At 71.4% G+C, this 56,592-nt stretch carries 51 protein-coding genes and 1 tRNA gene (1 of these 52 only partly in view); 25 read left to right on the top strand and 27 right to left on the bottom strand.

The window, feature by feature from the left end:
* From ACFQ9Z_RS03980 to ACFQ9Z_RS03925, 12 genes are all read left to right on the top strand, one after another.
* Positions 1-744: the 3' portion of an ABC transporter substrate-binding protein gene (locus ACFQ9Z_RS03980; protein WP_383010430.1), read on the top strand. 600 nt of this gene lie to the left of the window's left edge; the window shows 744 of its 1,344 coding nt (coding positions 601-1,344); its start codon lies beyond the left edge, outside the window; its stop codon occupies positions 742-744.
* A gap of 2 nt (positions 745-746) precedes the next feature.
* Entirely contained in the window at positions 747-1,688 is a 942-nt protein-coding gene (locus tag ACFQ9Z_RS03975; RefSeq protein WP_143632418.1) for a carbohydrate ABC transporter permease, read from the top strand.
* Positions 1,689-1,690: 2 nt separating this feature from the next.
* Positions 1,691-2,584: a carbohydrate ABC transporter permease gene (locus tag ACFQ9Z_RS03970; protein ID WP_383010427.1), complete on the top strand. Its 894-nt coding sequence runs from the start codon at positions 1,691-1,693 to the stop codon at positions 2,582-2,584.
* A 7-nt stretch (positions 2,585-2,591) separates the two neighbouring features.
* Positions 2,592-3,860, top strand: coding sequence for a 6-phospho-beta-glucosidase (locus tag ACFQ9Z_RS03965; RefSeq protein ID WP_383010425.1), 1,269 nt, complete (start codon positions 2,592-2,594; stop codon positions 3,858-3,860).
* Entirely contained in the window at positions 3,851-4,831 is a 981-nt protein-coding gene (locus tag ACFQ9Z_RS03960; RefSeq protein WP_383010423.1) for an N-acetylglucosamine kinase, read from the top strand. The genes ACFQ9Z_RS03965 and ACFQ9Z_RS03960 overlap by 10 nt, the downstream gene beginning before the upstream one ends.
* A gap of 218 nt (positions 4,832-5,049) precedes the next feature.
* Positions 5,050-6,432 carry a hypothetical protein gene (locus ACFQ9Z_RS03955; protein WP_383011791.1) on the top strand — a complete coding sequence of 461 codons (1,383 nt, stop codon included), beginning with the start codon at positions 5,050-5,052 and terminating at the stop codon, positions 6,430-6,432.
* A gap of 14 nt (positions 6,433-6,446) precedes the next feature.
* Entirely contained in the window at positions 6,447-7,469 is a 1,023-nt protein-coding gene (locus ACFQ9Z_RS03950; RefSeq protein ID WP_383010421.1) for a glutamate ABC transporter substrate-binding protein, read from the top strand.
* 40 nt (positions 7,470-7,509) lie between these two features.
* A complete protein-coding gene (locus tag ACFQ9Z_RS03945; protein ID WP_383010419.1) occupies positions 7,510-8,814 on the top strand; it encodes a hypothetical protein in 1,305 nt (434 codons plus the stop codon).
* Complete coding sequence (locus ACFQ9Z_RS03940) at positions 8,811-11,300, top strand: tetratricopeptide repeat protein (RefSeq protein WP_383010417.1); 2,490 nt, start codon at positions 8,811-8,813, stop codon at positions 11,298-11,300. Before ACFQ9Z_RS03945 ends, ACFQ9Z_RS03940 begins: the two co-directional genes overlap by 4 nt.
* Before the next feature lie 3 nt (positions 11,301-11,303).
* Complete coding sequence (locus ACFQ9Z_RS03935; RefSeq protein ID WP_383010415.1) at positions 11,304-12,659, top strand: PP2C family serine/threonine-protein phosphatase; 1,356 nt, start codon at positions 11,304-11,306, stop codon at positions 12,657-12,659.
* A gap of 102 nt (positions 12,660-12,761) precedes the next feature.
* The gene (locus tag ACFQ9Z_RS03930; RefSeq protein WP_383010413.1) at positions 12,762-14,108 is read left to right on the top strand and encodes a VWA domain-containing protein; all 1,347 of its coding nucleotides are present in this window, start codon (positions 12,762-12,764) and stop codon (positions 14,106-14,108) included.
* A 78-nt stretch (positions 14,109-14,186) separates the two neighbouring features.
* Positions 14,187-15,620: an FHA domain-containing protein gene (locus ACFQ9Z_RS03925; RefSeq protein WP_383010411.1), complete on the top strand. Its 1,434-nt coding sequence runs from the start codon at positions 14,187-14,189 to the stop codon at positions 15,618-15,620.
* A 6-nt stretch (positions 15,621-15,626) separates the two neighbouring features.
* Here ACFQ9Z_RS03925 and ACFQ9Z_RS03920 read toward each other — a convergent pair whose 3' ends face one another.
* Complete coding sequence (locus tag ACFQ9Z_RS03920) at positions 15,627-16,604, bottom strand: methyltransferase domain-containing protein (RefSeq protein ID WP_383010409.1); 978 nt, start codon at positions 16,602-16,604, stop codon at positions 15,627-15,629.
* Between the two features lie 112 nt (positions 16,605-16,716).
* On the opposite strand from ACFQ9Z_RS03920, the gene ACFQ9Z_RS03915 reads away from it, so the two are divergent.
* The 4 genes from ACFQ9Z_RS03915 to ACFQ9Z_RS03900 all read left to right on the top strand — a co-directional run bounded on the left by ACFQ9Z_RS03915 (position 16,717) and on the right by ACFQ9Z_RS03900 (position 24,525).
* Positions 16,717-17,121, top strand: coding sequence for a globin (locus ACFQ9Z_RS03915; RefSeq protein ID WP_383010407.1), 405 nt, complete (start codon positions 16,717-16,719; stop codon positions 17,119-17,121).
* A gap of 160 nt (positions 17,122-17,281) precedes the next feature.
* Positions 17,282-20,644 (top strand): FtsX-like permease family protein, encoded by a 3,363-nt coding sequence (locus tag ACFQ9Z_RS03910; protein ID WP_383010405.1) that lies wholly within the window; start codon positions 17,282-17,284, stop codon positions 20,642-20,644.
* A gap of 1 nt (position 20,645) precedes the next feature.
* Positions 20,646-23,363 carry an FtsX-like permease family protein gene (locus tag ACFQ9Z_RS03905; RefSeq protein ID WP_383010403.1) on the top strand — a complete coding sequence of 906 codons (2,718 nt, stop codon included), beginning with the start codon at positions 20,646-20,648 and terminating at the stop codon, positions 23,361-23,363.
* 175 nt (positions 23,364-23,538) lie between these two features.
* A complete protein-coding gene (locus ACFQ9Z_RS03900) occupies positions 23,539-24,525 on the top strand; it encodes an ABC transporter ATP-binding protein (RefSeq protein ID WP_383010401.1) in 987 nt (328 codons plus the stop codon).
* Positions 24,526-24,704: 179 nt separating this feature from the next.
* Here the strand turns inward: ACFQ9Z_RS03900 and ACFQ9Z_RS03895 are convergent, their stop codons facing one another.
* Genes ACFQ9Z_RS03895 through ettA form a run of 3 tightly spaced genes read right to left on the bottom strand, consistent with a single transcriptional unit; the run spans position 24,705 to position 27,478 of the window.
* Complete coding sequence (locus ACFQ9Z_RS03895) at positions 24,705-25,382, bottom strand: hypothetical protein (protein ID WP_383010399.1); 678 nt, start codon at positions 25,380-25,382, stop codon at positions 24,705-24,707.
* Positions 25,379-25,807: an acyl-CoA thioesterase gene (locus ACFQ9Z_RS03890; protein WP_383010397.1), complete on the bottom strand. Its 429-nt coding sequence runs from the start codon at positions 25,805-25,807 to the stop codon at positions 25,379-25,381. The genes ACFQ9Z_RS03895 and ACFQ9Z_RS03890 overlap by 4 nt, the downstream gene beginning before the upstream one ends.
* 6 nt (positions 25,808-25,813) lie before the next feature.
* Positions 25,814-27,478, bottom strand: a complete 1,665-nt coding sequence (ettA, locus tag ACFQ9Z_RS03885; protein ID WP_383010395.1) for an energy-dependent translational throttle protein EttA — start codon at positions 27,476-27,478, stop codon at positions 25,814-25,816.
* A 31-nt stretch (positions 27,479-27,509) separates the two neighbouring features.
* On the opposite strand from ettA, the gene ACFQ9Z_RS03880 reads away from it, so the two are divergent.
* The 3 genes from ACFQ9Z_RS03880 to ACFQ9Z_RS03870 all read left to right on the top strand — a co-directional run bounded on the left by ACFQ9Z_RS03880 (position 27,510) and on the right by ACFQ9Z_RS03870 (position 29,645).
* Complete coding sequence (locus ACFQ9Z_RS03880; protein WP_383010393.1) at positions 27,510-27,884, top strand: DUF6928 family protein; 375 nt, start codon at positions 27,510-27,512, stop codon at positions 27,882-27,884.
* A 452-nt stretch (positions 27,885-28,336) separates the two neighbouring features.
* The gene (locus tag ACFQ9Z_RS03875; RefSeq protein ID WP_383010391.1) at positions 28,337-28,837 is read left to right on the top strand and encodes a hypothetical protein; all 501 of its coding nucleotides are present in this window, start codon (positions 28,337-28,339) and stop codon (positions 28,835-28,837) included.
* A 610-nt stretch (positions 28,838-29,447) separates the two neighbouring features.
* Positions 29,448-29,645: a hypothetical protein gene (locus tag ACFQ9Z_RS03870; RefSeq protein ID WP_383010389.1), complete on the top strand. Its 198-nt coding sequence runs from the start codon at positions 29,448-29,450 to the stop codon at positions 29,643-29,645.
* 109 nt (positions 29,646-29,754) lie between these two features.
* Here ACFQ9Z_RS03870 and ACFQ9Z_RS03865 read toward each other — a convergent pair whose 3' ends face one another.
* A complete protein-coding gene (locus ACFQ9Z_RS03865; protein WP_383010387.1) occupies positions 29,755-30,519 on the bottom strand; it encodes a ribonuclease BN in 765 nt (254 codons plus the stop codon).
* 326 nt (positions 30,520-30,845) lie between these two features.
* Here ACFQ9Z_RS03865 and ACFQ9Z_RS03860 point away from each other — a divergent pair, with 326 nt between their 5' ends.
* Positions 30,846-31,286, top strand: coding sequence for a hypothetical protein (locus ACFQ9Z_RS03860; RefSeq protein ID WP_383010385.1), 441 nt, complete (start codon positions 30,846-30,848; stop codon positions 31,284-31,286).
* Between the two features lie 61 nt (positions 31,287-31,347).
* On the opposite strand, the gene ACFQ9Z_RS03855 is transcribed toward ACFQ9Z_RS03860, so the two are convergent.
* From ACFQ9Z_RS03855 to ACFQ9Z_RS03840, 4 genes are all read right to left on the bottom strand, one after another.
* A complete protein-coding gene (locus tag ACFQ9Z_RS03855; RefSeq protein ID WP_383010383.1) occupies positions 31,348-32,718 on the bottom strand; it encodes a Cys-Gln thioester bond-forming surface protein in 1,371 nt (456 codons plus the stop codon).
* Between the two features lie 328 nt (positions 32,719-33,046).
* The gene (locus ACFQ9Z_RS03850) at positions 33,047-33,517 is read right to left on the bottom strand and encodes a single-stranded DNA-binding protein (protein ID WP_383010381.1); all 471 of its coding nucleotides are present in this window, start codon (positions 33,515-33,517) and stop codon (positions 33,047-33,049) included.
* 206 nt (positions 33,518-33,723) lie between these two features.
* Positions 33,724-36,006, bottom strand: a complete 2,283-nt coding sequence (locus tag ACFQ9Z_RS03845; protein ID WP_383010379.1) for a YfjP family GTPase — start codon at positions 36,004-36,006, stop codon at positions 33,724-33,726.
* A gap of 105 nt (positions 36,007-36,111) precedes the next feature.
* Positions 36,112-37,719: a dynamin family protein gene (locus ACFQ9Z_RS03840; RefSeq protein WP_383010377.1), complete on the bottom strand. Its 1,608-nt coding sequence runs from the start codon at positions 37,717-37,719 to the stop codon at positions 36,112-36,114.
* Positions 37,720-37,991: 272 nt separating this feature from the next.
* Between ACFQ9Z_RS03840 and ACFQ9Z_RS03835 the strand changes: the two genes are divergently transcribed.
* Positions 37,992-38,064 (top strand) — tRNA-Arg (locus ACFQ9Z_RS03835).
* A gap of 176 nt (positions 38,065-38,240) precedes the next feature.
* Here ACFQ9Z_RS03835 and ACFQ9Z_RS03830 read toward each other — a convergent pair.
* The 14 genes from ACFQ9Z_RS03830 to ACFQ9Z_RS03765 all read right to left on the bottom strand — a co-directional run bounded on the left by ACFQ9Z_RS03830 (position 38,241) and on the right by ACFQ9Z_RS03765 (position 49,574).
* Complete coding sequence (locus ACFQ9Z_RS03830; RefSeq protein WP_383010375.1) at positions 38,241-39,428, bottom strand: HNH endonuclease; 1,188 nt, start codon at positions 39,426-39,428, stop codon at positions 38,241-38,243.
* Between the two features lie 98 nt (positions 39,429-39,526).
* Positions 39,527-40,912, bottom strand: coding sequence for a tyrosine-type recombinase/integrase (locus ACFQ9Z_RS03825; protein WP_383010373.1), 1,386 nt, complete (start codon positions 40,910-40,912; stop codon positions 39,527-39,529).
* On the bottom strand, positions 40,912-41,109 hold the full coding sequence (locus ACFQ9Z_RS03820; protein ID WP_383010371.1) for a helix-turn-helix transcriptional regulator: 198 nt from the start codon (positions 41,107-41,109) through the stop codon (positions 40,912-40,914). Before ACFQ9Z_RS03820 ends, ACFQ9Z_RS03825 begins: the two co-directional genes overlap by 1 nt.
* Entirely contained in the window at positions 41,106-42,260 is a 1,155-nt protein-coding gene (locus ACFQ9Z_RS03815; protein WP_383010369.1) for an AAA family ATPase, read from the bottom strand. Before ACFQ9Z_RS03815 ends, ACFQ9Z_RS03820 begins: the two co-directional genes overlap by 4 nt.
* Positions 42,257-43,156, bottom strand: coding sequence for a bifunctional DNA primase/polymerase (locus tag ACFQ9Z_RS03810; protein WP_383010367.1), 900 nt, complete (start codon positions 43,154-43,156; stop codon positions 42,257-42,259). The genes ACFQ9Z_RS03815 and ACFQ9Z_RS03810 overlap by 4 nt, the downstream gene beginning before the upstream one ends.
* Positions 43,157-43,246: 90 nt before the next feature.
* Positions 43,247-43,711, bottom strand: coding sequence for a hypothetical protein (locus ACFQ9Z_RS03805; RefSeq protein WP_383010365.1), 465 nt, complete (start codon positions 43,709-43,711; stop codon positions 43,247-43,249).
* Between the two features lie 11 nt (positions 43,712-43,722).
* Positions 43,723-44,145, bottom strand: a complete 423-nt coding sequence (locus ACFQ9Z_RS03800; RefSeq protein ID WP_383011788.1) for a hypothetical protein — start codon at positions 44,143-44,145, stop codon at positions 43,723-43,725.
* A 50-nt stretch (positions 44,146-44,195) separates the two neighbouring features.
* Positions 44,196-44,390: a hypothetical protein gene (locus ACFQ9Z_RS03795; RefSeq protein ID WP_350843087.1), complete on the bottom strand. Its 195-nt coding sequence runs from the start codon at positions 44,388-44,390 to the stop codon at positions 44,196-44,198.
* Between the two features lie 155 nt (positions 44,391-44,545).
* Positions 44,546-44,800, bottom strand: a complete 255-nt coding sequence (locus ACFQ9Z_RS03790; protein ID WP_383010362.1) for a hypothetical protein — start codon at positions 44,798-44,800, stop codon at positions 44,546-44,548.
* A 141-nt stretch (positions 44,801-44,941) separates the two neighbouring features.
* Positions 44,942-47,185: a cell division protein FtsK gene (locus ACFQ9Z_RS03785; protein ID WP_383010360.1), complete on the bottom strand. Its 2,244-nt coding sequence runs from the start codon at positions 47,183-47,185 to the stop codon at positions 44,942-44,944.
* 76 nt (positions 47,186-47,261) lie between these two features.
* Entirely contained in the window at positions 47,262-47,645 is a 384-nt protein-coding gene (locus ACFQ9Z_RS03780) for an RRQRL motif-containing zinc-binding protein (RefSeq protein ID WP_383010357.1), read from the bottom strand.
* A complete protein-coding gene (locus ACFQ9Z_RS03775; RefSeq protein WP_383010355.1) occupies positions 47,645-48,277 on the bottom strand; it encodes a GGDEF domain-containing protein in 633 nt (210 codons plus the stop codon). The genes ACFQ9Z_RS03780 and ACFQ9Z_RS03775 overlap by 1 nt, the downstream gene beginning before the upstream one ends.
* Positions 48,278-48,291: 14 nt before the next feature.
* Positions 48,292-49,278, bottom strand: a complete 987-nt coding sequence (locus ACFQ9Z_RS03770; RefSeq protein ID WP_383010353.1) for a DUF2637 domain-containing protein — start codon at positions 49,276-49,278, stop codon at positions 48,292-48,294.
* Positions 49,275-49,574 (bottom strand): hypothetical protein, encoded by a 300-nt coding sequence (locus ACFQ9Z_RS03765; RefSeq protein WP_383010351.1) that lies wholly within the window; start codon positions 49,572-49,574, stop codon positions 49,275-49,277. The genes ACFQ9Z_RS03770 and ACFQ9Z_RS03765 overlap by 4 nt, the downstream gene beginning before the upstream one ends.
* 161 nt (positions 49,575-49,735) lie before the next feature.
* Here ACFQ9Z_RS03765 and ACFQ9Z_RS03760 point away from each other — a divergent pair, with 161 nt between their 5' ends.
* A complete protein-coding gene (locus ACFQ9Z_RS03760; protein ID WP_383010349.1) occupies positions 49,736-50,149 on the top strand; it encodes a GntR family transcriptional regulator in 414 nt (137 codons plus the stop codon).
* A gap of 197 nt (positions 50,150-50,346) precedes the next feature.
* On the opposite strand, the gene ACFQ9Z_RS03755 is transcribed toward ACFQ9Z_RS03760, so the two are convergent.
* Positions 50,347-50,889, bottom strand: coding sequence for a flavoprotein (locus ACFQ9Z_RS03755; RefSeq protein WP_383011785.1), 543 nt, complete (start codon positions 50,887-50,889; stop codon positions 50,347-50,349).
* Positions 50,890-50,906: 17 nt separating this feature from the next.
* Positions 50,907-52,142: a helix-turn-helix domain-containing protein gene (locus tag ACFQ9Z_RS03750; protein WP_383010347.1), complete on the bottom strand. Its 1,236-nt coding sequence runs from the start codon at positions 52,140-52,142 to the stop codon at positions 50,907-50,909.
* Between the two features lie 581 nt (positions 52,143-52,723).
* Between ACFQ9Z_RS03750 and ACFQ9Z_RS03745 the strand changes: the two genes are divergently transcribed.
* The 3 genes from ACFQ9Z_RS03745 to ACFQ9Z_RS03735 all read left to right on the top strand — a co-directional run bounded on the left by ACFQ9Z_RS03745 (position 52,724) and on the right by ACFQ9Z_RS03735 (position 55,425).
* The gene (locus ACFQ9Z_RS03745; RefSeq protein WP_383010345.1) at positions 52,724-53,872 is read left to right on the top strand and encodes a DUF262 domain-containing protein; all 1,149 of its coding nucleotides are present in this window, start codon (positions 52,724-52,726) and stop codon (positions 53,870-53,872) included.
* Positions 53,873-54,068: 196 nt separating this feature from the next.
* Positions 54,069-54,602: a hypothetical protein gene (locus ACFQ9Z_RS03740; protein ID WP_383010343.1), complete on the top strand. Its 534-nt coding sequence runs from the start codon at positions 54,069-54,071 to the stop codon at positions 54,600-54,602.
* 214 nt (positions 54,603-54,816) lie between these two features.
* Positions 54,817-55,425, top strand: a complete 609-nt coding sequence (locus tag ACFQ9Z_RS03735; protein ID WP_383010341.1) for a hypothetical protein — start codon at positions 54,817-54,819, stop codon at positions 55,423-55,425.
* A 422-nt stretch (positions 55,426-55,847) separates the two neighbouring features.
* Here the strand turns inward: ACFQ9Z_RS03735 and ACFQ9Z_RS03730 are convergent, their stop codons facing one another.
* Both ACFQ9Z_RS03730 and ACFQ9Z_RS03725 read right to left on the bottom strand, forming a co-directional pair.
* The gene (locus tag ACFQ9Z_RS03730) at positions 55,848-56,123 is read right to left on the bottom strand and encodes a hypothetical protein (protein WP_383010339.1); all 276 of its coding nucleotides are present in this window, start codon (positions 56,121-56,123) and stop codon (positions 55,848-55,850) included.
* Between the two features lie 241 nt (positions 56,124-56,364).
* Positions 56,365-56,592, bottom strand: a 228-nt coding sequence (locus tag ACFQ9Z_RS03725; RefSeq protein ID WP_383010337.1) for a hypothetical protein, incomplete at its 5' end; no start/stop codon positions are given.

The following is a 56,592-nucleotide window of genomic DNA, read 5'->3' as shown; positions in this document are numbered from 1 at the left end:
AAGCAGCTCGGCTTCATGCCGAACTACCACGGCTGGGAGTCGACGACCGAGCACTACTTCGGGCAGTTCTCGCCCACGTACTTCGGCAAGGACGGCAAGTCGGCCCTGGCGACGGACCCGGCGTTCGAGAAGGGCTTCACGCTCCAGAAGCGGCTCGTGGACGAACTCGGCGGCTTCCAGAAGCTGGAGAGGTTCCGGGCCACCCTCGGCGACGAGTGGGGCCCCAGGCACCCCTTCCACACCGGCCAGGTCGCCATGCAGCTCGACGGCGAGTGGCGGCTGGGCATGGCCGAGCAGGCCAAGCCCGGGTTCGAGATCGGGGTGGCCCCGCTGCCCGTCCCGGACGACCAGGCCGGCCAGTACGGCAAGGGCTACATCACCGGCACCATCGCCGGCATCGCCGCCACCAGCCACAAGCAGAACGCGGCCTGGGAGCTGGTGAAGTACATGACCACGGACACCGACGCGGTGGTCGGCTTCGCCAACGGCATCCACAACGTGCCCTCCACCCTGGCCGCGCTGAAGTCGCCGAAGCTCAAGTACGACCCGCGGTTCAAGACGTTCCTGGACATCGCCGCCGACCCGGACTCGACCACCACCCCCGCCTCGGTCAACGGCGGTGTGTACCTGGTGACGATCCAGCAGTTCGGGTACGACTACGAGAGCGGCAAGGTCACCGATCTGAAGGCCGGGCTGAGGAAGACGGCCGCGCAGATCGACACGGACATCGCGCAGGCCCGGTAGCCATGGCCGCCACCACGTTGGGCTCCAGGCGCCGCCGGGCGGCGCTGCGCACGGCGGCCTTCATGTCGCCCTGGCTGATCGGCTTCGCCGTCTTCTTCGCGTACCCGCTGATCTCGACGGTCTACTTCTCCTTCATGCACTACGACGGCTTCCGGCCGCCGACGTGGAGCGGCACGAGGAACTGGGCCTATGTCTTCGAGCACTACCCGCTGTTCTGGCCCGCGCTGCGCAACACCCTGTGGCTGGTCGTGGTGATGGTGACGCTCCGGGTCGTCTTCGGGCTCGGGGTCGGGCTGCTCATCACGAGGATCAGGACCGGCGCCGGCGTCTTCCGCACCCTGTTCTACCTGCCCTACCTGGCCCCGCCGGTCGCCGCGACCATGGCCTTCGCCTTCCTGCTCAACCCCGGTACGGGCCCGGTCGACTCGATCCTGGAGCGGATCGGCCTGCCGGCGCCGGGCTGGTTCAACGACGCGGCCTGGTCCAAACCGGCCCTGACCCTGCTCGCGCTGTGGGGCATCGGCGACCTGATGGTCATCTTCATGGCCGCGCTGCTCGACGTGCCGGCGGAGCAGTACGAGGCGGCCGAGCTGGACGGCGCGTCGGCGTGGCAGCGCTTCCGCTACGTCACCCTGCCGAACATCTCCCCGATCGTGATGTTCGCCGTGGTGACCGGCGTGATCCAGACGATGCAGTACTACACGCAGCCGCTGATCGCGGGAAAGGTCGCCTCGGGCGTGATCCAGGGCGCGGGCACCCAGTTCGAGCCCGGCTACCCGGACAAGTCCACCCTCACCCTCCCCCAGCTCGTCTACAACCTCGGCTTCCAGCGCTTCGACTACGGCTCCGCGTGCGTCGTCGCCCTGGTCCTCTTCGCCCTGTCGATGGCGTTCACCGCGCTGCTGATGCGGCGCCGGGGCGGACTCGTACAGGCAGGTGACTGACCATGACCCAGGTACTGGAGAAGCCCGTCGGGACGGTCCCGGCCGTCTCGCGCGCCGAGCGCACGGCGCGGCGCAGGGCGCTGCTGGAGTGGATCGCGGTGCACTCCCTCGGCGTCGCCGCCGCCCTCTTCTTCGCCCTCCCCTTCGTGTTCGTGTTCCTCACCTCCCTGATGAGCGACAGCCAGGCCCTCAGCCGGGACCTGGTCCCGCACACCTGGGAGTGGGACAACTACCGCCAGGTCTTCGCCACCCCGGGCTTCCTCACCTGGTGGAAGAACACCCTGGTCTACGCCGGGCTCGGCACCGTGCTCACCGTCGCGTCCTCGATCCCCGTGGCGTACGCGCTGGCCAAGTTCCGCTTCCGGGGCCGCGATCTGTCACTCATGCTGGTGATCTCGATGATGATGCTGCCCCCGCAGGTGGTCGTCATCCCGATGTACCTGTTCTGGGCGAAGCAGCTCGGCCTTTCGGGCACGCTGTGGCCGCTGATCATCCCGATGGCGTTCGGGGACGCCTTCTCCATCTTCCTGCTGCGCCAGTTCCTGATGACGATCCCGAACGAGTACGTGGACGCCGCGAAGGTCGACGGCTGCGGTGACCTCAGGACCCTGGTGCGGGTGGTGCTGCCGATGGCCAGACCCGGCATCGCGGCGGTGTCCCTGTTCCAGTTCTTCTACGCCTGGAACGACTACTTCGGCCCGCAGATCTACGCCTCGGAGAACCCCGGCGCCTGGACGCTGAGTTACGGCCTGGAGTCCTTCAAGGGCGCCCACCACACCGACTGGAACCTCACCATGGCCGCCACCGTGCTGGTCATGGCCCCAGTGATCCTCGTGTTCTTCTTCGCCCAGAAGGCGTTCGTCGAGGGCGTCACCCTCACCGGAGTCAAAGGTTGAACTGCATATGAAACTCACCGTGGTCGGCGGCGGCTCGACCTACACCCCCGAACTCGTCGACGGCTTCGCCCGGCTCAGGGACGCCCTGCCCGTCGAGGAACTCGTCCTCGTGGACCCGGACGCCGAGCGCCTGGAGCTGGTGGGCGGCCTGGCCCGGCGGATCTTCGCCAGGCAGGGCCACACCGGCCGCATCGTCACCACCTCCGACCTGGACGCGGCCGTGGACGGCGCCGACGCCGTGCTGCTCCAGCTCCGGGTCGGCGGCCAGGACGCCCGGCAGCAGGACGAGACCTGGCCGCTGGAGTGCGGCTGCGTCGGCCAGGAGACGACCGGCGCGGGCGGCCTCGCCAAGGCGCTGCGCACGGTCCCGGTCGTCCTGGACATCGCCGAGCGCGTCCGCCGGGCGAACCCGCGTGCCTGGATCATCGACTTCACCAACCCGGTCGGCATCGTCACCCGCGCCCTGCTGGAGGCCGGGCACCGGGCGATCGGCCTGTGCAACGTGGCGATCGGGCTGCAGCGCAAGTTCGCCGCCCTGCTGGGCACCGACCCCAAGGACGTGCACCTGGAGCACGTCGGCCTGAACCACCTGACCTGGGAGACGGGGGTGCGGCTCGGCGGCCCCGAGGGCGCGGACGTGCTGCCCGGACTGCTCGCCGCGCACGGTGACGCCATCGCCGGCGACCTGCGCCTGCCCCGGCCCCTGCTGGACCGCCTCGGCGTGGTCCCCTCCTACTACCTGCGCTACTACTACGCCCACGACGAGGTGGTGCGGGACCTGCGCACCAAGCCGTCCCGGGCGGCCGAGGTCGCCGCGATGGAGCGCGAACTGCTCGCGATGTACGGCGACCCGGCGCTGGACGAGAAGCCGGCGCTGCTCGCCAAGCGGGGCGGCGCCTTCTACTCGGAGGCGGCCGTGGACCTGGCGGCGGCCCTGCTGGGCGGCGGCACGGGAAGCCCGTACCAGGTGGTCAACACGCTCAACAAGGGCACGCTGCCGTTCCTCCCGGACGACGCGGTGATCGAGGTGCAGGCCGCGGTGGGCCCGTCCGGGGCCGCGCCCCTCGCCGTGCCGGACCTGGACCCGCTGTACGCGGGCCTGGTGGCGAACGTGACGGCCTACGAGCAGCTGGCGCTTCAGGCGGCGCTGCGGGGCGGCCGGGACCGGGTCTTCCGCGCCCTGCTCGCCCATCCGCTCGTCGGCCAGTACGAGTACGCCGAAGCCCTCACCGACCGGCTGGTCGCGCACAACCGGGAGCACCTCGCGTGGGCCTGACCCCGACCGTCCTCGCCATCGACGCCGGCAACAGCAAGACCGACGTGGCCGTGGTCACCGCCGGGGGCGAGGTGCTGGCCACGGCCCGCGGCGGCGGCTTCCGCCCGCCGGCGGTCGGTGTCGGGGCGGCGGTGGACGCCCTCGCCGAACCGGTCGCGCGGGCCTTCGCGGACGCGGGCGTGAACTCGGTCTCGCACGTCTCCGCCTGCCTCGCCAACGCCGACCTGCCGGTGGAGGAGGAGCAGTTGGCGGCCGCGCTGCACGCGCGCGCGTGGGGCGCCTCGGTGGAGGTCCGCAACGACACCTTCGCGATCCTGCGGGCGGGCGTGCCCGAGCCCCGGGGCGTGGCCGTGGTGTGCGGGGCCGGCATCAACTGCGTCGGCATGCGCCCCGACGGCCGCACCGCGCGCTTCCCGGCCGTCGGACGGATCTCCGGTGACTGGGGCGGCGGCTGGGGGCTGGCCGAGGAGGCCCTGTGGTACGCGGCCCGGGCGGAGGACGGCCGGGGCGAGGCGACCGAGCTGGCCCGCGCCCTGCCCGCCCACTTCGGCCTGCCGTCCATGTACGCGCTGATCGAGGCCCTGCACCTGGGGCACGTCGAGCACGGCCGCCGGCACGAGCTGACGCCGGTGCTGTTCCGCACGGCGGCGCGGGGGGACGCGATCGCCCGCTCCCTCGTCGACCGCCTCGCCGACGAGGTCGCGACGATGGCCACCGTGGCCCTGACCCGGCTCGGCCTCCTCGGCGAGCAGACGCCGGTGCTGCTGGGCGGCAGCGTCCTGAGCGCCGGTCACGCCCGGCTCGACGACGGCGTGCGCGACCTGCTGGCGTCCCGCGCGCCGAAGGCGGACGTGCGCGTGGTCACGGCCGCACCGGTCCTGGGCGCGGTCCTCCTGGGCCTGGACCGACTGCGCGCGTCGGCGGCGGCCCTGGAGCGGGCCCGCGCCCACTGGGACACCGGCCGGAGCTGACACCGTGGCCGCCGGGGGGCGGGCGGCCACGGGAACCGAACACGTGCCCAGGGCGTGTTCATGGGCGGGGGACGCAGCGATCCGACCAAGATCCAGCGAAGGCCGGTGCGGATGTCGGTCCGTGCCGCAATACTTGGCGGCGAACGGATGACCACGGGGGAGGTCAGGTGACACACCCGCCGAAGAGCAGCACGGCACCGCCGCCGGCGGGCGCCGTCATGCCCGCGGTCCCCCCGCAGTCCGCGCCCCCGGCGCCGCCCGCCCGGCCGAGCCCGCCCCCGGCGCCCCGCCGTACCGCCTTCGCCGAGGGCGCCGACCGGCTGCGGGCCGCCGCGACCACCGAGCCGGGGCGGCTGCGCGTCATCGGCGCCGTCCTCGCCGTGCTGGTCGTCGCGTTCGGCGCGGTCACCGCCTGGCAGACCGCCGAGCGCGCTGCCGCGGCCGACGACGTGCTGCACAGCAGCCAGCCGCTCAGCTCGGGCGCCGCCGGCATCTACCGCTCGCTGGCCGACGCCAACACGGCCGCGTCCAGCGGGTTCCTGGCGGGCGGTCAGGAGACCGCTCAGTCCAGAGACCGCTACGAGAAGGACATCCGCACGGCCGCCGCGGGCCTCGTCACCGCCGCCGCCAACTCCGAGCCGGGGTCGCCGTCGGAGGCGGCCGTCGCCAGGCTGAACAAGCTGCTGCCCGAGTACAAGGGGCTCGTGGAGCGCGCCCGCACCTACAACCGGCAGGGCTATCCGGTCGGCGGCGCCTACCTGCGCTACGCGAACGAGAAGATGCAGAAGGAGATGCTCCCGGCGGCGGAGGACCTCTACAAGAAGGAGAACCAGCGGCTGAACGCCGACTACGCGGACGCGACGCCCTACCCGTGGGCGGCGATCGCGCTCGGCGTGCTCGCCCTGGCCGCGCTCGGCTGGGCCCAGCACCGCACCTACCGGCGCACCAACCGGGTCCTCAACCACGGCCTGGTCGCCGCCTCCGCCGCCACCGCGGCGGCGGTGCTGTGGCTGGTGGTCGGGCACACGGTCGCCCGCTCGGGCCTGAACGGCTCCTACGACAACGGCGTCCGCTCGCTGAACGTCCTGCACGACGCCCGCATCGCCTCCCTGAAGGCACGGGGCAACGAGAACCTGAGCCTGGTGGCCCGCGGCGCCGAGACCGTCACGGTGGGCGGGCAGACGTACGACGCCTACTACTACGACTTCGACCGGGACATGACCGTGCTCGCCAAGGGGCTCACCGACGCCCGCCGGCTCGCCGACGACACCGCGGGCACCGGGCCGGTCAAGGCGGCCGAGGGCAACATGGCGGTGTGGAAGCAGCGCCACGCCTCGGCCCGCGCCGAGGACGAGAACGGCAACTACCAGCAGGCGCTGGACAAGGTGATCGGCGGCGCGGACGCCACCGGGGCGTGCTTCGACAGCGTCGACCGCAATCTCGCCCTGGCCATCGGCCACGAGCAGAGCGAATTCCAGCGCGCCGCCGGTGACGGGCGGAACGCGATGACCGGACTGTCCGTCGGCGCCGCCGTGCTGGCCGTGCTCGGCGCGGCGGCCGCGGTCGCCGGCGTCGGGCGCAGGCTCTCGGAGTACCGGTGACAGGGGGCGTGACGATGTACGCGAGCCGTGTACGGGGCTGGGGCGGGGTCGGCGCGATGGCGGTGCTGTGCGCGCTGGCCCTGGCCTTCGCGCTGCTGCTGCCGTGCACGCAGCCGCGGCGCGACGACGGTGTGCCGACCGCCGGCCCAGGCCTCGCCGACGGCAGCCAGGCGCGGGCCGGGGGCTGCCGGGACTCCGAGGCGCAGAAGCAGACGCTGTCCCCGTCCGGGGCGGACGGGGACACCATCGACGCCATCAAGTCCCGCACGGGCGCCAAGCGCAAGCTGGTCGTCGGCGTCGACCAGAACAGCTACCGCTGGGGCTACCGCAACCCGAACACCGAGAGCGCCCAGCTCGAGGGCTTCGACATCGACCTCGTCCACCGGATCGCCGAGGACATCCTCGGCGACCCGGACGCGGTGCAGTTCAAAGCCATCCCGACCAGCCAGCGCATACCCGCGATCCAGAAGGGCCGGGTCGACATGGTGGTCCGCACGATGACCATCACCTGCGCGCGCATGCAGGACGTGGCGTTCTCCGCGCCCTACTTCAAGACCGGGCAGCAGGTGCTGGCCCCGAAGTCCTCCCCCATCACGGGCTACGACGGCACGCTCGCGCACAAGCGGATCTGCACGGCGTCCGGTTCCACCGCCTACGGCAAGCTGAGGGCCGACCGGGCCGCCGGCGACCTGCCCGCCTCCACCGACATCTCCACCACCGTCCCCAACCAGCTCGACTGCCTGGTCCGGCTCCAGCTCGGCGAGGTGGACGCGGTGGTCACCGACGGCGCCCTGGCCGCCAGCCAGGCCGCGCAGGACCCGACGGTCGCCCTGAAGGGTGACGCGTTCACCACCGAGTACTACGGCGTGGCGATGAAGAAGGACGCCACGGACCTGGTACGCCGGGTCAACCGCGTCCTGGTCGACTACCGCGAGGACGGCTGGCAGGCCTCGTACGACAGGTGGCTGTCGGCCACACTGGGGAAGGACTCAGGCCCCTCCGAGCCGCCCACGCCGCAGTACCTGCGCAAGAGCTGAACCCCACCCAGTCCAACCACACAGCAGCGAGAGGTGATCGATGGGCGTCACGGACCCCGCCGGGCCGGTGATGGACCGGGACGAGGTGGACCGTGCGCTGGCGCGGCTCGGCGCGGAGCACGAGGCGATCGAGACCTCGCTGCTCGCCCTCCAGGACCACGCGGGCCGCAGGCTCCTCGAAGGCGCCGAGCTGACCGGCGTCACCCGGCAGCGCTGGCAGGCCACCGAGGCGTCGATCACCCTGCTGTGGTCGTACTTCGACGCCTACACGGCGGCGCTGCGCTCCGCCCGGGAGATCCGCGCCCGGCGCCGCTGGTCCAGCCGGGAGGACCTGGCGGAGCTGACCGAGCTGCTGCGCGGCGCGTCCGTCACCGTGCCCGGCGGAGCCGGCCCCGAGGCCGCCCCGAGGCTCAGCGAGAGCTTCTCGCTCACCACCCTGGTCGACCGGATGAACGAGCTGTACGCGTCCTCGCTCGACATGGTCGTCACCGCCGACGCGGTCTGGTCGGCGCTGCCCGCCCGGATCGATTTACTCGCCGCCGAACTCCAGCGCACCCGCAGGCTCGCCCACTCCGTGGGCGTCCGCCCGGGCGAGCACCCGGCAGGCGACGATCTGGAGCGCATCACCCGCACGCTGACCGCCCTGCGCGCGGACGTGGTCTCCGACCCGCTCGCCTTCTGGGTGCGCGCCGAGGGCAGTTCGGCGCCCGGCGGCGGCCGGCCGGACACCACGGTGTACGACCGCGAGGCCCGCGCCCTCGAGGACGTGCGGCGCGAGATCGACGCGGTGCTGACGGTCCGGCAGGACGCGGAGGCGCGGCTGATCCGGCTGCGGGACGTGCTCTCCCGCGCGGACCGCACCCTCGCCGAGGCGCGCACCGCGCGCGGTGAGGTGCTGGCGAAGATCGCCGCGACCGAGGTGCCGGTGGTCAGCGGACCGCCGACCGTGCTGCAGGAACAACTGGCCACGGCCGCCGAGTACCGGCGGCAGGCGCAGTGGCACCGGCTCTCCCCGCTGCTCGAGTCGCTGGAGCAGAAGGCCGACGACGAGCTGCTGCGGGCGCGGGAGTCGCTGACCGCCGTCACCGCCCCGCTCGCGGTCCGCGCCGAGCTGCGCGGCCGGCTGGACGCGTACAAGGCGAAGGTCGCCCGCAACGGCGTCGCCGAGGACCCCCTGCTGGTCGAGCGGTACGACGCGGCCCGGCGCATGCTGTGGAGCGCCCCCTGCGACCTGCGCGTCGCCGAACAGGCCGTGCTGCGCTACCAGCAGGCGGCGGCCGAACTGCTCGGCGCACCGGGCGTCCCCCGCCAGGGCGGACCCGAGGACCGTAGAGGTGAGTCATGAGTCAGGCACGGCGCGCGTGCCAGCGGCCCGGCTGCGAGGGCTCCTACGAGGACGTCGGCGGCGGCCAGCTGTACTGCGACACCTGCGGCCTCGCCCCCGTCGTGGCGCCCGGGGGTGTCCACGCCGGGGGAGGCATGGTGGGCTCGCCGGCCACAGGGGTCACGAAGGGCTCGGGGACGAGCGTGGGTTCACCCGCCAGCGCCCGCAGTTCGCGCACCACCTCGCAGTCGTCGAGGTCGCGGCGCTCGGTGTCCGGGCGGCTCTCCCGCGACCTGTCGGGCCGCTCCAGCGCCCGCTCGGTGTCGGTGCGCAGCTCCGGCTCCTCCTCCGGCGCCTCGGCGCGCGGCCGGCTGGGCGCCGGACTGGTCTCGGTGCCGCAGGTGCCGCGGCCCGACCCGCGCGCGATGGTGCTGGAGAACCCGGAGGTGCCCGAGCGCAAGCGGTTCTGCTCGCGGTCCGACTGCGGGGCGCCGGTCGGGCGCGCCCGGGGCGAGCGGCCGGGGCGCACGGAGGGGTTCTGCACCAAGTGCGGGCACCCCTACTCGTTCGTGCCGAAGCTGAAGGCCGGGGACGTCGTGCACGGCCAGTACGAGGTCGCGGGCTGTCTCGCGCACGGCGGTCTCGGCTGGATATACCTCGCCGTCGACCGGGCCGTGTCGGACCGGTGGGTGGTGCTCAAGGGCCTGCTGGACACCGGCGACCAGGACGCGATGGCGGCGGCGATCTCCGAGCGGCGGTTCCTCGCGGAGATCGAGCACGCCAACATCGTGCGGATCTACAACTTCGTCGAGCACCTCGACCAGCGCACCGGCTCCCTCGACGGCTACATCGTCATGGAGTACGTCGGCGGCAAGTCGCTGAAGGAGATCGCCAACGCCCGCCGCACGCCCGACGGCAGGCGCGACCCGCTGCCGGTGGAGCAGGTCTGCGCGTACGGCATCGAGGCCCTGGAGGCCCTCGGCCACCTGCACAGCCGCAACCTGCTGTACTGCGACTTCAAGGTCGACAACGCCATCCAGACCGAGGACCAGCTCAAGCTGATCGACATGGGCGCCGTGCGCCGCATGGACGACGGCGAGTCGGCGATCTACGGCACGGTCGGCTACCAGGCGCCGGAGGTCGCCGACGTCGGCCCGTCGGTGGCCAGCGACCTCTACACGGTGGGCCGTACGCTCGCCGTCCTCACCTTCGACTTCCAGGGCTACACGAACGTCTTCGTGGACTCCCTGCCCGACCCGGACAACATCGAGGTCTTCCACCGCTACGAGTCCTTCTACCGGCTCCTGGTCCGCGCCACCGACCCCGACCCGGCCCGCCGGTTCGCCTCCGCGCAGGAGATGGCGGAGCAGCTCACCGGCGTGCTGCGGGAGGTCGTCTCGCTGCAGACCGGGCGGGCCAGACCCGCTCTGTCCACGCTGTTCGGGCCCGAGGTGAAGGTCGTCGACACCGAACTGTTCCCCCGGGCGCACGGGGACGTGTCGCTGCTCGGGGCGCGCCCGGCGCGCGGCGCCGGGGCGGTGCCCGCGCTGCCCGGGCGGTCCGTCGTCAGGCCCGTGGACACGCCCGCCGCCGCGCTGGCCCTGCCCGTGCCGCTGGTCGACCCGAACGACCCCAACGCCGGTTTCCTGGCCGGGCTCATGGCGTCCGCGCCGGCCGAGCTGATCAGCGCCCTGGACGCGGCACCCGCGCCGAGCGTGGAGTCGCGGCTGCGGCAGATCAGAGCCCGGCTGGAGAACGGCGACCACCGGACGGCGCTGACTGCCCTCGGCGAGCTGGAGGAGCAGCGGCCGGACGACTGGCGGGTGGTCTGGTACCAGGGCGTGGCCGCGCTGGTCACCGGCGACTTCGAGGGCGCCGCGCTGGGCTTCGACGCGATCTACGACGCCTTTCCCGGCGAAGCGGCGCCCAAGCTGGCGCTCGGCCTGTGCGCCGAGGTGCTGGGCCAGTTGGACAACGCCGCCGAGTACTACCGGCTGGTGTGGTCGACCGATCCGAGCTTCGTCAGCGCCGCGTTCGGGCTGGCCCGGGTGCGGCTCGCGGCCGGTGACCGGACCGGCGCCGTCGGCACCCTGGAGTCGGTGCCCGAGTCGTCCATCCACTACACCGCCGCCCGGGTCGCCGCCGTCCGGGCCCGGCTGCGCGGGCGTACGCCGAGCGCCGGTGACACGCCGTTCCTCGACGACCTGACGGCCGCCGCCGGGCAGGTCGAGGCGCTGGACGCGTACGGCCTGGACCCGGCGCGCCGGGAGCAGTTGTCCGCCGAAGTGCTCGGCAGCGCGCTCGACTGGGTACTCTCCACTGGCCAGGGCACCGCCCCGCCGGCCGCCGCCGGAAGGAAGCTGCTCGGCAGCGGTCTGGACGAACGGGGCCTGCGCTTCGGCCTGGAGCGCTCGTACCGCACGCTGGCGAGACTGGCGCCCGGCGGCGAGGAGAGGATCGAACTGGTGGAACGGGCCAACCGTTACCGCCCCCGGACGTGGGTGTAGTTGATGTCGCAGATGCCCCAGCAGACCGCACTGGCGAAGTGCCCGAGCTGCGCGGAGCCGCTCGAGCCGGGTGACCTCTTCTGCGGCGCGTGCGGATACGACCTGTCCGTCGTGCCCGCCCCGCCGCAGGACCACCCGACCCTCACCATGACCGGAGGCGCCGGCCCAGGGGACGGCGTGGACTGGCCCGCCCCCGGACCGGACGGCTCCGGCAGCACCCAGCCGGCGGCGCACCTGGCGGCCGATCTGCCCGGCACCGACTCCGGCGGCAACGCGCTGCCCCACGAGCCCCACCAGGAACCCGCCACGCCCGGCGTCCGCTTCGACCGGCGCCCGGAGCCCGAGGAGTACCCGTTGCAGGCTCCCGACCCGCGCGCCGCCGCCTCTCCCGCCGCGTCCCCGGCACCGGACGGACCGGCTGCCGCCCCCGGCCCGGCCGATCCCGCGCGGCTCTGCGTGGCCTGCCGTACCGGCCGGGTGGACGACGACGGCTACTGCGAGAACTGCGGGCACGCCCAGCCCCGCGAACGCGACCACATGGAGCGGGAGTCGGGCCCGGTCGCCGCGGTCAGCGACCGCGGTCTGCGCCACCACCGCAACGAGGACGCCTTCGCCGTCGCCCACACCGCGCTGCCCGACGGTTCGCCCGCGGCGCTGGCCGTCGTGTGCGACGGCGTGTCCTCGGCGACCCGGCCGGACGAGGCGTCGGCGGCCGCCTCGCAGGCCGCCGTCGACACCCTGCTGGCCGCCCTGCCGCGCGGCACCCACCCGCAGGCGGCGATGCACGAGGCGATCGTCACCGCCGCGCAGGCCGTCGACTCCCTCGCCGAGGAGCCCGACGCGGCGCGCGAGCACGACCCGCACCACAACGCCCCGGCCTGCACCATCGTCGGCGCGATCGTCGCGAGCGGGCTGCTGGTGGTCGGCTGGGTCGGCGACAGCCGCGCCTACTGGGTGCCGGACGACCGCTCCGCGCCCCCGGCCCGGCTCACCGAGGACGACTCCTGGGCGGCGCAGATGGTCGCGGCCGGCCTGATGAGCGAGGCGCAGGCGTACGCCGACGAGCGCGCCCACGCGATCACCGGCTGGCTCGGCGCGGACGCCTACGAACTGGAGCCGCACACCGCCGCCTTCAAGCCGGACCGGCCCGGTGTCGTGCTGGTGTGCACCGACGGCCTGTGGAACTACGCGGAGACGGCCGGGGAGATGGCCGAGGTGGCGCCCGCCGACGCGGCCGCCCGCCCCCTGCACTGCGCCCGCGTCCTGGTCGGCCACGCCCTGGACGGCGGGGGCCACGACAACGTAACAGTGGCGGTCCTGCCGTTCCCCGCGCCGCCGCAGGGGGCAGGATCGGCCTGAGGCCGCACCACCACGGGGAAGTCCGGGCGGACCGGAGGGGACCGGTCCGTCCACCGGCATCGCCTCGCGCCAGCGGGGCTTCACAGGGGGATCGGAACAGTCATGGCCAATTTCGCCAAACCGAACGTGCCGCAGTTCTCGGTGGACGTCTACCAGAACGAGTACCTGCCCGAGGGCGGCCGTGAGGTCAACGCCATCGTCACCGTCACCGCGACCGGCGGCGGCACCGTGGGCGGCGCCGTCACGGCCCCGCACCTGTACGGGGGCGGCCGAGGGCCCTCCGCCGCGGTCGCCGTCATGGTCGACTGCTCCGGCTCCATGGACTATCCGCCGGCCAAGATGCGCAACGCGCGGGACGCCACGGCCGCCGCGATCGACACCCTGCGCGACGGGGTGCACTTCACGGTGGTCGCCGGCACGCATGTGGCCAAGGAGGTCTATCCGGGCGGCGGACGGCTCGCGGTCGCCGACGCCACCACGCGCGAGCAGGCCAAGCAGGCGCTGCGCCGGCTCGGCGCGGGCGGCGGCACGGCCATCGGCACCTGGCTGCGGCTCGCCGACCGGCTGCTGGCTTCGGCGGACGTCGCCATCCGGCACGGCATCCTGCTGACCGACGGCCGCAACGAGCACGAGTCGCCGCAGGATCTGCGGGCGGCGCTGGACGAGTGCGCCGGTCGGTTCACCTGTGACGCGCGTGGCGTGGGCACCGACTGGGAAGTGAAAGAAGTCACAGCGATCGCCTCCGCGCTGCTCGGCACCGCCGACATCGTCGCCGACCCGGCGGGGCTGGCGGCCGACTTCACGCGGATGATGGAGACGGCGATGGGCAAGGAGGTCGCCGACGTGGCGCTGCGGGTATGGACCCCGGTCGGCGCGAACCTCCGGTTCGTCAAGCAAGTGGCGCCCGCAGTGGAGGAGTTGACGGACCGCCGCGTCGAGGGGGGGCCGCGGTCCGGGGACTACCCCACCGGTTCCTGGGGCGACGAGTCCCGCGACTACCACCTGTGCGTGGAGGTCCCGGCGGCCGGCCTCGGCCAGGAGATGCTGGCCGCCCGGATCTCCCTGGTGGTGCCGCAGCCGGACGGGCAGGCCCACAGCCTCGGCGGCCAGGGCCTGGTCAGGGCGGTGTGGACCGACGACATGGCGGCCTCCACCTCGATCAACCCCCAGGTCGCCCACTACACCGGGCAGGCCGAACTGGCGCAGGCCATCCAGCAGGGCCTGGACCTTCGCAAAGCGGGTGATTTCGAGCGGGCAACGGCCAAACTGGGGCGTGCTGTTCAGCTCGCGAGCGCCTCTGGCAACGCCGATACTGCGAAACTGCTTTCGAAGGTGGTGGACGTGGTCGACGCCGCGACAGGTACTGTGCGGTTGAAGGCGAAGGTCGCGGAGGCCGACGAGATGACCCTCGAGACCCGGTCCACAAAGACTGTTCGTGTGAAGAAGTGACCCGCGGGAGACCGCGGGACAGCCAAGGAAGAGATCCGGACCTACCGGAGGACCCTCAGGAGAAGGGGAAGCGCCGACATGCCGACCTGCCCGAACGGACACCAGTCGGGTTCCGACGACTGGTGCGAGGTCTGCGGTCACCGCATGGCCGGTGCCGTACCTCCGCCTCCTCCGCCGCCCCCGCCCGGCGGCTACGGCTTCCCGCCGCAGGGCGCGCAGCCCGGCGGCCGCGCGTCCGGGCCAGGCGGCCACGAGCCGGAGCTGTGCCCGCAGTGCCGTACCCCCCGTGAGGGCGGCGCGCCGTTCTGCGAGGAGTGCCGGTGGAACTTCCTGACCAACACGGCCACTTCCTACACCCCGGCGGCCCCGCGCCCGCCGCAGCCCCGCTTCGAGCCGCCGAGCTCGACGTACGGCGGCGGTGACTCGTACGAGTACCAGGGTTCGCGGCCCTCGCAGGTGAACCGGCCCGCCGAGCCGATCCCGTCCTTCGGCAGCGAGCCGTCGGGCCCGACGCCGTTCGCCGGCGAGCGCGGTCCGTCCGGCTTCGGCGGCGGCCGGCCGCCTGCCGGTCAGCCGCCCTTCGGCGGCGTGCCGGGACAGCAGGGACCGGGAGGCCCTGGCGGTCCGGGCGGTCCTGGTGGTCCTTCCGGTTTCGGCGCCGGTCCCGGTGGTCCGGGCGGTCCGGCGGGCCCGCCGCCCTTCGGCCGTGAGCCCGGTGGTCCTGCCGGTCCCGGCGGCCCGGGCGGTCCCGGTCCCTCCGGCTTCGGTGGCGGTCCCGGCCCCTCCGGTTTCGGCGGCGACCCCTCCCGTCCGGGTCCGCCGCCGCCCGGCCCGACCCCGCCCGTGGGTCCCGGCGGCACGGCCGGCGGTCCGCCGCAGGCCTACCGGTCCGGCGCGCCCGCCTTCCCGCAGGAGACCGGCCGGCCCCCGGCCGGCGGCGGTGCCTTCGGCGGCGGTGAGGACGACTGGATGATCTCCCCGCCGTCCGCCGGCGGCCCCGGAGCCCCTGGTGGTCCCGGCGGCCCCGGGGGCGGTTACGGCTACCCGCAGCCCGGCGGCACCCAGGCGCCGCCCGGTCACGGCTTCCCGCAGGCCCCGCAGGGACCGGCCACCTGGACCGCGACCATCGGCCCGGACCGCGACTACTTCATGGCGATGATGCAGCGCTCCGGCCCCGAGGCCGCGGGCCTGAACCTGCCCGCCTACTCACCCGAGCAGCAGCGCACGCTCAGCGGCAACCAGGTCACCATCGGCCGCCGCCGGCACTCCACCGGCGACACCCCCGACATCGACCTGTCGGTGCCGCCGGAGGACCCGGGCGTCTCGCACCAGCACGCGGTGCTGGTGCAGCAGCCGGACGGCAACTGGGCGGTCGTCGACCAGAACTCGACGAACGGCACCACGGTCAACGGCTCTGACGAGCCGATCCAGCCGTTCGTGCCGGTGCCGCTGCAGGACGGCGACCGGGTGCACGTGGGCGCCTGGACGACGATCACCATCCGCAGGGGCTGAGGCGCGTCACGGGAGGGGCCAGGCGTACGGCCCCTCCGGGTCGTCGAGCCAGGCCCTGGCGTGGTCGGCGCCGACCGTGACGCCGAAGCGCTCCCGGCCGGGGCAGCCCTCGCGCTCCCACAGCGCGTGGGCCTCCTCCGGGTCCAGCGCGCCCCGGGTCAGTTCGAGCAGGAAGTGGAACGGCTCCTGTTCGCGGGCCCGGCCCGGCAGCCCGCTCAGGGACACCGCCGGCGGTTCGGTCCGGCCCGTGCCGCGCAGCGGCACGAAGTAGGCCGCCCTGGGCAGGAAGCGGCCCTCGGCGTGCCCGGGGCCGTGCACGGTGAGGGCGAGCAGGCCGGTGGCCAGCGGGGTCAGGATCCGGGCCCCGGGCCGGCACTGGGCGAGCCAGGCACGCGGCACCGTGGACAGTCCGCAGGTGGCGATGATCCGGTCGAAGGGGGCCCGCTCCGGCACCCCCCGCGCGCCGTCGCCGGTCACGACGGCCGGCCGGTGACCGGCCGCGGCCAGGTGCTGCCGGGCCGACTCGGTGATCTCCGGGTCCAGGTCGACGGTGGTGACGAGGTCGTCGTCGCCGAGCCGGTGGGCGAGCAGGGCCGCGTTGTAGCCGGTGCCGGCGCCCACCTCCAGGACCCGGTCGCCGTCCTCGACGCGCAGCGCGGCCAGCATCCGCGCCATCAGGGAGGGCTGGCTGCTGGAGGAGAGCAGCTCGCCGTCGCGCAGCCGGGTCGCCAGCGGGGTGTCGGCGTAGGCGCCGCGCACCCAGCGCTCCCGGGCCTCGGGGTCCGGACTCTCGCCCCAGCGGCGTTCGTAGCCGCCCCTGGCCCCGACGTAGTAGTACGGCACGAACAGGTGCCGGGGCACCTGTTCGAACGCCTCCCGCCAGACCGGGTCCGCGGCCCAGGCCCCGTGGGCGTCGATCTCCCGCACCAGCGCCTCCCGCGCCGCGGTGGCCAGAGCTTCGATCACGCTGTCGTAGGCGCCCATGCCCCCACAGTAGGGGCGGCCGGGCGCCCGGGAGCGCGGTGCGGGACGGACGGGGCCGGACAGGGGTCCTAGGGCCGGAGTCCTGGGTCGCCCGGTCTGAGACCATGGACGGGTGAATGAGATTCGGCGCGGCACGCTTCAGGAGCAGACGTTCTACGAGCAGGTCGGCGGGGAGGAGACCTTCCGCCGGCTCGTCCACCGTTTCTACGAGGGGGTGGCCGAGGACCCGCTCCTGCGGCCGATGTACCCGGAGGAGGACCTGGGCCCGGCCGAGGACCGGCTGACCCTGTTCCTCATCCAGTACTGGGGCGGCCCCAGCACCTACAGCGACAGCCGCGGCCACCCGCGGCTGCGCATGCGGCACGTGCCGTTCACCGTGGACCGCGCCGCGCACGACGCCTGGCTGAAGCACATGCGGGTCGCCGTGGACGAACTCGGCCTGAGCGAGGAGCACGAGCGCACGCTGTGGAACTACCTGACGTACGCCGCCCAGTCGATGATCAACACCGCCGACTGACGGCCCGAATCCCGCATTCCGGTCGTTCCGCGCCGGATTCCGATCACGATCCGGTATAGACCGGTCGCCGACCGCTTACCCGCGACCGGCCCCCTCTGCGAGCATCGCGAGATCCAGACAGGCTGCACACAAGTCCGGACGGCACGGGGGTCGGGGTCGGATGACGGGGTTCGTCGTCTCACGCGCGCGGGCACACCGCCTGCTGCTCGGCTCCGCCCTGCTCACCGTCCTGCTGACCACCGCCGTGCTGGCGACGCTCACGGCGTACGCCGGCGCGATCGGGGACGCGGCGCTGCGCCACGTGCTGGCCGACCCGCGCAACGCGGCCGCCACCGCGCTGATCGTCAAGGCCGACGTCCCCGCCGGACAGCACGCCGCCGCCGACACCGCCGTGCGCGAGGGCGCGCGGAAGACCTTCGACGGGCTGCCGGTGACCGTGCGGACGCTGCGCCGCTCGGGCCCGTACGCGCTCCCCCGGTCCCTGCGGCCGCCCGCCCGGCGCTCGGGCGACCCGGACCTGACCTACTTCGCGGCGCTGGACCGCAGCCAGGTGCGGCCCACCGCCGGGCGGCTGCCGGACCGCAGGGCCCGTGAGATCGAGGTGGCCGTCCCGCAGGCCGCCGCCCGGCCGCTCGGGCTGAAGCCGGGCGACAGCGTCACGCTGGCCGACCGGCTCGGCGACCGGAAGGTCCGGGTGCGCGTCACCGGGCTGTACCGGCCCGCCGCCGTGAACGCGCCGTACTGGCGGCTGGACGACCTGCTCGGCCGCGGCGTGAAACAGTCGGGTTTCACCACCTACGGTCCGCTGCTCGCCGACCCCTCGGTCCTCGCCGGCGCGCGGGTGAGCACCGGTGGCTCGGCCTGGCTCGCCTTAGCCGACTTCGGCGCGATGACGACCGGACGCACCGGGGAGCTGCGCGCGGCCGTGCGGGCGGGCGACGGTGAACTGCGCAAGGCCCCGGCCCTGCGCGGTGCCACGGCGGCGACGACCTCGCTGCCTGACGTGCTGGACCGGATCGACCGCTCGCTGCTCGTCGCCCGCTCCACTCTGCTGATCGTCGCGCTCCAGCTGGTCCTGCTCGGCGGATACGCGCTGCTGCTGGTGGCCCGGCTGCTGAGCGCCGAACGGGCCGCCGAGACCCGGCTGCTCAGGGCGCGCGGCGCCTCCCGCCCCCGGATCGCCGCCCTCGCCGCGGCCGAGTCCATGCTGCTCGCCCTCCCCGCGGCCCTCTGCGCGCCCCTGCTCGCCGGACCGCTCACCGGCCTGCTCACCGCCCACGGCCCGCTGTCCCGTCTCGACCTGCGCCTCGACCTCCCGCCCGCCGGCGGCCCCGGGGTGTGGCTGGTGGCGGTGGCCGTGGCGCTGGGCTGCGCCCTGACGGTGACGCTCCCGGCGCTCACGGGCGCCGGCGCGGACCCGGCGGGGCGGCGCGCACGGCGGGACACGGCGTCCGGCCGCACGCGCGCTCCACGTGTCCCCCGGCTGCGCGGGCGCCGTCCTGCGGGCCCGCACGGCGCCCGGGCCCGCCGCGCGGGCGGCGGACTCGTCCCGGCCCCGCTCCGCGCGGGCGCCGACCTGGGCCTGCTCGCCGTGGCCGGGGTCGCCTACTGGCAGCTCGGGCAGCAGGGCTCGGGCGGCGTCGCCACCGACCGGTCGGGGGCGCTCGGAGTGGATCCGCTGCTGGCCGCGGCGCCCGCGCTGGCACTGCTCGCCGGGACCGTGCTGACGCTGCGGCTGCTGCCGCCGGTGGCGCGGCTCGCGGAACGGTGGGCGGCGGCCGGGCGCGGGCTGCCGGCGGCGCTGGCCGGCTGGCAGTTCAGCCGCCGCACCGCACGCGCGGCCGGACCGGTGCTGCTGCTGGTGCTCGCCGTCGCGCTCGGCATGCTGGCCATCGGCCAGGGCGCCTCCTGGAACCGCTCGCAGGACGACCAGGCCGACTTCCGCGCCGGGGCGCCGGTGCGGGTGCTGGACTCCGGTCAGGGCGGACTCGGCCGTACCGAGGTGTACGCGTCGCTGCCGCACGTGCGCGGGGCCGTGCCCGCCGTGCGCGGCGAGCAGGGTCTGTCCGGGGACCGTACGGCGACCGTGCTGGCCCTGGACACCGCGCACGCGGCGGACGCGCTGCTGATGCGCCCCGACCTCGCGGACGAACCGGCGCGGTCGCTGCTGGCCGAACTGACGCCCGAGGACTCCCCGGCGGGCGCCCGGGTGCCGGCGCGCACCGCGCGACTGCGGCTGACGGCGAGCCTGCGCAGCTCCGCGGGGCCCGGGACGACCGCCGAGGTCACGGTCCGGCTGGAGGACGGGGCCGGGGCGGCGTACCCGGTGGCGGCCGGGCCGCTGCCGGCCGACGGCCGGCCGCACACCCTCGAACTCGGCCTCGGCTCCGCCGCCAGCCCGGCACTGCTCACCGGGCTCCAGCTCGACATGACGCAGCCCGCCGGGCGCGCCGAGCGGCACCTCCTCACGGTCCGGGACCTGACCGCCGAGGGCGCCGACGGAACCCGGCGCGCGCTCACCCTGCCTGCGTCCTGGACCGCGGCCGTGCAGACCGGCGGCGCGGCCGTCTCCTCGCCGCATGCCTCCCCGGCCCGGCCCCGGGTCGTCTCCACGCGCCCCCTGTCCGTCTCCTACGGCACCGGCTACCTGCCGGACGCCGACATCTGGACGGTCGGCACGGTGTCCGTGCGGCTCCAGGCGGCACGGCCCGCGCCGCCCGAGGTGCGGGCCGTCGCGACCGACCGGTTCCTCGGCTCGTCGGGCGCCCGTACCGGCCAGCTCCTGGACGTCATGGTCGGCGACCAGAGCCTGCCGGTGCGGATCGTCCGCTCGGTACGGGCGCTGCCCACCACCGGAGCCCCGGCGGGCTCCGCCGCCCACGACGGCGGCGCGATACTGCTCGACCTGCGGGCCGCGAACCGGGCGCTGCAGGCACGGGACGGGGACGGCGCCGCGCCGAACGAGTGGTGGCTGCGGACCGCGCCCGGCGACGCCGCCCGGGTGGCCGCCGCCGTACGGGCGCTGCCGGACGTCGACCCGGAGCAGGTGGTGGTCCGCGACGAGATCGCCGCCGAGCTGCGCGACGACCCCTTCGGCGCCGGGCCCACGGCCGCGTTCACCGCCGCCGCCGTGGTGGCGGCGGCGCTCGCCGCGGTCGGCTTCGCGGTGGGCGCCGCCGGGTCGCTGCGGGCGCGCGAGGCGGACTTCGCGGTGCTGCGCGCCCTGGGCGCCCCGCGCCGCCGGCTCGCCCGGACCGTCGCCGCCGAACTCGCCGTGCTGGTGGGCCTGGCCCTGGTGGTGGGCGCGGTCCTGGGCACCGTACTGGCCCGCGGCGTCCTCCCGTTGATCGTGCTGACCGGTGAGGCCTCCCGGCCCGTTCCCGGTCTGCTGGTCCGGCTGCCGCCCGGACAGGTGGCGTTGCTGCTGGCGGGGGTCGCCGCGGCACCGCTGGCGGTGGCCGTGGTGACGGCCCTGCGCCGGGCCGACCCGGCCCGGGCACTGCGCGAACAGGGGGGTGAGTGACGTGCGTTCCGTACCGGCCGCGGTCGCGCCCTGGGTGCGGACCCGGCTGCGGTCCGCGCCCGGGGCCGCGCTGACGCTCGCGCTGCTGGTCGCGCTGACCGCCTGCCTGGCGGGGGCGCTGCCGCGCGCGGTCGACCGGTACGAGGACGCGGGCCTGCGGCACGCCCTCGACCAGGCACACCCCGAGCGCACCACCGTGCGGGCGACCGCGGCCGTGCCGGACTACGGCTCGTCCGGCGAGGCCCCGGACGTCTCGTTCGGTCCCCGGGTCCTCGAACGGGAGTTCCGCGCACTGCTGCCGGTGGTGGACGCCTCGGTGCCCGTCGACCGCGGCCAGTCGGCGTACGGCGTCACCACCGAGCAGGGCAACACCGTGATCGAACCGTGGCTCCCCCGCCCGACGGGCCTGCCCGCCAAGGTCACACTGGTCGCGCAGAGCGGCCTGGCCGGGCACGCGCGCGTCCGCGAGGGCCGGCTGCCACGAGCCCCGGGCCGGGTGGACATGGACACCCCGGAGACGGAGGCCGCCGTCTCCGCCGCCACCGCCAGGACCCTGCACATCAAGGTGGGGTCGGTCATCCACGTGCCCCGCTTCACCGGCACCCTCACCGTCCGGATCTCCGGGATCCTCGACCCGCGGGACCCGGCCGGCGCCTACTGGTCGACGGTGCCGCTGCTGCGCACCCCCGCGCTGGAACGGCTGCCCGAGCCCGGACCTCCGCAGACCTACTGGCACGGCGCGCTCCTGCTGCCCCCGGAGGCGACCCTCACCCTGCTGGGCGGCGAGAAGGCCCCCTACCGCTACTGGAACTTCGCCCCGCGTCCCGGCAGCCGGCACGCCCACGACCTCGGCCGGCTGCGGGCCGCCGTCGCGTCGCTCGAGTCCGGCCCGGGCCTGCGCCGGGCCCGTTCCCTCACCGATCCGGACCTGGACGTGAGCACCGGCCTGGACGACGTGGTCATCGGCTTCTCGCGGCTGCGCTCCGGCATCTCCCCGCTGGTCGGGGTGGCGGCCGCCGGCACCGCCACGGTCGCCGCCGTCGTCCTGCTCATGACGGGCGGCCTGGCAGCCGACCGGCGGCGCGCCGAACTCGCCCTGCTGCGCGCCCGCGGCGCCTCCCTGCCCGGCCTCACCGGCCGGCTGCTGGCCGAGACCGCCGTGGTCGCCGTACCCGCCGGTGCGGTGGGCCTCACGGCCGCCCTCGTCCTCGTGCCCGGCCCCCGCGCCGGTCTCGCCGTCGCCGCCGCCGTCGCCGTCACCCTCGCCGCCTGCGCCGCGCTCCCGCTGCACGCCGCGCTCGCCCACCGCTCGGTGCGGCTGACCGGTCCCCGGGAGGACATGGCCTCGGTACGCCCCTCCCGCCGCCGCACGGTCGCCGAGCTGACCCTGCTGGCGCTGGCGGCCGGGGCGGTGGCCACACTGCGCGCCAGGGGCACCTCGGCCGGCCGACTGGTCTCCCTGGCGCCGGTGCTGACCGGCGTCATCGCGGCCCTGCTGCTGCTCCGCCTCTACCCGCTGCTGCTGCGCCGCCTGGCCCGCCCGGCCGGCCGGCTGCGTGGCGCGGTGGCCCCGCTCTCCCTGGCCCGCGCGGGCCGCACCCGGGCCTCGGCGGTACTGCCCCTGCTGGCCCTGCTGACCGCCCTGACCACCGCGGCCTTCGGCGGCTCGGTCCTGGCGGGCGTGGCCGAGGCCCGGGACCACGCGGCACTGCTGACCGTCGGAGCCGACGGCCGCCTGGACTCCGCCACCGCGCTGCCGGCCGGTCTGGCCGGCCGGGTGGGCGCCGTGCCCGGGGTGCGCGCGGTGACCGCGGCGGCCATCGCCTACGACGCGAAACCGGCGGACGGCATCGACACGGTGCCCCTCGTGGGGGTCGACCCGCGCGCGTACGCGGAGCTGACGGCCCGCACGGGCCTCGGGACCATCACGGCCGAGGAGTTGAGGGGCCGGGCCGCGCACCCGCTCCCGGCCCTCGCGTCCCCCGCCGTCGCACGGAACTACGGCACCCGGCGCCCCTTCCCGGTCAGGCTGGCGGACGGCAGCGCCGTCACCGTCCGGATCACCGCCGTCCACGACGGCACCCCGGCCGCGCCCACCGGCGACTTCCTGCTGGTGGACCGCGCCGGGCTCCCGCCGTCCGCCGCCCGGCCCACGACGCTGCTGCTGACCGGCGCCCACCCGGACGCCGCCGCGCTGCGCCGCGCGGCCCCCGTCCCGGCCACGGTCCGGCTGCTCACCGAGGAGCGCGCCCGGTACGCCGACTCACCCCTGCAGACCGGCGCCGGGCACGTCTACACGGCGGCGGTGGCGGCGGGCGCCGGTTTCGCCGCCCTCGCCCTGCTGCTCGCCCTGCTGCGGGCGGCCCCCGAACGCGCCGCGCTCCTGGCCCGGCTGCGCACCATGGGGCTCACCCGGGCCCAGGGCCGCCGCCTCCTCGTCCTGGAGTCCCTCCCGCAGGCCCTCCTCGCCGCGGCCGGCGGCACCCTGACCGGCTGGGCCACGGTCCACCTGCTCTCCCCGGGCATCGACCTGACGACCATCGCCCTCACCTCGTCCCAGACCCCGGCGGGCAGGGCCTTCCTCCGCCCGGACCCCTGGTCGCTGACCCTCCCCGCCCTCGCGGTCGTGGCCCTGGCGGTCGGAGTCGCGACCACCCAGGCCTGGTGGACGAGCCGCCACGGCTCGGTCCGGGAACTACGAGCAGGAGATCCCCGATGACCACACGCCCGACCACACGCCCGCAGACTCCGCACAACCGTCTCCGCCCGCCCGCGGACACGCGCGCCACCACGGCCACGGGCAAGCGCGCCCACACGGCTGCGGGGATGCGCGCCGCCGCGGGCGCCGGTCCGCACAACCGCTTCGCCCAGCGCCGGCCTACGCAGGAGACCCCATGACAGCCGACCCCGCAGCCACACCGGCGGACACCAGCCTCACCGACCTCACCACCCGCCTCGACGAGTCCCGCGACCGCCCCGCCTACGGCCACGACGCCCTCATCACCTGCGACCGCCTGGTCCGCATCTTCACCGCGGACGGCATCGAGGTCCAGGCCCTGCAGGGCCTGGACCTCCTGGTCCGCGAGGGCGAGTTGATGGCCCTCGTCGGCGCCTCGGGCAGCGGCAAGTCCACCCTCATGAACATCCTCGCCGGTCTGGACACCCCCACCGCCGGCGGAGCCCACGTGGCCGGCCGCGACCTGCTCACCATGACCGCGAAGGACCGCCTCGCCTACCGCCGCGAGGTCGTCGGCTTCGTCTGGCAGCAGACCTCCCGCAACCTCCTGCCGTACCTCACCGCGGCCCAGAACGTAGCGCTCCCCCTCCAGCTCTCCGGCACCCGCGTCCGTCGCCGCGCCCGCGCCGAACGCGCCCTGGAACTGCTGGACCTGCTCCAGGTGGCCGACTGCCGCGACCGGCACCCGCACGAGATGTCAGGCGGCCAGCAGCAGCGCACCGCGATCGCCGTGGCCCTCGCGAACTCCCCCGCGGTCCTGCTCGCCGACGAGCCCACCGGCGAGCTCGACTCGCACACGGCCGCGCAGATCTTCGACGCGTTCCGCACGGCGAACGAGACCCTCGGCACCACCATCGTGATCGTCACCCACGACCAGGCGGTGGCCGGCGAGGTCCGCCGCACCGTGGCCATCCGGGACGGCCGTACCTCCACCGAGGTGCTGCGCCGCAGCCAGGTGGACGCCACGACCGGCCACGAGACGGTGGTCGCCCGCGAGTACGCCATGCTCGACCGCGCGGGCCGCCTGCAGTTGCCCGCCGAGTACACGCGGGCCCTGAACATGCGGGACCGAGTGGCCCTGGAACTGGAACCGGACCACATCGGGGTGTGGCCGGACGACAGCGACGAGAGACGGCCTGACTGACAGGTGACCGGAGAGGTCAGGCGACCGGACCAGCGAAATGCCCGGAGCTGAGGCCACGGGACCAGCGAGGTGACCGGACCAGCGAGATGACCGGAGAGGAGAGATGACCGGAGAGGAGAGGCGGCCTCCGGGGAAGAGAGGCGACCGGGCCGGAGAGGTGACCGCGCCCGCGCAGCCCCTCAGCGCACGCTGACATCCAGCGCGCCGAGCCCCGCCCGTCGCACCGCGACCGACCCGTAGGGGGTCCGCAGCCTCAGCCACGCCCCCGAGGAGAACAGCCCGGTGTCGGCCGCACCGGTTCCCGGCCGCAGGAAGCCCAGGGACTGGGCCGCGTGCACGGCCCGCAACGGAAGCCGGCTGCCGCCGACCTCCCGGGACCAGATGTCCCGCCCTATCCGGTCCAGTTCCGCGCGGGTACGCCGCTCCGGCGGCAGCTCCTCCGTACGGGACCGGAACTCGGCGACGGCCTCGGCGACCGTCCTGCGCAGCGCGTCCGGCAGCGGCAGCCCCGGCTCGGGCCGCCAGCCGCCGCGCGGCGGCAGCACACCGGCCCACGGCGGCCCGGTGACCGCGGCCGGCACGGCGGCCGTGGCCGCCCGCTCGTCCAGGGACTCCAGGAACTCGCCGGCCGAGACGGTGACGTCGAGCGTGACGTCCAGCCCGTTCTCGTACGGCTTGGCGAGCCGCACCGCGCGGATCGTCAGCACCTCGAAGGACGGCGGCCGGCCGAACACGGCGAGCGCCGTGCCGGCCGCCTGCAGGCGCACCGCGGCCCCACGGTCGTAGTGGAGCAACCGGGAGAGGAAGGCGGCGAGGTCGGCAGCCTCCGTCTCGTCGGCGAGGTGCAGGACCGTCATGCGGCGACGGCCTCCCCCGAGGTCTGCGCGTCCTCGGCGGCGTCCGTGTACTCCTGGAGGAACTCCCGCTCCTCCGGGGTGATCCGGCGCGGCCGCTGCGCCTCGAAGTCGAACGGCACGATGACGGTGGAAGCCCGTACGTAGACGAGATCCCCGTCCTTCACCTCGTAGGAGATGGTGAAGGACGCGGCACGGATCTCGGTGACCCACAGCTCGATGTCCACCGGGTGGTGCCGGTGGACGAGCTGCCGCTTGTAGTCGATCTCGTGGCGCGCCACCACGGACCCCTGCTTGAACTCCTTGTCCGGGCGGAACAGGAAGTCGATACGGGCCTCCTCCAGATAGCGGAGGAACACCACGTTGTTGACGTGGCCGTACGCGTCCATGTCCGCCCAGCGCAGCGGGCAGCGGTAGATGTGACGCAAGACCGATCAGCCCCGGGTCAGCTTCTTGTAGGTGGCACGGTGCGGACGCGCGGCGTCCGCACCCAGCCGCTCGATCTTGTTCTTCTCGTACGACTCGAAGTTGCCCTCGAACCAGAACCACTTCGACTCACCCTCGTAGGCGAGGATGTGGGTGGCGACTCGGTCCAGGAACCACCGGTCGTGGGAGACGACGACGGCGCAGCCGGGGAAGTCCAGGAGGGCGTTCTCCAGGCTGGACAGGGTCTCCACGTCCAGGTCGTTGGTGGGCTCGTCGAGCAGCAGCAGGTTGCCGCCCTGCTTCAGGGTGAGCGCCAGGTTGAGGCGGTTGCGCTCACCGCCGGACAGGACGCCGGTCGGCTTCTGCTGGTCCGGGCCCTTGAAGCCGAACGCGGACACGTACGCCCGGCTCGGCATCTCGACCTGGCCGACGTTGATGTAGTCGAGCCCGTCGGACACGACCTCCCACAGCGTCTTCTTCGGGTCCAGGTTCTCGCGGCTCTGGTCGACGTAGGAGATCTTGACCGTCTCGCCGACCTTGATGTCGCCGGAGTCCGGGGTCTCCAGGCCCTGGATCATCTTGAACAGCGTGGTCTTGCCGGCGCCGTTCGGGCCGATGACGCCCACGATGCCGTTGCGCGGCAGCGTGAAGCTGAGCCCGTCCACCAGGACCTTCTCGCCGAAGGCCTTGTTGAGCTTGTCGACCTCGACGACGATGCTGCCCAGACGCGGGCCCGGCGGGATCTGGATCTCCTCGAAGTCCAGCTTCCGCATCTTGTCGGCCTCGGCGGCCATCTCCTCGTAGCGGGCGAGGCGGGCCTTGGACTTGGCCTGACGCCCCTTGGCGTTGGACCGCACCCACTCCAGCTCTTCCTTGAGCCGCTTCTGCCGCTTGGCGTCCTTCTGGCCCTCGACCTTGAGACGGGTGGCCTTGGTCTCGAGGTACGTGGAGTAGTTGCCCTCGTAGGGGAAGGCGCGCCCGCGGTCCAGCTCCAGGATCCACTCGGCGACGTTGTCGAGGAAGTACCGGTCGTGGGTGATGGCCACGACGGTGCCCGCGTACTTGGCGAGGTGCTGCTCCAGCCAGTTCACGGACTCGGCGTCGAGGTGGTTGGTGGGCTCGTCGAGGAGCAGCAGGTCGGGCGCCTCGAGGAGCAGCTTGCAGAGCGCGACGCGGCGCTTCTCACCACCGGAGAGGTTGGTCACCGGCCAGTCGCCCGGGGGGCACCCGAGGGCGTCCATGGCCTGCTCGAGCTGGGCGTCGAGGTCCCAGGCGTTGGCGTGGTCCAGCTCCTCCTGGAGCTTGCCCATCTCGTCGAGCAGCGCGTCGGAGTAGTCGGTCGCCATCAGCTCGGCGATCTCGTTGAACCGGTCGAGCTTGCCCTTGACGTCGGCGACACCCTCCTGGACGTTCTCCAGGACGGTCTTCTCCTCGTTCAGCGGCGGCTCCTGCAGCAGGATGCCCACGCTGTAACCCGGGGACAGGAACGCGTCACCGTTGGAGGGCTGCTCGAGCCCCGCCATGATCTTCAGCACGGTCGACTTACCGGCGCCGTTCGGACCGACGACACCGATCTTCGCTCCCGGCAGGAAGCTCAGGGTGACGTCGTCGAGGATCACCTTGTCGCCGTGCGCTTTGCGCGCCTTGCGCATGGTGTAAATGAACTCAGCCAAGAGAAACCGTCCGGCAGCTTGAAATCTGGCAGTGGGCAGATACACCCCATCTTGCCGTACCGCCACCCCTAGGCGGAAACGCGTTAGGCCCAAGGCCGCTGAACTGGAGTTCCGCGGCTGCGGACTGCGCTTCTTCTGTCACTTTCGGTCACCGTCGGTCGGCCTTGGGCGCCCTGGCGAAGACGCACTGCGAGCACTCTGCGGCTTCGCCCTGGAGGGCTCCCCCGAACCGGACGACATCGACGCGGACGACATCCACCTGCACGGATTCCGGGTCCGGGACCCACACGACCCTGATCCCGCGGAGCAGCAAGCGGCGTTGCAGAGGGCCATGGAAGCCATGGGCCCGCCGCGCTTCTTCACCATGAGCCCTGACGGCTCACTCATCGAGCGCGACGGCATTTAGCTCGGGACTTCTTCCCCCCGAAGCAACCGGGACGGGGGTGCCGTCTTGGACTGCCACGCGTCTCACCTGCGCTGATCCAGGCGGCCTCCGCGGCCCCACGCGCACGCGGTCCGTACATCCGGCGCATGTCATGGATGTGCACGCTTTCCAGGTCTGTTGGTGGCTCGTAGGAGGCAGCCGGGGGCCATTCACCTGCGTTCATAGGCGGTTGTGGGCCGAGGCGCTCTCTGCTGGTGGACCCTTCTGAACGGTCGTGAACCGAGCTGAATGAGACGGAAACCGAGACGGCCCGGCACCGGGTCGGCCGTCTCCACCTGCGGCGACCTGTGTCCCGTCGGACGGTACCTAGTAGGTTTCTCGCCCCCGCCCGATTCCGAGGAGCGGGGTGGGGCTGTCCCAGTGGGCACGACGAAGGAACCGGCTCAATGGTGAGGATCAGAAGAACCCCAAAAGTGGTCCTGGCCATCGCGGGACAGGCAGCGATGGTGGCCTTGCAGGTGTTGGTCCAGGAGGACGCGGCCATGACCGGCTCGTGGATGACACGCCTGATCCCACTGGCGACCATGCCGATCGGCATGTACATGGTCTGGCGACTGTTCCTGAACCCCTACGTGTCGTTCGGGCAGGCCCGCCTCCGGGTGAACAACGTCTTCACGTACTACCTCGTCCCCTACCACCTGATCACGGCACTGGAGGGGCGCACAGCCCTCACCCTCGTCGTGTCGGGATACGGCCGGCTACCGGTGGCCGCACTCGACGCCGCTCCGCTGACGGGCAAGGCCAAGCGGGACACCGTCGCGCAAGAGCTACTGCGCCGCCGTGCCGCCGCCGTGCCAAGAGCCGGACACGGCTTCGAGAAGCGCAGCACGCTCGGGCTCCCGGAGTGGCTGGGGCCCGTCACTTCTCTCGCGTTCTTCCTTGTGGGCGGCTTCGCGTCGGTCCTCGCGCACTGAAGCCGAGGTGATCCGCGCAGCTGGTTTGGAAGATCGCGTATGCGGATCGGAGCTGACCTGGCAAGAGGCTGCTAGGGGACTCGTCGCTTCTCCTTGCACACCACGACGGCAAGGTCGACGCCGTCACGGATCGGTGCGTGGATGAGGTGAGCAAGCAACAGCGAGGGCCGGTTGGCGCCTTGCCCACCGGCTCGTCCGAGCAATCCGCTGCGCTCGCCGAGTACCAGGACGCTCTGGCTCAACTGCACAACCGGCCTGGGGGGGTCTGGATCCCGGGCCGCAAGTGGCGGAGCATGCGCTGGTTCGGCAAGTAACACCCCTCTTGCCGTACCGCCACCCCTGGGCGAAACGCGTACGGTCGAGCGCCTCTGACCTGGGGGTTTCAGCACACTGGGCCGGCGTCGCCCGCCGCCGTCAGCAGCACCGTCGCCGAGGCGTCCGGCTCTCCTCGCCCGCAGTTCCATTCCGAACTGGCGCGGCCCACAGGCGGCCCCGAAGGTACGGGCGTGAGCCATGGGGCGTTCCGGACACAAGCCGCGCCGATGTGGAGCAAAGTGGTTGCAGGGGGCGGCGAAGAAGTCGGAGCGGGAGGGAGAACAGGAGGACCGTTGTGACCGTCCTCGCGATCCTTCTCTTCATCATCGGGACGCTCCTGATCCTCGTCGGAGCACTCCTGATCCTGATCGGGACGTTCTTGATCGCCCTCGGGGGGATCTTGATCTTCATGGGGCTGGCCCTGATCGCCATAGGTGTCTTCCTGCTGATCCGCAGATTCCTCGGACGTGGTCGGACTCGATCTCACACCTGACCGCCCTGAGGGCCGCCGCGGTACGGCCGCCGGACGGGTCGGGCACGGCACGGTGGCCGACCGGAGGGCGTGCCGTCTCACCGGAGCGCCCGGCCGGAGGCGTGCCGTCTCACCGGAGCGCCCGGCCGACGATCGCACCCAGGTGGATCACGACACCGACCGCGACCAGCCAGGACAGGATGACCATGACGACGCCGATGGGACCGTACTTCTGCTCGTTCTCCACGATCGCCGCGGAGAAGTAGTGGGCGGAGAAGACGCCGAGGCCGGTCCAGCAGACGCTGGTGACCAGGGCCGGCGGGAAGAGTGCGCGCCAGGGCACCGTTCCGGCGAGCAGCGCGTACATGCTTCCCCACCAGAAGACGACCGCCCAGGCGAAGCCGGTCAGCCCGATCAGGAGCCAGCCGTGCAGCACCCTGCCGAACGCGGCCTGCGCGGCCGCGTAGGCGAACAGACCGGCGAGCCAGGTGAGCCGGGCCGTGGCCTTCCATCTCGCGTTCTCCGGGACGTCGAACAGCATCCGGTACCAGCTCTGCAGGGTGCCTGCCACGGCGAGGACTCCGAGCAGGAGCAGTACGGCGCTCGTTCCGGTCAGGGTGTACGAATTCGTGGTGGGTGCGAACAGGGTCGCCACGGCCTGGGCCGCCTGCTGGTCCAGGCCCAGCCAGCCGGCGACGACCGCGGCCGTGTCCTGCCCGGCCGCCGCCGTGAGGATGATCAGGAACGGGAAGAAGCACAGGAGCGCCAGCGCGGCCAGCTGGAAGGAGTGCCCGAAGAAGTCCACCGCCGAGAGCCGGGTCCACAGCCGGCCCGGCCCGCTCTCCTCGAAACGCCGGAACGCGCCCTGCCACGCCTGGTCGGCACGCCATCGCACGGCGTTCAGTGGGGGGCGGGGTGTCTTCCTGCCGTCGTTCATGCGTGCTGCCCCAGGGTCGGTCCGCCACCCGGTCCGCCACCCGCTGGATGCGGGAACCCCCCTGAGTGCACGGCGGTTGCGAGTCAAGCGTAGGCACCCCCGAATGACGGCGCGCGTCAGCCGGACGGCCGGAGTGGAATCACCCGCACCGAGTGAGGACGCCGGTCCCGAGCGAGCGCAGTCTGGAACATGGAACGCCTGTCTACGCCCGGGGAAGGACGAAGGGAAGCATCCTCACTGATCACCGGACGCAATCGCCGGACGTACTCGATCGAGGCTGAGACATGACCACGACACACACCACAGAGGCCCGTAAGCAGCAATGGGCCGGCGGGCTGATGCTCTTCGCCGCCGTCATGCTGATGATCGCTGGAGTGATCGACATCTTCCGCGGCATCATGGGGATCGCCGCGGACGACGTGTTCATCGCGACGCCCGGCTACGTCTTCCGGTTCGACCTGACCGGCTGGGGCTGGGTGACCCTCATTCTGGGCGCCGTCGCCGTGGTGGTCAGCCTGGGGCTGTTCCAGACGACGAAGTGGGCGCGGATCTCCGGCATCGTCATCGCCGGCCTGATCATCCTCGCCAACTTCCTCTCCCTGCCCTACTCCCCGCTCTGGTCCACCCTGATGATCGCTTTTGCCGGCGTCGCCATCTGGGCCATGTGCGTGGCGCAGCCCGAGGAGACCGGTCCGCGCCAGGCCGCGCCCCCGGGCGCCGGCTGACCGGCGCAGCCGCGCATCCCGCCCGGCGGGCGAGGTCAGGAGGTACCGGCGCGCCCGGACCTCACTCGCCCGCCTGCGTTTCCTTCCTGCGCAGCATCACCAGCACCGCGCCGCCGATGACCACGAGTCCGATGGCCACACCGGCGATCATCGGCGTGATCGCGGAGCTGCCCGTGGCCGCGAGGTCGGTGCCGGAGGAGACGGTGCTGCCGCCGCCGATCGTCGCGGGGCTGGGTTCACTCAGGGTCTGGGTGGACTCGGTGGTGACCGTGCCCTGGGTCTTGCAGTCGAGGACACCGGTGAATCGGTGACCGAAGCCGTTCGGCCCGGTGATCGTGAAGTCGTAGGGCTGGTCTTCCTGGAGCGGCACCGTCACCGTGCGCGAGGCCCCGGCCGGGATGGTGTGCTCGGCGCCCATCAGCTCGAAGGTGAAGGGCTGGTCGCCCTTGTTGGCCGCGGTGACGTCGACGCCGTTCTTGGCGCAGTCCTTCCGCGCCGACACCGCCAGGGCGCCCTTCTCCGCCCAGGTGGCGCCGGCGGTCGCCGAGACCGTGGACTCGCTGGAGCCGGCCAGTATCTGGGTCTGGCTGCGGCTCTCGGACGCGAAGGCGCGGCCCACCGGGACGGTGGTGGAGGCCTGGACGGTGAGCTGGGCGGAGCCGTCCGCGGCGCCCTCGGGAACGTCGAAGAAGAGCTGGCTGCCGTCCTTCGCCGAGGTGATCACGTTGCCGGTCCTGTCGATGATCCGTACCCCGCTCGCACCCGCGCCCGCCGACGGGCTGACCGTCACGCCGCGCGCGTTGGTGTGCACGGTCACCGGTCCGAGCAGGTCGCCCGGGCGGCCGGAGACCGCGGGCGGGTCCAGGGTCAGCGAGGCCTGCGGCTCGGCGCTGTCGCGGGCGCTCTTCTCCAGGTAGTCCGCGAGCTTCTCGGCCTGCGGGTCGACGGCGTCGACCTTGGCCCCGTCCGAGTACCGCCAGATGGCCACCTGGGTGCCGGCGGCCGCGTCCTCCTCGCTCAGCCCGCTCACGCCCGCCCGCTGGGCGAGTGTGGCGAGGTCGTTCACCTGGGGGTAGGAGTTCTGCAGGATCCAGCGGATCTTGCCGGCGTCCTTGTTCGCGCCCAGCGAGGTCCCGCTCCAGGGCGTCTCCTGGTAGCGGGCGTCGCGCTGGGTGGGGTTGTGGATGTCGACGCAGTACGTCTGCAGGGTTCCGCCGCCGTCCACGGACATCTCGAACAGGCCCGCGGACACCTGCTGGTCGCCGCCGTCCTCGTGGATCACGGCCTGGCCGTAGGTCTTCAGGCCGCCTATCGTCGCCGTCGCGCCGCCCTGGGTCTGCGGTGTCTCGTCGGCCGCGGCCGCACCCGCGCCGAGCAGCACGGTGGTCGCCGCGAGACCGGACGCGAGCGTCACGGCCGCGAGGCGGGCCACGCGGAACCGAGTGGACCCAGTGAACGCACCAAGCACAGAATTCCCCTTCGAGCAGGACCCGTTGGATGTGGGGGACGGTCCCACCAGCAGAATCGGCTGCCCCGAGGGGCATGCCCGGCATCCTATGGATCACGGGGACCGCGCTTGCCGGTCGGATCGTCACATGGGGCGATCCGATCCGGAATCGTTATCGCCGACACGGCACGCCGGCTGGGCTTGTCGGCAAGTACACCCTGTTCAGCGCCAGTTCGGCACGCTCGGTGGCCGCCTGTCGACAAGGCGCGACAGCCGTGGTGCGGCCGGCGCGGGACAGCGGGTATCGCTGACGTCACGTCACCGCCGTTGCAGCCATGGCTGGTTGTGCGGGTGGTTCGCCCTGTTCCCCGGTGGCCGGCGTCTCCCAGTTCGGCTCCGGCCGGGCCGCCGCCGGAGCCTCCTGCCTGACCGCTCGGCGGAAGAGTGCGGTGCCTCGCGTCAGGTCGTGGCCGACGGCCATCGCGTCGATGTCGGCCGACGCGCGGCCCTGTTGCCCGTCGCGCGGTTCCGTGCGCACCTTCAGCCGGCCCTGGACGACGACGGGCTGCCCCACCTCCACCGATGCGGCCACGTTGACGGCCAGCTGACGGTTGGCCCACACCGTGAAGAAGTTGGTGTGCCCGTCCGTCCAGGCGCTCTTCTCCCGGTCCCAGTAGCGCGCGGTCACCGCCAGCCGGAACCGGGCCGAAGGGCCGGCCGCCGTCTCCCGGTACAGCGGCGGAGTCGCCACGTTGCCCACCACGCACACCACGGTCTCGTTCATCCTGCACCCCTCCTTCGCCCGGCCCCTCACGGCCGGGCGGACATGCGTACGGGCCCGTCCCGTACGGAGGCTTCCGCCCCGCGGCACGATCGCCGCGGGATCAGACTGCCTCCGCCGGGCCGGGCCCGCTGAGCGCTGTGGACCGCCGCCGGGCTGTGGAGAACTCCGTCACCCACCCGGGTGAGGACAGCCGGGAAGAGGGGGTCTCACCCCACACCCACTCCCGTCTGCGCCACCCGGCCGTACTGCTCCCGCACCTCCCGGTACCGCAGCAGCTCCGCGGCCACCGGATCGAGCACCCGGGCCCGGCCGCAGCCGGCGGCCGCCTCCCGCAGCCGGCGTTCCGCGTCCTGGCCGTACCGGCGGGCGGGACCACGGGCCGCCATCCGGCAGCCCCACTCCACGAACGGCCCGCCGACGATCCCGCACACCATCAGCAGCACGGGCACGCCCAGGTTGGGCGCCATGACCCCCGCGATCTGTCCCACCAGCCACAGGCCGCCCACGACCTGCAGCAGGGTCATGGCCGCCTGGACCAGCACCGCCCCCGGCCACCAGCCCGGCCGGGGCGGCCGCCCCGGCGGCAGTCCGGCCCGTGCCGCCAGCTCGTCCAGCGCCTCGGACAGCCCGTACGAGCCGCGTACCGCCGCCTCCCGCACCGCCTGCGCCCACGGCGTGGGCAGACCCGCCGAGGCCCGATCGGACACCGTGCGGACCGCCTGCTCGACACGCTGGCGGGCCGTGGCCTCCTCGTCGGCCTGGTGGCGTACCGCGATCCGGCCCGTGCTGGGCCCGCCGCGGCCCTGGTACCAGCGCCACAGCCGCAGCCAGGGCGTGCCGCAGGCGCGGTTGGCGTTGCGCAGCCAGGCGCGTTCGGCGGCCTCGCCGGCCGCGGTGGCGCCCACCGCGTCGGCGAGCCGGGCGGCGAACTCCTCGCGCGCCTCCTCGCTGAGGCCGACGCGCCGGCCGGTGGCGTAGACGGGCCGCAGTTGGGCCGCGGCCGCGTCCAGGTCGGCGGCGACCCGGCGGGCCGCCGCACCGCGCTCCATCACGAAGTGGCCCAGTGCCTCGCGCAGGTCGCCGACGCCTTCGCCGGTGAGCGCGGACAGCGCGAGCACCGTGGCGCCCGGCTCACCGAACTCGCCGAGCGCGACACCGTCCTCGTCGAGCAGCCGGCGCAGATCGTCCAGCACCTGGTCGGCGGCCTCGCCGGGCAGCCGGTCGACCTGGTTGAGGACGACGAACATGACCTCCGCGTGGCCGGCCATGGGCCGCAGGTAGCGCTCGTGGAGCATGGCATCGCCGTACTTCTCCGGGTCGACCACCCAGATGACCGCGTCGACCAGCTTGAGGATGCGGTCGACCTGCTCGCGGTGCTCCACGGCCGCGGAGTCGTGGTCGGGCAGGTCGACCAGGACCAGTCCGCGCAGTTGCCCCTCGGCCTCCGCGCTCTGCACGGGGCGCCGGCGCAGCCGCCCCGGGATGCCGAGCCGGTCGATGAGGCCCGCCGCGCCGTCGCTCCAACTGCACGCGATGGGCGCCGCGGTGGTCGGACGCCGCACCCCCGTCTCCGAGATGGCCACCCCCGCCAGGGCGTTGAAGAGCTGTGACTTGCCGCTGCCGGTGGCGCCCGCGATGGCGACGACGGTGTGCCCGCCGGAGAGCTTGCGGCGGGCGGTCGCCTCGTCCAGGACCCGGCCGGCCTCGGCGAGGGTACGGGTGTCGAGGCGGGCGCGGGACAGGCCGACGAGTTCGCGCAGCGCGTCCAGCCGGGAGCGCAGGGGACCGTCGTACGCCAGTGGCGCGGGGGTGTGGGTACCCGGTGGGCGGGAGGGCTTGTCGAGGACGGAGACGCGCTCAGCGATGTCCGTCACCCGGCGGGCGATGAGTCCGTCGTCCCAGGCGTCGGTCGCGTCGGCGTCCGCGTCGGCCTCGCGGGCGGCTACGCCGTCGCCCTGCGCGGGACGGTGCGGCCCTCCGTCGGTCACGGCGCCCGCCGCACCGCCGGAGGCCTTCACGCGCGCGTGCGGCTCGCCGGCGCCGCGGTCCGTCCGCTCGCCCGCCACGCGCGCGTGCGGGTCGTTCTCCCGGTGGCCGGCGCGCGTGTGGCCGCCACCTGCGCGGACGGGTACGCCCTCCTGGATGGTGACGCCTTCACGGGCGGGGGCTCCTTCATGGGCGAGGGCGCCCTCCTGGCGGTCGGCGCGCTTCGCGGGCACGCGCGCGTGCGTCCGGCCGTTCGTCTCCGGCTCCCACTCGTCCAGCGGTTGACCGTCCACGGTAACCCTGACCCTGCTCCTCGCCCCGGGTCCGTCACCGGCGTCCCCGTCGCGTGCGGCGCCGGGGGCGGCGAGCGCGGAGCCGCCGGCAGCCGGCGTCCGGCCGTCGACCGTGTCGCCCTCTTCCCCGACTCGGCCGTCCGCGCCGGCAGGCGCGGGGCCGGCGTTCTCCGACGGGCCCACGTGCGTCATGCGGTCCCTGTGAGTCATGTGATCGTCGTGGTCCCTGTGGTCCTGATCCCTGCCCCTGTCCCTGTCCCTGTCCGTGTGGTCCGTGTGGTCCGTGTGGTCGTGGTCAGTGACGGCTGTCACCGTTCACCTCTCCTTCTGCAGTACGGACAGCGCGGCGATGAGCTCCGCCTGGGGCTCGGCACGGACGTCGAGGGCGTCGAGCGGGGCGAGGCGGCGTTCGCGTTCGGTGTGCACGACGCGGTCCACGGTGTCGTTGAGCAGGCGCTCCGCCCGGTCACGCAGCCGCAGCGCGCCGTGGGCGCCGATCCGCTGGGCCAGCCGCTCGCCCGCGGTGCGCGCCCGGCTCCCGCCCAGCAGCGCGGTGGCGACGAGCGCGGCGACGCTCTCGGAGTCGGGAGCGGTGCTGCGCTCGATGTCCCGTACCTCGTCCTCGGCGTACTCCTCCAGCTCGCGCCGCCAACGGCGCGCCGCGAGCCCGATGCGGTGTTCGGCCTTGTCCGGGGAGGTGTGCCGGCCGGCGAGCCCCGGAGCGGCCGCGCCCGGCTCACGCCGCCACGCCTCGTCGACACGCTCGTCGGCGGCCGTGACGGCGCACAGCAGCAGCGCGCCCAGGCTTTCGACGAGGGCGTCCAGCAGTTCACCCGCCGTGCAGTCCAGGGGGAAGGCACGCCAGCGCTTGAGCGCGTCCCCGGCGAGCACGGCCCCGGACTGCAGCCGGCCCCGCACGCGCGCGTGCTCGCCGTCGTAAGCGCTCTCGACGGCGGAGGTGAGCCGGAGCGCGGCGGCGTACTGAGCGGCGACGGCGCCGGCCAGCTCGGGCATGCGTGCCTTGAGCGAGTCGAGCAGGCCGTGCGCCGTACGGGCCATCACGTGCTCACGGGCCGCGGGGTCCTGCGCGTGGTGCACCAGCCAGGTCCGCAGGGCCGCCACGGCGGTGGAGGGCAGCAGACCGGCGCCCCAGGCCGACTCGGGCAGCTCGGGCACGGTGAACCGGGGTACGTCGCCGAGCCCGGCCTTGGTGAGCAGGGCGCCGTACTGCCGGGAGACCTCCGAGACCACCTGGTGCGGGACGCGGTCGAGGACGGTCACCAGGGTGACGTCGTACTCCTTGGCCGTACGCAGCAGGTGCCAGGGCACGGCGTCGGCATAGCGGGCGGCGGTGGTGACCATGATCCAGATGTCGGCGGCGCAGATCAGCTCGGCGGCCAGGACGCGGTTGTCGGACAGCAGTGAGTCGATGTCGGGGGCGTCGAGCAGGGCGAGGCCGCGCGGGAGGCTCTCGGCCGTCTCGACGCGCAGTACGCGCGGGGCGGCCTCGCCGGGGAGCAGCAGATCGTCCCCCGTCTCCGGCTGGGGTCCCCACACGCGCGTGAGGTCGGGAAGCACGCGCATGCCGCTGAACCAGTGATGATCCTCCGGATGGCAGACCAGGACCGGTGTCCGGGTCGTCGGCCGGAGCACGCCCGCCTCGCTGACCCTGCGCCCCACGATGGAGTTCACGAGGGTCGACTTGCCGGCCCCGGTGGACCCGCCGACGACGGCCAACAGGGGGGCGCCGGGATCTCTCAACCGGGGCACCAGATAGTCGTCGAGCTGCGCAAGGAGCTCGTCGCGGTTCGCACGCGCGCGTGGGGCCCCGGCCAGGGGCAGCGGAAAGCGTGCGGCGGCGACACGGTCGCGCAGAGCGGAGAGTGTGTCGAGCAGCTGAGGCCGAACGTCCAAGGTCACCACATGCGAAGAATGCCCAATTTTAGGGGAATTCTGAAGCATATGGACATCTCAGCGCGCCGATGGGACAGACCGGACGTAAGGGATGACTAGTACAAGGGCACAGTCCAGGCATAACGAGTGCACAACACCCGGTGCGTCGGAGGCCAAAAGCGGTGCACGATTCGCACCTGCCTGCGATTATCAGGACCGCTTCACCGAACCTCCACATCGAGCCACGGAGGCGAGGCGACAGGGTCAGGGAGCGAGGAGCTTTATCCTTGTCCCGCCACCAGGCCCCCGTAGCTCAGTGGATAGAGCAGGCGCCTTCTAAGCGCTTGGCCGCAGGTTCGAGTCCTGCCGGGGGCGCCCATCCCCAGCCCTCCCATCGGGAGGGCTTTTTGCTGGTCAGGGCGGGTGTCGCCGCACGCAGAAGAACGCCGGACCGCCCCCGGTGATCGCGGGGAGGGTCCGGCGCTGTCCGGCTGTCACCGGGTTCCTGCGGGTGGCTGCGGTGAATACGCGGAGAAGTTCTTCGGGACCGGCTAGCGATCAGCCGGCGCCGCGCCTTCCCGACCGGTGCACCTCAGCCACTCGCTGTAGCGCCACCGAAGGGCCTCCGGGTGCGGCAGACGGTCCAGATCCAGCCTCGGGTGCGAGATGCCCATGTCCTCCAGGCTCGGCCCTCCAGGACGCGCCTCTGCGCTCAGCGTGTCGGGGTTGATGGCGAACAGGTGGGCGTCGAAGGCCCTGTGCAGCGCTGCGTTCATGGGCAGACCGTTGCGCGCATCGGCGGTTCCACCGTCAGCGTCACCCCGAAGATGTGCGGCCTCAATCATCTGGGGGATCTCGATCCCTGAGAGCGGACAGCGCGGGCCATACCGTTGGAACACTTCGAGCTTGAATCGTGCCTGGTCCGGCCGTATGACCACGGCGCCGTTCCGTCGACGGCGCCTGTTGCCTTCGAGCTGGAACGGCTGCTCCTCCGACCGATCGTGGTCCAGGACCTGAACGGGCGGGGTCACACCAAACTTAACCAAGAAGAGGCTGCTCTCATCCTCCCAGCCCTGCACCCAAGCAAGCTGCACACCTCGGCGGTCACCGTGCTCCGTGATCACGAACACGGGAAGTCGAAGCGTGGCAGCTGCCTTCGTGGCATTTACTTCACCGAGGTCACGGCCCCGCTGCCGGGTGACCGGGTAGTGGTAGAGCACTCCATTCTCATCCAGATCATCCGGATAGTGCTGACCTGTGTGCTTGAGCCCGATGGTCACGCCATCGGGATGGACCTTCCGCGTTCGCGTCTTATCCGACCAAATACCCCGGTAGTTGCCATACGCGCCGACCGAGCGAACGGCTTCAGCAGTCACCAGACCAGAGCTGTCTCGGCGTGCGAGCAGGTTCTTCCATACAGCCATACGCCATTCCCGCTCTGCATCAGCGGTCTCGGAATGGCTGTTGAGGATCTTGAACCCCATGGCCCTGAGCACCGGGTTCGCGCCTGCTTCACCGCCATCGAGGTCATAGTTCTTCAGTGGACCGCTCGGGTGCTGGTACCCGTAAGCGACGCCGGCGATCGCTTTAGCGTCGTAGAGCTTGTCACCATGGCTGAGGTAGTACTGCATCGCCTGCCCGAAGTCGTACTTATCCCGGAAGGCTTGACCCCCCAACTCGTCGTACTCAGCGAGGGCCTTCTCCACCGCCGTCGCACTGGTCAGGTCCTTGATTCGCACAGCCCACCCCTGGTCTCGTCTGGTGACGAGAGCCTAGACAACAGCACTGACAGCAGTGCCGCGGTGGCCATGACTATCCACCGCGGCACCGAACCCTCTCAGTCAGCGATCACGGGCAGGTCCCCACGGGCCAGGATCCGCTGCTTCAGATCTGAGAGTTGCCCGGCGATGCACCGGGCGTAGATTGCCAGCAGAACGGGGACGCTGTTGCCCGCCCACTCAGCCACCTGCGCCGGCGGGACACCGTCGTTCAGCCAGTTGGTCAGGCAGGTGTGTCGCAGGTCGTACACCCGCTTGCCAAGCGGTGAGGCGAATTCATCCGGCGAAAGCACTTCCGCGCGAGCAGTCCGCCAAGCTCTCCGGATGACGGAGCCAGCGAGCAGGCCACCCTTCTCACCGTGGAAGAGCAGGTCGCCCGGCCTCAGTTCCTCTGCCTGGATGTGCGCGCGCAGGATGCGTGTCAGTGACGGGTGGCCCGGCACCACTCGCGTGTCGTCCGCGGCCCGCCCCTTCAGCCCGCGCTGTTCGTGGATCTCTCCGTCATCCGTCCAGTTCTTGCCGACCTCCGGCTGAGCCATGTGAAACATCAGCTCGCACCACTGATCTTCGGCTTCCTCGTCCGGCAGTCGGACATCCCGCACGTGCATAGCGACGACTTCTTCCGGGCGCGGCCCGGCGTAGTACATGGTTGCGAAGAAGGCATGCAACCTCTGGCCGCCGCGGGGGCGCCGGCGGACCCAGCCCAGAAGGCGCGCCGCTTGCTCCGGGTTGAGCAAAGACCTCTTGTCGACTGCGGAGGAAGTCTTGGGCGCCGCTCCTCTCCCCTTGGGCAAGGGGTTAGCTCGCAGGACACGGTGTGTGACGGCGTACTCCATTGCCACGTTCAGGATTCGCCGGTTGCGCTTGATCGAGCTCGCCGCGGCCCGCGTACCGTCCAACTTCGAGTCCAGAGCCCGAAGTACCTCCTCGACCTTGGCGGGATCCTCCCAGGCCGCCATGGTCAGGGCGTTGCGTTCCACCCACTTCAAGATGGCGACCACCTCGGGCGGAGCGTCCGGCCGGCGCCGCGTGTTGAACGCGAACTCCCGTAGCGCCGTGCGCACGTCGACAGGCCGGAACGCGACTGGCGGTGTGCGGAGCAAGGCAACGGTGGTCGTCATGAGCGCCTTGGACGTGTTCTTGCGGTTGTTCCCGCCGGTTCGGTGCCATTGAGCGTCCGTGAACTGCACCGCGAAGTCGTACCAGTTCACCGCGCTCGCTCCGGACTGGTGCGAGACCGGGCGTCCCGTGGAGAGACTGAACGCCTCGCCACGGCGTGTGGCACTCACCAACTCGGAGCGGAAGGCATCTGCGAGTGCCTTCGTCCCGAACGGTGCTCGCCACTCCCTGCCGTCCAACTCCCAGCGCACGGTGTGCGTCGTCTTTCGCTGGCCCTTGTAGACCGCCGTCTTCCAGATCTTGACGTTGTACGTCGTGCCATCCATCAGGCGGCGTCCTCCCGATCGCTCAACCAGTGTTCGTAATCGCTACGCCGGACCCGGATGTCACCGTTGGGCAGCTTGATGCAACGGGGGGCGCGCCCCTTCGCTCGCCAGTCGTAGAAGGTGGATCGCGAGATCTTCAGGTCCTTGCAGATCTCGGTGAGCGTGAGCTTTTCGTCCCTCGACAGGGTCGTCGTCACCGCCGGCTCCCTTCCCGTTCCGGGCCGGACAGGCCGGACAGCCCCGATTCCAACTGTCCGGGTTCTTGGTGCAGGTCAGAGCGGGCATCTGGACAGTCGGACAGTGCGGACACTTCTTGGGTGCTCTGCGTCCGGGTCTCGGTGTCGGGGAAGTACCGGCCGCCAGGGTCCTTCGTGAGCTGTCCGGCGTCGGCCATGCGGTTGCAGGTGCGGCGGATCGTGTCGATGTCGACCTGCGGCAGCTCGCCCGCCATGTCCTTCGGCTTCGCGCCAGGGTGGGTGCGGACGTAGCGCAGGATCGTGGCGCGGGTGTCGCTGACGGTGTGGTCGGAGACCGGACCCTCCAGCAGGTGCCAGGCGCCAGAGGCGGGCTGGAAGCTGAGGGCGTACTCGGCTTCGTCCACGTCGCGGCCGGTGACATGGAGGATGCCGTCCGCCTGGCCGCGAGCCCGTTTGAGTACGAGGGTGGCGTCTGCGGCGCCGGCGATTCCGTTGGTGCCGGAGACCTCGGTGAGGAAGTCCTCGGAGCCTGCCTTGCGGACGTGGTGGACCAGGACGACGGCCACGCCGTAGTGGTCGGCGAGCCGCTTGGCGTAGCCGACGGCCACATAGTCCGCGTCGTACGCCGACACCCCGGCCGGGGCCTGGCCGCGCATCTTGGCGAACACGTCGATGACGACCATGCGGGCGTCGGTGTTGCGCTCCAGCCACTGAGCGATGGCTTCCACGCCGCCCTGGGGGAAGGGCGGGCACTCGGTGACCAGGGTCAGCCCGGCCGGCGCGGGCTGACCACCGAGGAGCTTGCCCATGCGCGTCTGCAGACGGCGCGGGGTGTCCTCTAGAGCGAGGTAGAGAACCGGGCCGCCTTGGACGGGTACGGAGTCGAATGCGTTGCCGCCGGCCGCGACGGACAGGCCGAGTCCGAGGGAGAGCCAGGACTTACCAACCTTGGGTGGTCCGGCGAGGACGCTGACGCCCTCGGCGAGGATGCCGGGCACGGCCCATTTCGGCTCGGGGAAGTGCGCGGCCATGAGCTGATCGGCCGTCCATGCGGTCCGGGGCCGCTCCCGCTTCGGCGGCGCCGCGGGTGCCGTCTCCGGGTCGCTGGGCACGGAGTACAGGTGCAGGGGCGGGATGGGGTTGGCGCTCATGCGGCGACCATCCGGGGGCGGCGTGCTCCGGCCCGGATGCCGGAGGCGATGGTGCGCCGCGCCTCGCGCTCGCCCTGGCCGACCTGAAGCGCGGCCGTGAGGAGCCAGCCGGTGACGTCGGCCTCGCTCAGCTCTCCCCCAGCTACGAGTTGACCGAGGGCGACTGAGGCGATGTAGAGCGCGTTGTTGTGCTCGTGCGGGCCGGAGCCGGTGACCCGTGAGACTTCGCCGTTGATGGCGGACCGCAGGAAGGCGGTGCGGCGTCCATGGCCGGTGAGGGCGACCGTGATGGGTGTCTGCGGGGGCAGCGGGGCCGGGCGCAGGAGTTCGGCGAGCCAGACCGGTAGAGGCGCTACGGGAGCGTCGTGGGTGACCTCGTACGGGCGCCCATCGAAGATGCTGCCAGCGCCGACCACGAGTCCGCCCCACGCGCGGGTGTCGACCTTCCAGCCCAGCCCGCGGGCACTGTCCCCGGCGGTGTTGCGCAGGTGCTCGCCTTCGGGTGCGGCGAAGTAAAGGTGGGTGCCGCCGCTCCAGGTGCGGACGGTGTAGGTGTCGGCGGGAAAGGGCTGGCCGTGGCGCTCGCAGAGGACAGCCAGCACGTCGGCGCCGTCGGTGACTCCGCGCTCGGCCCAGGCGGCCGGCGGGGTGTCTCCGAGGTGCTTGGGCTTGTCCAAGTCGATGACGACCAGGCCGGAGGGGCCGGTGGCGATTCCGATGTTGAAGGCGGCCACGGACCATGCGCGGGTGATGCGGTCCGGGTCGGTGGTGGCGCGGGTTTCCCAGTCGGAGACGGCTGGGCGCTTGTCGCCGGAGATGAGGGGGAAGACGCGCCAGTCACGCGACGCTGCGTTACGCGCGGCGGTGAGCTGGGCAGAGCCGTCCGGGTGCGGCATCCTGGGGGTTCTCCTGTTCTGTCTACGGATGGGCAGGGAGAACCGCGGCGGCGGGCGACCTTGCTGGGGAGTCCCGCCGCCGCGGCGTTGCTACTGGTGATTGATCCAGTGGGCGTACTGCTGGCGGACGTAGTGGAGGGGCTCGCAGACAACGGCCGCGTGGTCCAGGCGCATCAGGCGCTCGGCCGCCTCCTCCGCGACCTCGGCCGCGTCGCCGGGGATGCCCTCGGCTTCGTCGTTCAGCGCGATGCGGTCCAGCAGCGCCGCCTTGCGGAGCCAGAAGTCACGCGGCAGCCGGGTGCCGAACGGCTTGTTGGCGGCCTGGCTGGCGGTCCAGCCGATCTCGCTGACGATGCTCGGGGCGAGCGCGTACGCCTTCACCGGTGTCAGCCATGGCCCGGTGTGGGTGCTGTGATCGGCCGTGACGTACAGGCGCAGCCGCTTGCCGTCACGGGTGAGGTGCTGGCGTATGCGGCCGACAGTGAATGCCTGGGACAGAGCGTCGGTGACGCGGTCGGTGTCGGCCAGGTCGCAGATGACGCGAACCTCGAACATGGTTCCCTCCATCAGCTGTGGAAGTGGCTGCGCTTGATGACGGCCTTGCGGATGTGGACCGTGGTCCCGCCCCGGTGGCCGCTCGTGCCGAAGACCTGCGCGGCGATCCAGCTGCCGAAGATGACGGCGGCGAGGAAGACGAGCTGGGTGATCAGCGCGGTCAGCGCGGTGATGAACGCGGTGAGCAGGAACAGTCCGCCGCACACGGCGAGAAACCCGACGCCGCCCAGGGCGACGTTCACCGCCGCGCGGGAGATGGCCGGCTTGGCGGTGACCGGCTCGGGCTGTGCGGCGGCGACGGCGTAGCCGGTGACGACACGGCCGTCCGGGAGGACGACCCTCGCCACGGATGGGACACCGACGAGCTGCACGGGCGCGAGCGGCGCCGGCGAGGGCACGAGGGGGACGGGGCGGTGCACTTCCAGGGCCGTCATGTCGTGTGCGGACGGGGTGTGCGTGGGCTCGTTCACGTCGTGGTCTCCCGTCACTTTCCGAGGGCGGAGAGGGCTTCGGCGGATGCCTGCACGAGGTTGTGGATGGGCTCGTAGGCGCCGGTCCCGGCGGTGAAGAAGCCGAAGAGGAACAGCACCAGGGCGGCGCCGCCCCCGGCGGACTTGGTCTTGACGGCGAGGGCGGACGCGGCGCCGAACAGCAGCACGGCGGAGATGTTGAGGACCATCGGGAAGAACTCGCTTCCGGGTGAGGCGGATGGATGGCTACGCTTCGGGCGCCCCGGGTGCTGGCAAGCTTGGGGCGACTGACCGGCGACCGCGCCTGCCTGGTCCCAGCTAGGGACGGGGTCCGTCTCATGACGGGCGGTCGCCGGTCGCCTGCTCAGTCGGTGGTACCGGCGCGGTAGGTGCGGGCCCAGCGGTTGTAGAGCCAGCGGCCGACGCGGATGCGTTTGCCGGTGGCGTGGCAGCGGCGGCAGTCCTTGCCGCGCTTGAGGTGGCCTTTGCGGTCGTGCTTGAGGGCGTGGCCCATGCCGTGGCACTTGCGGCAGTCGCCGAACGGTGAGGCCGCACACAGGCCGCTGTAACCGAGCGTGACAACTATCAGGCAGGCGATAGCAAGGAAGATGGGGGTCATGAGGGGCCCTTCCAGGCGGTTTCCTGGGGTTTCCGCAGGTGGGGTGCTATCCGCTAGATCGCAGATGGATGGCGCTTTGGGGTGCTAGCGGGGGTGCTACCGGTAGCAGGTGTGGGTGCTACCGGTAGCACCGTGCCGGGCCTATGCGGCGCTCGGCTTCTGGTTACGCTCCGCAATGGCTTTCGTGAGGTCGGCACGGGCGATGCCGCGCCGTGTGGTGCGGGTGCCGTCGTCCGTCGTGCCGGCCACGTCGCGGGTGCGGATGCCGTGCGGCTTGAGCGCGCTGGTGACGTTCTCGCCCTTCCAGCCGCCGTACACGTCGGGCCGCAGGTCGGCGAGGCGGGCGGCGATCCGCTCGTTCCACACCCGCTCTTCCTTCTCCGGTACGACCGCCGCCACGTCGGCCAGCAGGTCGTAGGCCGGGCCGGTCACGGCCTCCGGTGTCTCGCCGAGCGCGTAGCCGGACAGCAGTCCTGCCTTTTCGCGCAGGGTGCGGGCGCGGGCGGCGATGGCGGCGGCGCTGGGGGCGTCCACGAACGTGCCGTAGACGATCCGGGCGTCCGCGCCTTCGCCCATGAAGTAGTGGATGCCCTTGTCGCCCCAGGCGAACATGGTCGCCCGCACGCCGCGCTTGTAGCTGCTCGTGCCGAGGACCATGTCGTTCTCCGTCTGGCCCATGACCTTCAGGCACCACCGGGCGGACGCGTTCGCGCTGATGCCGGTGGGCAGCGACTTGGCGTCCGGGCGCTGCGTGGCCAGCAGCATCACGATGCCGGTCGCGGGGCCGCGCTTGACCAGGTCGGTGGCGATCTCCTCGAACTCCTTGCCGTGCTCGGGGTGCTCGAAGAGCACCTGGCACTCGTCCACCCCGACCACGATCGGGTGCAGACCCAGGGAGCGCTTGTCGGCGAGCTGGCTGGTCACCTTGGATTCGGGGCAGATGTCCCGGGGCAGGGAGCGAATCACCTTGGTGCGGCGACGCAGTTCTTCGCGCAGCGCCCGCCAGTCGGCGAGGGCGTACTGGATGAACTCGGCGTCGTCCCCGGCCGCGTGGCGATGGGAGACGGCGTCGCCGACGGGGTCGAGGTCGCCGGTGCCTTTCATGTCGTAGGTGTGCAGCTCGGCGCGGGGGTCGAGGGCGGCGATGAGCAGCAGCAGCCGCAGAAGGAAGGTCTTTCCCATACGGGGGATCGCGCCGATCACTCCGGCGATGTACATCAGGGTGACCTCGACCCAGCGTCCGCGCTGGTCGGTGCCGTAGGCGACGGGCTTGAACAGGTCGACCGTCCCGGTCTTGGCCAGCGGCCATGCGGGCTTCTTCGCCTTGGACAGGTCCTGGTCACCGACCCATAGCACCAGGTGCCCGGTGTGCTCGTCGGGGACCGCTTCGGGCCAGACGCAGCCGAGGGGGCGGCGTAGGCCGGAGGCGAGGCGTTCACGGCGCTCGATGATGTCCGTGACCGTCACGCCGTAGGGCAGGTTGCCCTCTGCGCGCCAGCCGGGGCCGTCGCGGGTGATCGGGGCGGTGAACTCGAACCCGTCCCGCCCCTTGCCCTGCACCTGATTGATCGCCGGGATACCCAGGGAGCCGAGGGCCCGCAGCACGATGTCACTGGTGAGCTTGGTGGCCTTGGGCAGTTCCACGGCTCGGTGGATGAGCGGGGCGTCGGCCTTGCGGCCGTTGTAGCCGAGCGCGAGCACCAGGGCGCTGACCGAGAGAACTTGCAGCCAGTCGGGGGCCAGGACGTAGATGGCAAGCGCGGCGCCGATGCCGACGAACATCGCCAGCACGGCGACCAGGGTCCGCAGCCGGACACGGCCGTCACGCTGCCTCGACAGCTTCAGGTACTCGGCGGCGTCCTCGCGGCGCACCGCGGCCAGCCGTACCGGCTCCCCCTCGCGGTCGGCGACCCACCGCATCGAGCCGCCCACGAACCGCGCCAGCCCGGTCGGAGCCTGCACGGTCAGGCGCGCGGCGTACACGGGTGAGCGGAGGGCGTGGTAGGCGGCGGCGTGGGTGTAGTGCCGGGCCACCCACGCGGACGCGGTCTTCAGTTCGGCGACCGAGCGCAGCCACAGCGGGACCACGTCACGGCGCCTGGCGGCGGCCAGCCGCCCCAGGTAGCCAGGACCGGCCACGACCGGTGCCGATTGGTCGACCATCACACGCCGGGTCGGGTCGGCCGACTCCTCGCCCGACTCGTGTCCGGGCGAGTCGGCCGACTTCCCGTCACGGGTCGGGGCGCTCGCGTCGGCCGACTGCTCACGAGCGGATCGGGCCTTGTCGAGGTCGACTACCTCACCGCCGGAGTCGGGGCCGGTGTCGGCGGTCATCTCGGCTTCGAGCCGGTTGAAGAGTTCGTTGTCGTCGTCGGGGTGTTTCACTGGGGGTTCCTTCTCTCGGGAGGGATGCGGGGCCCGGCCGCTGCTTTGGTCGGTTTGAGACCGGGCCCCGTACTGATCAGGCGGCGCGCTGTTCCTCGGGGTAGGCGCAGGGCACGCACATGCCGAGCGAGGTCGGGATGCAGTAGCTGTAGGTGGTCTGGCACTGCGGGCAGGTACGGCGGGCAAGCATCGCCAGGGCGACCGCGCCCCACTTGCGCGAGGTCATGGGCCGGACCGGCTTCGCGCGGTCCACGCGGTAGAGATGGGCGACCTGCACCCCGGCGTTGCGGCCGCGTCGGCTGCGCATCAACTGCGCTGCAACGGGCTGCCCGCCGGGCCGCAGTCCGACCGCGCGGAGTTGGCGGCGGGTGGCGTAGCCGTCAGGGGCGAAGCGCCACGGGTACGTAGGGATGCCGAACCGGGAACCGGACGGGTCGAAGCACCTGCCGTAGGCGGACATTAGGCGGCCACCTCTACAGCCGGAGCGTCAGCCCGAGCCCCGGAGCGGCCGGCGCGCCGCCCGGTGACCGTGGCGAACAGCCGCCCCAGCCCCGCTCGGCGGGTGCCAGCACGCGCCTGCTTGGCCGCGTACATCGCCTCATCGGCTCGCCTCAGCAGAGCGGACAAGTCCTCGCCGGGGAAGTCGGTCGCGCGCGCCCAGCCGAGGGAGACGGTGGTGTGGACGGCCGGGTCCTGGCCGTCGACCGGACGGGCGAGCACGCCGTGCAGGACGGCAAGCATGTCGGCGGCGGTGCCGTAGTCGTCGGTTAGGACGGCGGCGAACTCGTCGCCTCCGAGTCGTCCGACCACGCCGGAGCGGCCGACGTGGTAGGCGAGCCGTTCCGCAGTCGCTTTCAACAGCGCGTCTCCGGCCGCGTGGCCGAAGGTGTCGTTGATCTGCTTGAAGCGGTCCACGTCGGCCAGGACCACGACAGCGCGCGGGTCCCGCAGCAGAGTCGTGGCGCGACGGGTGAACGCCTCGCGCGTCCGCAGCCCGGTCAGCGGATCACGGCGGGCGACGCTCAGACGCCGCCGCATCCACAGTGCGTGCGCCGTCCAGCCGGAGGCGACCGGCCCCGCTGCGGCCAACATGGTCACTAAGGTGTTCACGCCGCAGCCTCCTCGGAGTCACCGTCGACGGAGTGCAGACGGCGCCCTTCGGCGCGCTCGTTCAGCAGCAGGTCCCGCAGCGCACGGGAGTTGGCAGCCGAGCAGTGCAGCGTGGTCCGGATGGTTTCCGCGTTGATCGCGTCATCGGCCCAGTCGTCCGTGGCCTCACGTGCCTCGGCGAGCAGTTCCGCTGGGGTCCGCGGCGCTTTCGTGGCCTTGGCCTTGCCCTTGGTGCCAGCCGGGCGCTTGCGCGGCGCCTTGGTCGCCTCCGGCTGTGGCCTCTCCGTCGGCTGTGGCGGCATGGGCGAGACGTCCTCGCTCGCCGGGGCCAGCTCGCCCAGCCTCAGCAGCACGCGTTCCGGGCGCGGGGTCATCGACCGCCACCGTCGCCCGTGCCGCTCTCGCAGCCGGGCGCGAGCCAACTGCCGCTCACGCTCCCGCTTAAGAGCCTCGGAGTAGGAGGTGATCTCCCACAGCGTCATCCGTCGCCACAGAGCGAAGGTCGACAAGGGGGCGAGCATCCAGCGGGAGAACCGCACCTTCTCCATCCGCCGGCCTGTGGCGGCGCCGATGCGGACGGCGTAGACATGGGCGCCGATCTCGGAAAACACCACCCACAGCAGCGGCATCGTGCCGTGGGCCACCTTCGCCCACAGGCCATGTCCGGCGGCGATGTTCAGGCCGCAGGTGACGAGCGTTAGGGCCCAGGGCACAAACCGCACCCACGCCAACGCCATGTCCATCCGGATCAGCAGCAGGTTGGCCACGGTGAACACCGGGATAGCCACGTCGATACCGACCGGCAGCATCCACGGCTCGCCGAAGCCCCACCGCGCGGCCGCAGAGGAAACCGCGTCGAGCGAGGCGATGAGCCCCAGGGCGCCGACCCCCGCGGCGGCCAGCGCCCCCAGCCCGGCAAGGCCCACCTCTGGCTTCGTCAGCGGCGGAACCGCCGGCCGTTCCGTCTTGGCTACGGTCGTCATGCCGCCGCTCCCTTCCGGGAGGGCCAGCGGCGCTTGGCCGGGCGTGCCAGCTGGACGACGTTGAACAGCTCCGGGGCGTGTGCCTCGATCACCTCGGCGGTGATGCGGGCCACGAGGTCCGGCAGGTCGTTGTACTCCGGGTCGGCGAGGATGTCGCGCGCCGCATCCAATCGGGCCGAGCGCTCCGTCTCGCTCTCCCCCTCCGCCCCGAGCCACAGCTCAATCGGGGTGCCGAGGGCGAGCTCTACGAAGTCTTCTGCTGAGACCGCCTCTTGACGGCCGATGTACATGCGCATGGTGCTCTCCTGAATCGAAGGAGCAGGGAGAACCGCGGCGCCAGGCGACCTTGCTGGGGAGTCCCAGCGCCACAGAACCTCAGATTGACCTATGTCAATCTGACTGTCAAGGAGACCTGCGGAGCAATGGAGATTGACCTGGTCCGGTTACTCTCGGAGCCATGGAGCAGAGCCCAGAAGCGCCCAAGCAGACGCCCACGGCCAAGGAGATCGCCGCTGATTTCCGCGCGAAGATCACGGGCCCTAACGGCACGTACGCACCGGGCGCTCAGTTGCCAGCGGCTCGCAAGCTCGCCAAAGACCTCGGTGTGCAACTCATGACAGTGCAGAGCGCATACGGGCAGCTCCGTGACGAGGGGCTCGTGCTTACTCAGCAGGGCCGCGGCACCTTCGTTCGAGACCCGTCGGTGCCGCTCGGAACCGAGCCTGGCAGCAGCCCAGCGTTTACCGCCCTCTCCGCTGAGCTCAGCGCGATTCATGACACGCTCCGTACGCTCGGTGAGCGGCTTGATCGCCTTGAGCGGCTCGTCGGTGGCGAGACTCCACCTGGGCAGTCAGCCTGTCCGCACGGTTGAGAAGTCGTTCAACCACGGCGCGGGCCTCGCTCAAGCTCGCCTTGATCCCAGCGAGTTCAGCAGGGCTCAGGCCTCCCGGCTCACCGCTTCGCTCATTGCTCCCTGACATGCCAATGAGCATGCAATCGGGAACAGCAAAGGACCCGGACAGACTGTCCGGGTCCTCTTTTCTTGCAAATCAGATCCGTTGACGGCCATCATCGAACAGCCTCATCTACGGCGTCCAGTACCGCCGTCCACGGCAGCTCCCGCCCGGCCGGCGCGTCCCTCGGCTCGTACAGCGGCCAGACCTCCGGACCGTAGACCAGATGCACCTCTCCAGCACGCAGAGCGTCGATGTGCCGTTGCCAAGCCGGGTGGCGAGCGTGCGCCGCGTTCACCCGCGGGAAGACGACGACTGGGAGGCCAAGGGTTCCGATCGCCTCACCAACCTGCGTCAGCGCCTGGTTGTCCATCAGGCCAGTCGCGAGCTTGGCGACCATGTTGGCGGAAGCGGGGGCGACGACGTAGCAATCAACCGGCGGATGCGGCCGGGCCTCGCCGGGAAGGCGCGGCTCGTCTCGCACAGGTAGGCCAGTCAGCTTCTCCAACCGCTCACGCTCGCCGCTCGTACGCAGCCACTGACCTGCGGTCGGCGTGAGCGTGACGGCCACCTGCCATCCGCGGCCAATCGCGGGCCCTACGAGGCCGGTACGCAACGCTTCTACGCCCCCGGCCGCCGAGCCGACGACTCCGAGCACCCCACGCTTGCGTGAACTCACTGAACCGCCCTGCAACGCTGAGCCATCGCGAATACGTCCGACGAACGCGAGCCGCCCGTCACCGGAGACCGCTTGATCAGGTCCCGCAGCGTCTCGCGCACCCTAGGATTGTTGCGTACGAGCTGCGGCGACGTGCGCTCCGCCTTACCCAGCTCTGCGAAGGCGTCATCCCCCTGCCCAGCGAGCGACAGAGCGCGCGCAAAGTCGATGCGGTGGGAGACGCTGCGTTCCTGCGGCATGTGGTCGACGTTGATCCGGCCGTGTTCAACAACGTACGAGACGTTGTCGAGGTCTAGCTCAATGGACAGGCGGTGGAGTAGCACGTTCGTCGGTCCGAAACCGGTTTGCCAGTAGTTCTCATCCGAGCCGAGATCGTTCGCAAGTTCCTCGGCCCGGCTCAACAGCGCCGTTGCGGTCGGCCGGTCCTGATGGCGCGCCGCCGCGACGGCAGCACGCAGGTGGATCATCCCCAGCAGGCTGAGCGCCGCCGGGTTGTGATCGGTTACCTGAGACGACAGCCAAGCTGCGGCCGTGTTGCCCAGTTCGAGGGCGTCGTCATAGCGCCCGTTGGCCAGCAAGGCGTGCGTACCGGAACGTGCGGCGGACGCCAACACGAGCGGGTCGTCCGACTCGTCGGCGGCTCGCATCGCGCGCTCGGCCGCGAGCCACGAGATGTCCGACTCACCAATCTTGGCGAGTGTCGTAGCCGCAAGGTGGTGAGTGCGTGCCGATACAGCCCAGCAGTCCCCACGGTCTTCGCCGCGGCGCGCCGCTCGCTCCTCCAGCTCCTGGGCTGTCTGAAGCAGGGTGGGCAGTGCTGCGATGACGCTACTGAGCCGACCGCACTGGTAGTCATTCCACGCACGCTCCACGCGAACTGCTACAGGAACAGGCGTCGGGAGCTGAGTCTCGGCGTCCGGGCCGAAGAGAAGACGGGAGAGCCTGCGCGGGCTCATGAGCGCGTCGCGCACAGCAGGCACGTCGTCCTGTTGACGCTCGTCTTCCATGAGGACGGTCTGTCCGAGCAGATCTCCAAGCGGCACACGCATGATGCGCGACAGCTCCGCGAGCATGTCGATGCGGGGTGGTTTTCTACGACCGGTCTCAATCTTCGCTAGCCAGTCAGTGCTCCGACCGACCAGGCCGGCCAGCACCTCTTGCGTGTAGCCGCGGCGCTTACGGTAAAACGCGATGCGCTCGCCGATGCTGAGGTGATCTCCAAGACCACGCATGGGGTGTTGCCTCCCGCTGCTGAGTAGGGGCGCCTTTCACGGTACCGACGCGGCGAGACTGGGTAAGCAATCTCAACCCTCCCGCCATCATGACCAGCGTGTGGCACTGCACGAGGCAGAACCCGGACGAAGTGTCCCGGTCCGACGGACCGTGCTGGAAGGTGTCCACCCTGTCCACCTGTCCGGCTATGGCGTTCACCTGCGCCAACACCCCGGACAGTGGGAAGGGAAACTGTCCGGGGTGTCCGAGCATCGAGAGGCTGCAACACTCGGGGAGGTGCACCCCGGCGTGTTACAGCAGTCGACCCAGGCGCCAAAGGCCCCTCCCAGCCCGACCTGGCTCGCCAGGGCGCCGGCAGCAGGTACCGAATCTTTCATCGCTAGCGGACCCGGCTCCAAGCCGGAGCCGTGCACCAACCTAGACAAGCCAGCTGAGTTGATGCATCTGCAAGGGACACCCAACGGTGCCCGCACAGGTGCTAGATTCCGATCATGTAGCACCCCTGAGCGACGTAATGACGCCCCTAGGCAGGTGCTTCTGCGGACGAAGACGTACATATTGCAGCGGATTGAGGGTGCACATGCTCTGGCAAGAGGAGAGCGAAGACGACGAACTGCGCGACGCCACGCGTGAGTTCCTGCCTGAAACGGTCGTGTGGGCAACCGACTGGACCACTGGTGCGCTACTGGAGCAGATCTCCCGTGACGTGTTTGAAGTCGACCCACCATTTCAGCGGAGGTCGGCATGGAATGACGTCCGCTCCTCTCTCTACATCGAGTCGTTGCTCCTCGGCTGCCCTGTCCCACCCATCACCCTTGCCGAGCTTCCGAGGAATAACACTCGCCCGCACCAGTACATCGTCATCGACGGGAAGCAGAGACTTGGCGCAATTAAGCGTTTCGCGCTCGATAAGACGCTAAAGCTTCGAGGCCTTGAGACCCTGAAGGAACTAAACGGCCTTAGATTTTCCGAGGTGGAAAGCATCACGGAATTTAGCCGTTTTATGAATTTGCCTATCCGTACGATGGTCATGCGGAACTGGCAGCGCGATGAGGTCCTGCAATTCGTCTTCCACCGCCTGAACAGCCAAGTGACCCCTCTGTCCACCCACGAGTTGCGACGATCATTGCTAGCCGGGCCGTTCACGCGTTTTTTGGACGAGGCTTCCGCAGGCGCCGCCCAGATTCAGCGAATTCTAAATATTCGCGAACCGGACTTCAGGCTCCGCGATGCCGAGATCCTTCTCCGAGGAATCGCATTCTCCTGCTTTCTGTCTAAATATAGGGGAAACCTTAAAAAGTTCCTCGATAGCACCACTCGCAGCTTGAACACGCGCTGGAATCCCAAGACGGAGAAGCAGATCTCCGAAGTCGTTAAGGGCATTCTTGACGCAATTGATTTCACGTACGAGATTTTCGGTGAAGCCGCCTTCCAGCGCTACGACTCAGGTCGCCCGACAGGACGGTTCAACAGGGCAATCTTCGACTCTATGATCTTGACCTTCCGGCACCAGGAAGTGCGTCAAGCGGCAAGCGGACGTACGGAAGACCTGCGAGAAGCCTTCATAGGGCTAATGCAAGATTCAGAGGTCAGCGGCTGGTTCGAAGCAACAACTAAAACACCTGACGCGGTCTTGGGGCGGGTAGCGGCATGGGCCGAAGCCGTGGGTGTCGTAATTGAGCGAGCCGATCTTCCGGATCTGGCACGAACCTCTGCCCTTCGTCCGTAGAGGCGGTCACTCGACGGTGAAATCTCGGAGACTACACCGGTTGGCAACGCGCACGCGTTTGCGTGAGATGCGGCTTCGCGGTCGATTTATCGATCCGCTGCTATCCACCCCCGGTTGGAATTCTAATGGCTTGGATGCAGCGTGCGCTTATGTCGGCCTACTGCACGCCGAGATCGAGTCGACGTTGGAAGACGTTGTGGACGCCATTCTCGAAAACGCCCGCGATGTAACACTTCACTACAAGACACATCCGGTCCTATTGAACTGCGTGCTTCACTATCGCGCTCGCCTCAATGGCCTAGCGCCAGAGTTGGACATAATCCCAGCAAAAGCACTTCTGGAGAAAGACCCACTGCTTCTCACTAAAGCCTGGGATGACCACGTGAGGGCCTATTTCACTCTCATGGTTAAGAACAACCATGGTGCAGGCGTGAAATACATGGAGAAGATGCTCCATCCGCTCGGCGTGGTAGTCAACAAAAAGACGTTCAAAAGGGTCGAGGGGGATGGGGTACTACAACTATCCAGCATTCGCCACGTAGGCACAACAGAACTGATGGAGCTAGCCGCCCTAAGGGGTGTTGCTATGCACGGCAACTCCATTTCGGCTCGTGCTCGACTTTCCAGGACAACCCCTCAAGAGATTGCCAGACGAGGCGCCATGGCAGTTACCTGCGTGCAGCAGATAGCTACACTACTGGCCAAAGAAACATGGCGGTGTGGAGCGTGACCACAAACCGCCACTACCCATAGCCTGCGGCTACCTGCTCGGCATACCCCGAGGACAGTGTGCCGCGACCGCATTCACCAGCCGTGTTCGACCGTGGTCAGCCTCGGAAGATATTTGCCTAGCAAGCTCGGACTTCGTCACTGTGGGGAATCCAGCATGTCACGGCTCCGCAACAGGGCCACCGCCCGCTGCCAGTGATCGCAACTATGTCGTCGTGCATATCGATGTCAACACTCTGATCACCACCGGCGGAACGCTTGCTTCCGTCGCTCTTGGTGCCGGCCTTACTGCGCTCGTTAACTCTCGCGTAACCGCCAATACCGAAGCCAAGCAAGAACGGGACAACCTTGGCGCCCAGTTCGACGCCATGCTAGTCGCCGTTGCCGGGCTTCGCGCGGTGGTCGAAGCGGACCGGGTCCTTTGGAGTAACTGGAAGGAACAGGGGCGCACTTTCCTCCTGGCTGCGGTAACTGGACTCGCCCCAGCTTCGTTCGTCAGGGGCTCCGACCGACGCGAGATAGCCGCTGCCCTGGGCGGTGCAGGCTGGTTCCTGGCCCACGAACGACACCAGTCAAGGACGGCCTCGGCTGGTATCACACCGAAACTCGAAGCTGTCGTAGCTGCCGCCGCCCCACTGCAGCGACACCCCAGCAGGGAGGTGGTAACCGCCACCGACACGCTCATGACGACAGTTTTCAACTACCATGAAGCGCGCAATCCGCAGCAGCTCGAAGCAGCCGCCGCTGACTTCGGGGTCGCGGTGCGTGCTGTGCTGCATGCTTCCCCACGACGGCGTCTACCGTGGCGTCGTGGTAATCAGTGATTGCTGGGAAGCCTCCGCTCCAAGGCTGCCGGGACACGATGCGCCCTAGGTGCCAGATTGTTCGGTTCGAGCCCTAACTTGAACAAGCCGGGCACCATCGACGACTGCCCAAGGTGTCCGATCGAGAAGCCCTGTGTTGCAGCCCTCTTCGGCACGATAGTCATCGGGCGCCGATGACGCCATGGAATGCTCCCTTCCGGTGAATACCCGGCTAAGTTGGCCGCAACACGTAGACCAATGTCGCTAAGCCTGCAGGTCAAAGGCTTAGGTGAGCGGAAGCACTCAGCTCTCTTCTAAGCGCTTGGCCGCAGGTTCGAGTCCTGCCGGGGGCGCCAGCTGCCACCAGCAAAAACGCCCCAGAGGGGATCTCCCCTCCAGGGCGTTTCGTGTCTCTGACGGCAACGCTGACGGCAACGGGCCCGTCACTCGTCGTCGGCGAGCAGGCCCCCCAGCTGGTCCAGAGCGGCTCGCTTCTCGGTCATGTCGGCGTGCGCATAAATGTTCATGGTCACGTCCAGGGCACTGTGCCCGACGATGTCCAGGAGCTTCTTGGCCTCGGCGACGGACAGTCCGCGTTGGCCGACCCGGTACCGGGGAGTCTGGACCTGCACGAGCTTGACGACGTTGCGCTGCACCAGCTCCTCGCGAACGGCGTGCTGGAGGGCGTTCCGCAGCACCGCGTGAAGGTACGGGACCATGCGGGGAGACAGCCGAGGCTCGCAGCGCCGCTTGGGAGTGGCGGCGCGCAGCAGCGACGCGCGGCGGCCGGACGGGCGGCGTCCCGCTTCTGCGCGCAGCACTGGCAGGCCTGCCGTTCCGCCGCCCCCCGCGCCGCGAACCAACCGCCATCGCCAAGGAGAAACCACGGATCTGCGGCTCGAGAGGAACTGGACGAGAAGACCCCTGGCCGGGCGGCCGGGGGTCTTCGCCTGCGCTCGGCTAAAGCTTGTCCCGCATCTGACCGGTTGGGGGCGCGGCGGCCAGACGCAGACGTTGGACACCGCCTCGCTTCAGCAGCATCCCGCTGCTGGTCACGAGGTCATGGGCGGCAAGGCCGATCCTCATGCCGGAAATTCGTCGGCCCTGCGTGCTCTCGACGATGGCCGGCCTGGTCGCCGCTCGCAGGACCTTCCAGATAAGGCGCGTCTCCTCGGTCAGGAGCTGATG

Source organism: Streptomyces sp. NPDC056580, from assembly GCF_042793175.1.
Taxonomy (GTDB): Bacteria; Actinomycetota; Actinomycetes; order Streptomycetales; family Streptomycetaceae; genus Streptomyces.
The sequence above is the reverse complement of the archived record's forward strand: the minus strand, read 5'-3'. Positions and strand labels throughout refer to the sequence as shown.

Coding starts and splice junctions, on each gene's coding strand:
- ACFQ9Z_RS03975 (WP_143632418.1), top strand. CDS start 747: ATGGCCGCCACCACGTTGGGCTCCAGGCGCCGCCGGGCGGCGCTGCGC.
- ACFQ9Z_RS03970 (WP_383010427.1), top strand. CDS start 1,691: ATGACCCAGGTACTGGAGAAGCCCGTCGGGACGGTCCCGGCCGTCTCG.
- ACFQ9Z_RS03965 (WP_383010425.1), top strand. CDS start 2,592: ATGAAACTCACCGTGGTCGGCGGCGGCTCGACCTACACCCCCGAACTC.
- ACFQ9Z_RS03955 (WP_383011791.1), top strand. CDS start 5,050: ATGCCCGCGGTCCCCCCGCAGTCCGCGCCCCCGGCGCCGCCCGCCCGG.
- ACFQ9Z_RS03950 (WP_383010421.1), top strand. CDS start 6,447: ATGTACGCGAGCCGTGTACGGGGCTGGGGCGGGGTCGGCGCGATGGCG.
- ACFQ9Z_RS03945 (WP_383010419.1), top strand. CDS start 7,510: ATGGGCGTCACGGACCCCGCCGGGCCGGTGATGGACCGGGACGAGGTG.
- ACFQ9Z_RS03940 (WP_383010417.1), top strand. CDS start 8,811: ATGAGTCAGGCACGGCGCGCGTGCCAGCGGCCCGGCTGCGAGGGCTCC.
- ACFQ9Z_RS03935 (WP_383010415.1), top strand. CDS start 11,304: ATGTCGCAGATGCCCCAGCAGACCGCACTGGCGAAGTGCCCGAGCTGC.
- ACFQ9Z_RS03930 (WP_383010413.1), top strand. CDS start 12,762: ATGGCCAATTTCGCCAAACCGAACGTGCCGCAGTTCTCGGTGGACGTC.
- ACFQ9Z_RS03925 (WP_383010411.1), top strand. CDS start 14,187: ATGCCGACCTGCCCGAACGGACACCAGTCGGGTTCCGACGACTGGTGC.
- ACFQ9Z_RS03920 (WP_383010409.1), bottom strand. CDS start 16,604: ATGGGCGCCTACGACAGCGTGATCGAAGCTCTGGCCACCGCGGCGCGG.
- ACFQ9Z_RS03910 (WP_383010405.1), top strand. CDS start 17,282: ATGACGGGGTTCGTCGTCTCACGCGCGCGGGCACACCGCCTGCTGCTC.
- ACFQ9Z_RS03900 (WP_383010401.1), top strand. CDS start 23,539: ATGACAGCCGACCCCGCAGCCACACCGGCGGACACCAGCCTCACCGAC.
- ACFQ9Z_RS03895 (WP_383010399.1), bottom strand. CDS start 25,382: ATGACGGTCCTGCACCTCGCCGACGAGACGGAGGCTGCCGACCTCGCC.
- ACFQ9Z_RS03860 (WP_383010385.1), top strand. CDS start 30,846: ATGACCACGACACACACCACAGAGGCCCGTAAGCAGCAATGGGCCGGC.
- ACFQ9Z_RS03850 (WP_383010381.1), bottom strand. CDS start 33,517: ATGAACGAGACCGTGGTGTGCGTGGTGGGCAACGTGGCGACTCCGCCG.
- ACFQ9Z_RS03845 (WP_383010379.1), bottom strand. CDS start 36,006: ATGACTCACAGGGACCGCATGACGCACGTGGGCCCGTCGGAGAACGCC.
- ACFQ9Z_RS03825 (WP_383010373.1), bottom strand. CDS start 40,912: ATGGATGGCACGACGTACAACGTCAAGATCTGGAAGACGGCGGTCTAC.
- ACFQ9Z_RS03815 (WP_383010369.1), bottom strand. CDS start 42,260: ATGAGCGCCAACCCCATCCCGCCCCTGCACCTGTACTCCGTGCCCAGC.
- ACFQ9Z_RS03810 (WP_383010367.1), bottom strand. CDS start 43,156: ATGCCGCACCCGGACGGCTCTGCCCAGCTCACCGCCGCGCGTAACGCA.
- ACFQ9Z_RS03805 (WP_383010365.1), bottom strand. CDS start 43,711: ATGTTCGAGGTTCGCGTCATCTGCGACCTGGCCGACACCGACCGCGTC.
- ACFQ9Z_RS03800 (WP_383011788.1), bottom strand. CDS start 44,145: ATGACGGCCCTGGAAGTGCACCGCCCCGTCCCCCTCGTGCCCTCGCCG.
- ACFQ9Z_RS03795 (WP_350843087.1), bottom strand. CDS start 44,390: ATGGTCCTCAACATCTCCGCCGTGCTGCTGTTCGGCGCCGCGTCCGCC.
- ACFQ9Z_RS03790 (WP_383010362.1), bottom strand. CDS start 44,800: ATGACCCCCATCTTCCTTGCTATCGCCTGCCTGATAGTTGTCACGCTC.
- ACFQ9Z_RS03780 (WP_383010357.1), bottom strand. CDS start 47,645: ATGTCCGCCTACGGCAGGTGCTTCGACCCGTCCGGTTCCCGGTTCGGC.
- ACFQ9Z_RS03775 (WP_383010355.1), bottom strand. CDS start 48,277: ATGTTGGCCGCAGCGGGGCCGGTCGCCTCCGGCTGGACGGCGCACGCA.
- ACFQ9Z_RS03770 (WP_383010353.1), bottom strand. CDS start 49,278: ATGACGACCGTAGCCAAGACGGAACGGCCGGCGGTTCCGCCGCTGACG.
- ACFQ9Z_RS03765 (WP_383010351.1), bottom strand. CDS start 49,574: ATGCGCATGTACATCGGCCGTCAAGAGGCGGTCTCAGCAGAAGACTTC.
- ACFQ9Z_RS03760 (WP_383010349.1), top strand. CDS start 49,736: ATGGAGCAGAGCCCAGAAGCGCCCAAGCAGACGCCCACGGCCAAGGAG.
- ACFQ9Z_RS03750 (WP_383010347.1), bottom strand. CDS start 52,142: ATGCGTGGTCTTGGAGATCACCTCAGCATCGGCGAGCGCATCGCGTTT.
- ACFQ9Z_RS03745 (WP_383010345.1), top strand. CDS start 52,724: ATGCTCTGGCAAGAGGAGAGCGAAGACGACGAACTGCGCGACGCCACG.
- ACFQ9Z_RS03730 (WP_383010339.1), bottom strand. CDS start 56,123: ATGGTCCCGTACCTTCACGCGGTGCTGCGGAACGCCCTCCAGCACGCC.